The organism is Streptomyces sp. NPDC048481, from assembly GCF_043200075.1.
Lineage (GTDB): Bacteria > Actinomycetota > Actinomycetes > Streptomycetales > Streptomycetaceae > Streptomyces.
In genome coordinates this window covers 1-56,404 of the sequence record NZ_JBICXC010000017.1, presented here as the reverse complement: position 1 = coordinate 56,404, position 56,404 = coordinate 1, and the positions used below count along the sequence as shown (strand labels likewise).

Here is a 56,404-nt window from a genome sequence, read left to right as displayed (position 1 = left end):
GACCCAGCTGTGGGTGACGAGCGAGCCGAGCGTGACGGGGCCGCGCACGTGCATGCGGCCGGTGCTGATGGAGATCTCGGAGCCGAGGCCGAGCGTGGGGCCGTCGTGCAGCCGCAGGGAGCCGTTGACGACGATCGCCGCGGCGTCGACGCGGCGGGTGAACTCCTCGCTCACGCCGGCGTCCCCGGAGAGCACGCCCTCGGTGTGCCCGGAGCCGTAGCGCCGGATGTGGGCCAGCGCCTCGTCCATGCCGTCGACGGCGCGCACGCCGATCGTGGCGTCCAGGAACTCCCGGCCGAGATCGTGCTCGTGCAGGTCCTCGATCCGCCAGGGCCGGTCGCCGCCCTGCCCGTCGGGCCGCGGCACCCGCGGATCGAGGCGGACGGCCACCCGCCGGTCGCCGCGCTCGGCGGCGCGCAGGATCGCGCGGACCAGCTCACCGGCGACCTCGGCGTCGACGAGCAGCATCTCGGCGGTGTTGCAGGCGGTCGGCTCCGGCAGCTTGCTGTCGAGGGCGACCTCGGCGGCGAGGTCGAGGTCGGCGCTGCGGTGCACGTAGACGTGGTTGACGCCGCCGCCGCTGGCGATGACCGGGATCGAGGAGGCGCCGCGGCAGTAGTCGATGAGCGAGGGGCTGCCGCGCGGGATCAGCACGTCGACGGCGTCGGGCCGCTTCAGCAGGGCGCGCAGCTGGGTGCGGTCGGGATCGTCGAGGACGGTGACCAGGTGGGCCGGGAGTCCCGCGGCCTCCAGGGCTTCGCGGGCCACGGCGGACAGCGTCTCGTTGGTGCGGGCGATCTCCTTGCCGCCGCGCAGCAGCACGGCGTTGCCGACCGCGACGGGCAGCAGGGCCCCCTCCACGGTGACGGTGGGCCGGGCCTCGTACACCATGAAGACCACGCCGAGCGGCTTGGGCGTCCGCAGTCGCACCCCCCAGTCGCCGACCGGGACCCCGGCGTCGGGGGCGGTCACGTCGGCCAGTTCGGACAGGGTGGCGCGGGTGAGCTGCTGGAGCCGGCCGAGGTGGGCGTCGGTCAGCCGCAGCCGGTCGAGCAGGACGGGTGACAGGCCGCGTTCCCCGGCGAGGGCCACGTCCTGCGCGTTGGCCTTCAGGACGGCCGGCCAGTGGTCGGCCAGGCGGTCGGCGAGTTCGCGGCAGTAGCGCGCGTACGCGGGGTCGCCGGTCGGCGGCGCGGCCGCCAGGGCGGCGCGGGCGGAGGTGAGCAGTGCGTCGGTCATGGTCTCCTACCACATGAACTGGCCGCCGTCGACGATCAGCTTCTGGCCGGTGACATAGCCGCTGAGCGGGCCCACGAGGTACTCCAGGGCGTCGGCGATGTCGTCGGTGGAGCCGATGCGACGTTGCGGGATCTCGGACAGGACGGCGGCGCGGTGCCGGGGTTCGTTCAGCCGGAACCGGGTGACGAGCTCCTCGGTCCCGGTCATTCCGGGGATCAGGCAGTTGACGCGGACGGCGGGCGCCAGCTCCAGGGCCAGGCACTTGGTGAGCTGGAGCAGCCCCGCCTTGGCCGCCGCGTAGTTGACGCCGTTGGCCCGGGGGCGGATGCCCGTGGTGGCGCCGACGTTGACGACGACGCCGTCCCCGGCGGTCAGCATGGCCGGGGCGAACGCCTGGGTGAGGTGGAAGGGCCCGGACAGGTTGGTGTCCAGGACGCGCTGCCAGTCGGATTCGGTGAGGTCGAGGAACGGGCGGTCGATGTTGACGCCGGCGTTGTTCACCAGCACCCGCGGCGTGCCGTGCTCGTCGAGGATGTGCCGGGCGGCGGCGCGCACCGCGTGGCTGTCGGAGACGTCGGCCCGCACGGCGATCAGGCCGTGCTCGGCGGCGGCCCGCCGGGCGGCCTCCTTGTCGGCCCGGTACAGGGCGACGGTGCGGTGTCCCAGGCGCACCAGGCGCCGGGACAGGGCCAGTCCGATGCCGCGGGTGCCGCCGGTGACGACGGCGAGCGGACGGGGTTCGGTCATCGCGCGTACTCCTGTGCCGCGGGGGGCGTACGGGTGAGGAACTCGTCCAGGTGCCGGAGCAGAACGCCCTGGTGGGCGGGGTCGAAGACCTCGAAGTGCCCGCAGTCCAGGTGCCGTACGGCCAGCCGGTCGGCCAGGCTCCGCCAGCGGTCGGTCTGGCGGGCGCGGTGCTCGCTCTCGCAGACGACCAGCAGGGCCGGCCCGGCGGTCCGGACCTCGGTGCGGTGGGCGGCGCCGGCCCTGATGTGCGCCAGCGCGGTGGCCCGCGCCCGGACGGAGTCCCGGCCGCCGCCCAGGGTGGCGACGGACCGTTCCACGGCGGACAGCAGGTCGGCCCGTACGGCGTCGTCGGCGCTCTCCGGCTCGGGGAAGCTGTCGATGAGGACGACGGCGGGCGCCGGGCCGTCCTCGGCGAGCCGGGCCGCCAGCTCCCAGGCGATCACGCCGCCGAGGGACCAGCCGGCCAGCAGGTTCGGCCGGCGCGGCAGCCCCGTCACCAGATCGAGGTACCTGCGGGTCATCTCCGGGACGCTGTCGTCGGGTTCCTCGCCGGCCAGCAGGCCGTCGGCGCGGATGCCGTGCACGGTGCCGTGCCGGGCGAGCCGGCTCGCGACGCCGAGGTACTGGGCGAGCCCGCCGCCCGCCGGGTGGATCAGCAGGCTGTCCAGCGGACCCGGCCGCTGCGCGAGCAGGGTCAGCAGCCGCGCGTCGGAGGCGGGGGCGGAGGCGGTCATCGTGCACCGCCCCGGGAGCGGGTGATCCAGGCGGCCTGGGCACGGATGGTCGGGTCGAGGAAGAAGTCGAGGACGGGGATCTGCACGCCGTGGTGTTCCTCGATCGCGGCGCGCGCGGTCATCACGTTGAGCGAGTGGGCGCCGTGGTCGAGGAGCGAGCGGTCGACGGGGACGTCGGCGCGCCCGAGCAGCTCCCCCCACAGGCGCTGGAGCCACGCTTCGAGCGGGTCCCGCGCCGTGGTGTCGGCCCCGCCGCCGGACGCGGCCTCCTCGCGGACGGCCTTCTCCGCCTCCTTCAGCAGGGCGGGGCGGTCCACCTTGCCGTTGCGGGTGACGGGCACGGAAGCGATCTCGAACACCCGCGAGGGCGCCATGTACCCCGGGACCGCGCCGGCCACCCGGCGCCGTACGTCGTCGGGGAGCGGCGAGCGTCCGTCCTCCGGCACGAAGAACAGCGCCAGTTTCCGGTCGGTCCCCTCCCCCATGACGGCGGCCACCGCGAGCGCCACGTCGGGGTGGGCGGCGGCCGCGGTCTCCAGTTCGCCGAGTTCCACCCGGTGGCCGCGGATCTTGACCTGGTCGTCGTCGCGGCCCAGGAAGAGCAGCGTGCCCTGCTCGTCGCGGAGCACCTGGTCGCCGGTGCGGTACATGCGGGCGTCGTCCCGGTCGCCGCGCGGGTCGGGCAGGAAGCGTTCCGCGGTGCGCTCGGGGTCGCCGACGTACCCGTGCGCGGGGCACGCGCCGCCCAGGTACAGCTCGCCGGGCACGCCGAGGGGGGCGAGGTGGCCGGTGGCGTCCACCACGTGGGCGGTCGTGTGGGTGATGGGGCGGCCGATCGGGACGTGGTCGGGCCACGGCCCGGACCCGGTGAGCCGGTGTGTGGTGACGGCGTGCGTCTCGGTGGGGCCGTAGAGGTTGACCAGGCCGATGTGCGGCCGGTCGGCGAAGAAGCGCCGGACGCCGTCGTCGAGGAGCAACTGCTCCCCGGAGACGCACAGGTGGCGCAGCTCCGGCAGGTCGTCCCCGGCGTCCTGGGCGGCCCGGGTGAAGGGACGCAGGGCGGCGACGGGGAGATAGACGTGGGAGACCCGCGCCGCGCTGACCCGGGCGAGCACCGCGGGCAGGTCCCGGCGGTCGGCCGGCTCGCGGGAGACCAGGGTCCCGCCGGCCACGAGGGTGGGCACGATCTCCTGGAAGGACACGTCGAAGCCGAGGGGCGCGTACTGGAGGAAGCGGGTGCGCTCGTCCATGTCCAGCGCGTCGAGCTGCCAGGCGGTGAGGTTCACCAGCGGACCGTTGCCCATCAGCACGCCCTTGGGGCGGCCCGTGGAGCCGGAGGTGAACATGATGTACACCCCGTCGCCGTCACTGCCGTCGCCGTTGCCGTCGCCGTTGAGGACGGTGCCGTCGCCGTCGCCGGCGGCGGTCAGTTCGCTCAGTGCCACGACCCGGGCGCCGTCGACGGCGCCGCGGCCGACGACCAGCCCGCAGCCGGCCTTGCCGGTCATGTAGGCGAGCCGCTCGCCGGGCAGGGTCAGGTCCAGCGGCAGGAACACCGCGCCCCGCTCGAGCACGGCCAGGACGGCGACGACCGTCTCCACCAGCGTCGGCGTGGTCAGGCCGACCACGCTGCCGGGGCCCACTCCGTACCGGGCCAGCCCCGCCGCGGCGGAGCGGACCGACTCCTGGAGCTCGCCGTAGGTCACACGGCGGCCGTCCTCCTCGACCGCGGTCGCCTCGGGCCGCCGGGCCAGGCTCGCGCGCACCCAGCGGCGCAGGTCCGGGTGGGCCGGCGGGCGCCAGAAGCCGTCGTGGGCCCGGGACTCGGCCGGCGAGGCGTCCTCGAAGAGCTCGGCGAGGACCGTGCCGGGACGTTCGACGGCCTTCTCCAGCAGGCCGGTCAGCGAGTCGGCCAGCGCTCCGGCGAGCGGTTCGGGCAGCAGCTCGCGGTCGTGCTCCAGCTCCAGGAGCCAGCCGTCGGGACCGGGGGTGACGCCCAGCCAGAGGTCGAATTTCGCGGTGCCGTTGCCGTGCTCGCGCACCCGCAGGACGACCGGGCCGGGTTCCGCGTCGGTCGCGTCCTGCATCGCGAGCATGCAGGAGAAGACCGGGTTGCGGTTGGTCGAGCGGTCCGGGGCGGCGAGGCGCACGACGCGGTCGAAGGAGACCGCCGCGCTGCTCTTCACCCGGTCCGCCTCGGCCCGGACCGTCTCCGTCACGAAGGCGTCGAAGGGCTGGTTCCAGTCGACGTCGACGACGAGCGGCAGGGTGTTGACGAAGAAACCGCACAGGTCGAGCGATCCCAGCGTGCGGCGGGCGAGCACCGGGCTGCCGAAGACCACCGGCGTGTTGCCCGAGTGCCGTGCGAGGAGCGCCGCGTAGACGGCCGAGAAGAAGACGAACGGGCTGACGCCGAGCGCCGCGCAGACCTCGCCGAGGGCCCGGGAACGCTCAGGGGAGAGCCTGATCTCGCGGCGGGCGCCGGTGAAGGCGGTGGTCGTGGGCCGGTTCGGCCGGGGGTGCAGCACGGTGGCGGGCGCCGTGCGCAGCCGGTCGGCGAGTTCGGCGGCGCTGCGCTCGACGTGCTCCTCGTCGGCGGCCGACAGCTGCGCGGCCAGCTCCCGGCACAGGGCCCGTTCACGGGCGACCCGCACCCGGTCGACGTCGAGGTCGGCGCGCACGGCCGCCGTGAGGTCGCGGACGAACTGGCGCAGCGAGAACCCGTCGAAGACGAGGTGGTGCACCACCAGCAGCAGCGTGGAGCGGGACCGGTCGACGGTGTGCAGCAGGACCGCCCGCAGCAGCGGGGGCCGCTCCAGGTCGAAGGCGTGGTCGCCGAGTTGCCCGAGCAGTTCGGCGCGCCGCCGGTCGAACCCGTCGGCGTCGGTCGTGACCACCCGCAGCGGCGCCTGGTCCGGGACGGTTCCCAGTTCGGCGTGCGGGGCGGGCCGTTCGCGCACGGCGAGGCGCAGGGCGGGCTGGACGGCCAGCACGGCGCAAAGCGCCGGGCCGAGGTCCGCGGGGTCGAGCGCCGGGTCCAGTTCCAGCTCGGCCACGACGTTGTAGAGGTGCGGGGCCGGCACCGAGCCGTGCACGACGAGCAGGCCCTGCTGGGCCGCCGTCAGCGGCAGGGTGGCGGTGGCGAGCTGCGGCGCGACGGTCATCGCACGCTCTCCGCGGGCACGAGGAGCCCGTGCAGCCACTGCCGGAGATCCCCGACCGTGCGGACCGCGGCGAGGCCCGTCGGATCGATCTCCTGGTCCGGGTCGGGTATCAGCTCACTGGCGATCCGCACCAGGGAGAGTGAGTCCAGTCCGACCTCGGCCAACGGGGAATGGTCGTCGAAAGGCACACGCACATGCCTTCTGACCGCCGAAACGATGTCGCCGCCGGTCACGTCGTCCGTACGGTTCATTAATCAGGCTCCTCAGGCAACGGTCACTTTTATGACGCTCGAAAGATGATTCAACGATTGCCGAAGAGCGGTCAAGAAGCGTTGGGAATGGCATCGAGTTCTTCGATGGGACGTCATCGGATTTCTCGATGGGACGTCATAGAGTTTCCCGATAGGGCGTCATCGGATTTCTCGTCAGGACGCCATCAGGCTTCTCTATGAGACGACGTCAGCCTTCTCCCTGGGACGTCGTCGGACTTCCCGATGGGAAAGCCGGAAAAGGGTGAGAAGGGTGGCGAGAGACCCGGGAGGGGGGGTCGGGTCAGGACGGCCGGTCCGCCGCCGCCACGGCGGCCTGCTTCGCGGAGTGCCGACGGGCCTTGGCACGGTTGCCGCACACCCGCATCGAGCACCAGCGGCGGCTGCGGTTCTTGGAGACGTCCCAGAAGACCCAGGCGCAGGCGTGCTCGGCGCAGCGCTTGAGCCGGACGGCCTCGCCGGTGACGACCAGTTCGCTCCATGCGATCGCGAGGCCGGCCAGAGCCTTCCTGACCGGCGTCAGGTCGGCCGCGGGTGACAGGACGCCGCCGTCACGGCCGGCGCCGCGGACCGTGATCAGCACGGGCAGTTCCCGCAGGGCCTCGTCGGCTCCGGCGAGGAGTGCCACGTCGGCGGTGTCGCCGACGTTGACGCCTAGTTCCTCCCGGATGCCGGTGCGCAGGCGCAGGCACAGGGCGTGGTCCTCGGCGCCGATCCGGCGTTCGCGGTCGAGCAGTCCGCGGCCGGCGAGCCAGGCGGACAGCGCGCCCGGCGTGGCCAGCTCGTCGGTGCCGAGCTCCACGTCGACGGTGTTGGCGAAGGCCTCGATCAGCTGTGCGGAAGCCGGGGCTTCGGACATGGGTCATCTCCTCGTCGAGGGTCCAGCGTACACCCCGGCCTAACCGGCTAACAGCTTGACCGGGTAGCGGAGTCGGTCCGTGACGTGTCAGACTCACCTCCTCGGGAATAACCACTGAAAGCGATAGCCGGTTAGGAGAAGTGATGAGCGACCAAGCCGTCCAGACCGCGAAGGCCCCGGTGGCAGCGGTCGCGGACACCCTGGTGGAAGCCTCCGCGCGGTCCGCGACGGGCCCTGCCGGCCGGCGTGCCGGGGAGCCCACCGCGCGGCAGGGCAGCCGCAACGCCGCCGTCCTCCTCGCCTTCACCGCCGTCACCAACCTCGCGGACGGCGTCACCAAGATCGCCCTGCCGCTGCTGGCCACCCGCGCCTCCGCCTCCCCGGCCCAGATCTCCGCGGTGTCGCTCACCCTGTCGCTGCCCTGGCTGCTGGTGGCCCTGCACGTCGGCGTCCTGGTCGACCGCGTCGACCGCCGGCGCCTGCTGTGGGGGGCGAACGCGCTGCGGCTGCTCGCGCTCGGCGCGCTCATCGAGGCCGCCCTGGCCGGCCGCGTCACCATCCCCGTGCTCTGCGTCGTGGGCGCGGTCCTCGGCGTGGCCGAGGTCATCGCGCTGACCTCGGCGTCGGCGCTGATCCCGGCGCTGATCCCACCGGAGGGCCGTGAGCGGGTGAACGCCTGGATCGCCGGGGCCGAGACGGTCTGCAACGAGTTCTGCGGCCCCTTCGTCGGCGGCCTCCTCCTCGCGGCGGGCACCGGCTTCGCCCTCGGCGCGACCTGGGTGTCCTACCTGGTGGCCGCCCTGATTCTGCTGCTGCTCGCCGGCCGGTTCCGCGCCGCCCCCGACACCTCCCGGGCCGACGCCGACGCCGCCGCCGAGAGCGTCAACCGGCAGATCAGCGGCGGACTGCGCTACCTGTGGCAGCACACGCTGCTGCGCACCATGTCCCTCATCCTGACGGTCCTGTGCGCCTGCTGGGGGGCCTGGCTGGCGCTCATGCCGCTCTTCGCCACCGACGTGATGCGGCTCAGCCCCCGCGAGTACGGGACGCTCCTGAGCGCGCTGGGCATCGGCGGCCTGACCGGCGCCCTCGCCGTGACCCGCGTGAACCGGGCCCTGGGACGCCGCTGGGTGATGTTCGCCGACCTCGTCGGCACCTTCGCGATGATGGCCGTGCCCGCGCTCACCACCGACCTGTGGGCGGTCGCCGCCGCCGCCTTCGTCGGCGGCATGGGCGGCACCCTGTGGACGGTGAACGCCCGCACCATCGGGCAGCGCCTCGTCCCCGACTCCATGCTCGGCCGCTACACCGCCGTGAGCCGTCTCTTCAGCTGGGGCGCCATGCCCATCGGAGCCGGCGTCATGGGCCTGCTCGCCGAAGGGATCGGCCTGCGGCCCGCCTTCCTGGTCTTCGCCGCTTTCGTGGCCGTGGCCGTCGTCCCCTTCCTGCGCGTCCTGACCCGTCCCGCCCTGGCGGAGGCGTACGGCGACTAGCGGGCTCCCCGCCGCACGAGGGAACGGCCGCCGGTGAAGAGGGGAGCAGCGCGAATAATCCTCTCGAACGGCCCTCGCGACAAATGCGGAATTCAGAATCTCTATGGTCGCGCGACAAGGGGCGGACACACCCTTGCGCCGTTCCGGACGCCCGCGCATATCGTTCTCGCCACGCCTCGACGAACATTCCATTCTCTTGTCGCGAAGCCGAGAGCTGTTCCGGCGTCATGCGACGCGTCACGGAAGAGGACCGGACATCATGAACGCCACCTGGACCATGTACGACTGGTTCGCGGCCTCCGCGGCCGAGCACGGCGACCGGCGGACCGCACTCGAGGTCGCCGGGGAGCACCTGACGTACGCCGAACTCGACGCCACCGCCCACCGGCTGGCGGCCGGACTCCTCGCCGCACACGGCGGCGTCCCCTCGCGGGTGGGCCTGCTGGCGGCCCGCAGCACGGCCGCCTACGCGGGCTACCTCGCCGTCCAGCGGCTCGGCGCCGCCGTCGTCCCGCTCAACCCGGCGTTCCCTCCCGCCCGCAACGCCACGATCGCCCGCGACGCCGGCCTGGACCTCGTGATCGCCGAAGAGGGCGCGCCGGGCCACGCCGGCCTGGCCGTCCCGGTCGTCGTGCTGTCGGCCGAGCGGATGCGGGCGCTGCGCAGCGGCCCGGTGCCCGAACTCCCGGCGTCCACGGCCGGACCCGACGACCTCGCGTACATCCTGTTCACCTCCGGGTCGACTGGGCGGCCCAAGGGCGTGCCCATCGCCCACCGCAACGTGTCGGCCTATCTGAGCCACGTCATCCCGCGCTACGAACTGGGGCCGGGCGCCCGCGTCTCCCAGACCTTCGACCTGACCTTCGACCCCTCGGTCTACGACATGTTCGGCGCCTGGGGCGGCGGCGCCACCCTCGTCGTGCCCGGCAAGGAGGACCTGCTCTCGCCGGTGCGGTTCGTCAACCGGCACGGCATCACGCACTGGAACTCCGTCCCGTCCGTGGCGTCCATCGCCCGGCGGCTGCGCGCGCTGAAGCCCGGCGCCATGCCGACGCTGCGCTGGAGTCTGTTCTGCGGCGAGGCCCTGATGCTGAGTCACGCGCGGGCCTGGCAGGCCGCGGCCCCCGGCTCCGTCCTGGAGAACATCTACGGCCCGACCGAGATGACCGTGACGTGGACGGAGTTCCGGCTGCCGGCCGACTCCGACGACTGGCCCCGCCCGGCCAACGGCACGGTGCCCATCGGGACGCCCTACCCCGGTCAGGAGCACCTCGTCATCGGCGAGGACGGCCGCCCGGCGCCCGACGGCGAGCTGTGCGTGCGCGGCTCGCAGCGCTTCCCCGGCTATCTGGACCCGGCCCACGACATCGGGCGGTTCCTGTCCTTCGACGGCGAGCGGGCCGTCCCGTACGACGGTTCGCGGCCGCTGACCGCCGCCCACTGGTACCGCACGGGCGACCGGGTCACCACCCTCGACGGGGCGCTCGTCCACCTCGGCCGTCTGGACCACCAGCTCAAGATCCGCGGTTACCGGGTGGAACTCGGCGAGATCGAGTCCGCCCTGCTCGCACAGAGCGGCGTGACGGAGGCCGCCGTGGTCGCCCTGCACGGCCCGGACGGCGACATCGAACTCGCGGCCGTGTACACCGGCTCCGCCCGGGACACCGAGGCCCTCCTCGACGACCTGCGCGAGCGGCTGCCCGCCTACATGGTGCCGACCGTTCTCACCGCGCTGGACGCGCTGCCGCTGAACGCGAACGGCAAGGTCGACCGCGGGGCGCTGACCACCATGCTGTCCGCCCCGGCCGCGGCCTGATCCACTCTCCCGCACGCCGGCGGCCGGGCTCCCCGCACGGGACCCCGGCCGCCGGCGCGTGGATGCGCCCGCCGTACCGGTGCCCCCGTGCGGCGTGCGCCGCCCGGCGACGCGCACCGCCCACCGGCGTTCCGCGCCGTTCCGTGCCCGAACCGCCCGCCCGCGCGAGGCGCGGGACCGGAGGCGCGCGGCCTCACGGGGCGCGACCGTCCCGCACGGGCGGCCGACCGCGTCCGCACGGTCAGCAGACCGCTTGCAGCGCCGGCCCGGCGGCGGCCGTGTCCGACTCGGCCAGCACCTGCCGGGCCGTGCCGAGCACCGTGCGGAACACCGGGTCGTCGTCGAGGCCGCCACGCCAGACGCACTGCGAGTACACGGTGAAGGGCGGCCGCCAGTCCACGCGCCGCAACTGCCCCAGCCGCAGCTCCTCGGCGACCGCGACGGTGGGCAGCAGCGCCATGCCGATGCCCTCGCCCACGCTGCGCTTGACCGCGTCGACCGAGCCGAGGACGAGGATCCCGCGGGCCACGGCGCCCGCCTCGGCCAGCGCCCTCTCCAGGCCCTGCTGGTATCCGCTCTCCCGGCTGGCGCAGGCCACCGTGTGGGGGGCGAGGTCGGCGGTGGAGACGACCGGACGGCCGGCCAGCGGGTGTTCGGGGTGCGCGACCAGGCTCAGGTCCTCCGGGCGCAGCACGAGATGGTTCACGTCGGTGGCCGCCGTGCGCGGGCCGATGAAGAACGCGCAGTCGATCTGCTCCTCCCGCACCAGCCGCACCGGGTCGCCGTCCAGCGCCCGCAACACCAGGTCGAGCTGCTGGTGGCGCAGGTGCAGGTACTCGATGAGCGGGACCAGGCGGTACGTGACGATGCACTCGGCGGCCCCGATCACCAGCGCGTCCGGGGCGTCGGCGGGGCCGCTCACGGACCGCTGGGCCAGCTCGCTCAGCTGCACGATGCGGCGCGCGTAGCGGTGCAGCCGGCGGCCGGCCGGGGTGAGGCTGGCCCCGGAGGCCGTACGGAGCAGCAGCGGCGTGTCCAGCGCCTGTTCCAGGGACTTGATGCGGGCGGTCACGGTCGGCTGGGCCAGGCCGAGGATGCGGGCCGCCTGCGTGAAGCTGCGGGAGTCCGCGACCGTCAGGAACGCGCTGAGGTGCTTGATGTTCATCCGTCAGCTCCCGTCCACCGCGCCGGACGCGGCGAGTGCGCGGACCCGTATGCGGAATCGAATCACGCCAATCCTCCATGTGCTCCGTGTCTGGTAGCCGATCTGATGCCGCGGGCAGGCCGCACCGACGCCGACGTGCATACCGACGGCACCAGATAACGTACAGAACGTTCGCTATGTTTTTCTAGTGTGGAAGGGCAGCTACCGCTTCCAGAGGCGGGGACGGCTCAGACCCTCCCGGCCTCGGCGCCGCGCAGGACCAGCCGCCAGATCTGCTCCAGCCGGTCGGCGACGCTCCCGGCACCGCCCGCCGGCGCGCCGGCGCCCGTACGGATCTCCGACTCCGCGCCGGCGAGCAGGTACACGATCAGGGCGGCGAGCGTCTCCGGGCAGTGCTCCGGCCGCAGTTGACCGTCCGCGCGGGCACGGTTCAGCAGGTCGAGCACGGTCGGCAGCCACGAGCCCGACCACTGCTCCATCACGTCCGGCTGCTCCCGGGCGACCCGCGCCGCCGCCCGGGCGGCGACATCCCGCTCCAGCAGGGACGCGAGCGCGACGGTCAGGTCGACCACGGCGCGCAGCCGCGAAGTCCCGGCCGACAACGTCCGGTTCACCACGGCGTCGACACTCGCCACGCCCTCTTCCCGCACCGCCTCGGCCAGCGCCTTCTTGGTCGGGAAATGAAAGGTCACAGCCCCCATGGAGGCGTCCGCGACCTGAGAGACCCGGGACAGCCGCGCCCCCTCGTAGCCCAGCCGGTCCATCTCCAGCGCCGCCGCCCGGACGATCCGGGCGCGCGTCCGCAGCGCCCTCTCCTGCTGCCTCATACATCTCCTCCTCCTGATCACGACCGGACGGCCGGGAGCGACCCCGGCCGTCCGCGATGCCAATTTAGCAAAACGATCGTTCTCTATGCTTTGCCGGGAAGGCAACGCCGGTGCGGCTCCAGGAGGAGGTCATGCTTGCGGCGATTGCCGCCACGAGGCGCCCGTGCGCGCTAAAGGTGCGCGCGCTAGACGGCGGTCGAACCGCCGTCGACCGCCATGGCGGAACCGGTGACGAACGACGAACGGTCGCTGCACAGCCAAGCCGCCGCCTGCGCCACCTCGTCGGGCTGCGACATCCTGCGCTGCAACGAGTCGGAGAGGAAGACCTCCTCCAGCTCCGGCAGCTCCGCGATGACGCCGTCCATCATCTCGGACCGGGTGGCGCCCACGACGAGCGCGTTGACGCGGATGCCCCGCCGGCCGTAGTCGTAGGCCGCCGCCCGCGTCAGGCCGATCACCGCGTGCTTCGAGGCGACGTACGCGGCCGAGGCTCCGGTGGCCTTCAGGCCCGCGACGCTGGAGGTGTTCACCACGGCCCCGCCGCCGGAGCCGAGCATCGCCGGTATCTGGTGGAACAGGCAATTCCACACTCCCCGCACATTGACGTCCATGGTCCGGTCGTACGTCTCCGCGTCCATCTCGTGCAGCGGGACTCCCGCCGTGCCGTATCCGGCGTTGTTGAAGGCCGCGTCCAGCTTGCCGAACGTGTCCACCGCCGTCTCCACAGCGCGGGCGACGTCACCCGGCACCGTCACGTCACCCGCGACGGCCGCGGCCCGACCGCCGCCGTCGCGGATGCTCTCCACCAGCTCGGCCAGCCGCTCCGCGCGCCGGGCCATGAGGACGACCGCAGCCCCCTCGTCGGCGAACAGCCGGGCGGCGGCCGCGCCGATCCCGCTCGACGCCCCGGTGATCATGGCCACCTTGCCGCTCAGCAGCTTGTGTCCGTCTCCCACGCCTACTCCCCCTGGTCTCATCGGTGTCACAACGTCCGTGTCACGACGCACGACGTCTGTGTCGTGCCGTCGTTCGCCGGGCGTCCTGCACCGGCCGACCCGTCGATCATGCCCACGGCGAAGACCGCTAAGACCGCCAAGTTCGCTCAGAACGGCCACACCGTGCCGGCGGCGGCCTCGGCATCGACCGACCGCAGCAGTTCCTCGTCCACGGCGTGCAGCGAGTCGACCAGGTAGCGGACGCCGGCCTCGCGCATCAGCTGCCGCTGAAAGCTGTGCTCGAAGTGGCTGGGGTGACCGATGAAGGGCATCCCCAGCGATCTCGCCGTCTCGCCGACCGCCGCGACGTCGTCGATCACCAGCACCTGGTCGTGCTTCAGCCCGAAGTGGTCGGTGGCGATCTCGTGCAGCCCCGGCCGGAACGCATCGGTGCAGATGTACTCGGGGTCGTCGAACAGATCGGCGTGCTCACCGAGGAACGCGTCGAAGTGGCTCTTGTCGAGACCTCCGTAGCACACCGTGCGAAGACCCAGCCGCCGGAGCCTGCGGACCAGTTCGATCGCCCCGTCGTTCACCCGCACCGGGTGGGCGGCCACATGGCGTGCACGCTCCTCGAAGTACGCGTCGAGCGCCTCCTCGCCGGTCATGGGCTCGTCGACCGCCTCGGCGAGCAGCCGGCCCGCGACCGAACGGGGCTGGGAGAAGATGCTCCGCTCGACCTCGGCGGTGTAGGCGCAGCCCCGGCTCACCAGGAAGTGGTGGATGACGGGGCTGAAGGTGTCGTCGAGCATGACGCCGTCGATGTTGACCGCGCACACGCGCAGATGTCCCAGACCGTGAACCATGTCTTCTCCCCTGTGGATACGGATTCTTCACGCTGCTTCACCGCGCCCGCCCGTCGGTTCCGACGGGCGCGGCCGGCACGGTGCGTTCCGCGCCGGCGGGCACCCTGGTCGTTCACGCGCGGTCGGTCGACCGCTGTCCGCGGCCGGCGTCCTACTTGCGTCCGCCCGACGTCCGCGGTCAGTCCTTCGCGCCGCCGCCCTTACTGGCGGCCGCCGAAGCGGAGGCCGCGGCGGAGGCGGCGCGCAGCAGCTCCTTCGCGCGCGCCTCGCTCACTTCGGTGTGGGCGATGACGGTCGGCACGGCGATGCCCGGAAGCAGCAGCCGCCACATCCGTACGACCCGGTCGCCCAGGTCCGCCCGCTCCTCGCTCGCCACGGCGGAGTAGGTCTGCATGCCCGTACACGCCTCGACGACGAACTCGGCGAGTTCGTCCGGGTCGACGCCGGCCTGCAGCTCGCCCTTGTCGGCCGCGACCCGCAGACAGTCGGCCATGATCGCGCCCCAGTCGCGGTAGGGCTTGGCGTCCCGCAGGCCGAACGCACCCTGTTCGGTGGTGAGCCGCACGCCCGCCCGCAGCAGCGGGTCCGTCCTCAACTGCTGCGACCAGACGAGGGTGATGTCGACGAGCCGCTGCAGCCCCTCCGACTCCAGCCACGGGACTATCGAATCGGGCTGCGCGTTCATGACCGCGCGGGCCAGCGCCTCCTTCGACTCGAAGTGGAAGTACAGCGCCCCGGCCGTGAGTTCGGCCTGCTGAAGAATGTCCTTGATGCTCGCTCCGGCGAAACCGGACTCGTCGAACACCTCTGCCGCCGCACGGAGCAACTGCCTCCGAGTCTGTACTCCCCGTTCCTGCCTGGGTTGACGCACCACCAGTACCTCCTTGCGAAACCGAACACTCTTTACGGTATCGGCCTCAGCTCCCGAACCTGCCGGATGTCGAGGAAGACTCAAGCCAGCCAGCCGGAAAACATCCGATTCGTCCATCCTCGCGGCAGCACCCTTGGCCTACTCGTGACATCATCTTTACTCTTGCTTGACAGAAAAACAAAACGAGCGCTCTCTATATTGTTGCCGACAAGTTCACCGCGCCAAACACACGAGGTCAACCACATCCCTGGGGGGGATCAACATGACCGTGACTGCCTCGACGCGAGTCATAGAGCGACCGTCGGCCACCTCCGTTCCGCGCGAGTACGTGCACAAGGCCGCCGCGTCGGAGGTCCTGCTGACCGGGCTGTCCCCGATCGGACCCGACCGCTTCCACGTCACCGCCAGGTGGCCGTCGCGGCACCCCTTCTACGGGCCGAAGGGCGGCTTCCACGACCCGTTGCTCGTCGCCGAGTCGGTCCGTCAGAGCGTGCCGCTGCTCAGTCACGTCGCCTACGCGGTCCCCTTCGGCCACCGCCAGTCATGGAGCAGCCTGAGCTACGAAGTCGACCCCGTCGCCCTGACGTTCACCGGCACCGACGCCGACATCGACATGTACGTCACCTGCTCTGAGATCGTCCGCCGCGCCGGCAGGCTGGCCTCGCTGCGCATGCAGGTCGACCTGTACATCGACGGCCGTCCGCTGGGCGTGGCGGAGACGAGGTTCTGCAACCTCTCCCCCGCCGTCTATCCGCGCCTGCGGGGACCCTATGCCGACGCCGTACAGGCCGCACGGCGCGCCGTCCCGCTCGCGCCCGCCGTGGCCCCGGCCCGCGTCGCCCGCACCCGTACCCACGACGTGGTCCTCTCCCCCGCCGTCTTCCCCGCCGTGGCCACCGACCGGTCCCCCGGCCCGGCGCTCACCCGCGCCCAGCTGCGCGCCGACTTCTCTCACTCCGTCCTCTTCGACCACCCGGCCGACCACGTCCCCGGCATGCTGCTGCTCGAAGCCGCCCGCCAGAGCGCCCACGCGGCGGCCCACCCGCTGCCGGGACTCGCGACCGGCCTCGACGCCGTGTTCAGCCAGTACGTCGAGTTCGACGCACCCTGCTGGATCGACCGCACGCCGGCCGGAGGCCCCGGCGACGCCCACCGGCTCATCCGCGTCCAGGCCGTACAGAACGACTCCCCCGCCTTCACGGCGACCATCGCACTGACCTCGCCGTGACCACGAGGCCGGCTCGGACGAGCGGCCAGGACGACGTGCCACGTGCGGAGGCTTCGTGCACCGCCGCAGCAGCCAGCTGATCCACGGCGGTACGCACGTCGCCGAGGCCCGGCGGATCCCGACACCGCTCCGGCCGCGAGAGCCCGTGACCGGGCATTGGGGCCGACGTCACCCGATCGGAGGGGCGTCAAGGGCCTCCCGCAGAACGAAAAGCCCTGTAAGCCTCCCTGACGGCCTTTCACGGCCCTCAAGGTCGGATCACCCCACCCCGTCAGGGACAGCCCCGTGAAGCCCCCATTCCGCAAGTCGCTTTTAACCCTTATGCCAGTTAAGGACCTTCTGGGGCACGAGCGAAGCCCGAGGGGAGAACGGTGCCAACACGACCGACGCCCGGCGCAGGTGGCGACCACGGCCATGCGAAGACCTGAGCCGGGCTCGGTGATTACGCCGTAATCACTGCACAGCCAAGCAGGCTGGTGACCGGACCAGTGGGCCAAGCCAGCGGGTCGCACGGGTGATTACGGCGTAATCACCCAACGGCAAGACAGGGCGTGGGCCAGACCAATGACCGGCACAGTGATTACGGCGTAATCACCCAGCAACCAAGCAGGCCGGTAGCCCGGGCAAGCGGGCCACCGAGTGATTACGCCGTAATCACCCAACGGGCCGGAGGGGTCGGTGGACCAGGCCGAGGGGAGCGCGGTGATTACGCCGTAATCACCCAACAGCCGAGCAAGCCGGTAGGCAGGACCCGCGTGCCACGGGTCAATCCAGCAGGCCGCTGCACTGATTACGACGTAATCCCTTGTACGACGGCGACCCGTGGTGACTGCGGGGCGACGGGTTCGCGCCCGCCACCTCGTGGTCCAGGCCGGGCGGCAAGCCGCGGGGGTGTGATTACGGCGTAATCACTCGGGGTGGTGCCGCCTGATGGAGCGGGCGGCCGCCTTCGATGCCAGGCATGGGCGTACTGGAGCGGTACTGACGGCTGGCCGAGGACGTCCGTGTGCGCCGCGCGTCGCGGACGGTGATGACCGGGACTGCCCCGAGGCCGCGCCGAGCGTCCCGAGGTCGTCCCTGGCACCCAGTCAGCTGCCGTGACGTCGGTAGTGATTACGCCGTAATCACTCGTCGATCGCGAGCCGTTGGTCAGGTCCGGCCGTGAGAGGTCTTCGGCATTTCGGGCATACCGCTTCGGAGGCTCCGTCGCGTCCAGCGGAGGCCGGCCGGGCGCGCCACTTGAAGATTTCCCGCATCAACTTGGTATAGCTAACGCGTCGATGCTGTTATCGATCATCGACGTTAGTATGGTGTCCTTCATGAGTTCGCCAGCCATCTCAAGCGACCGCGAGAAGGTCGTCTCCAAGCTGCCGGGACGGCTCCGGCAGAACCTCAAGATCAGAACGGCCCAGCACGGCATCGAGATCCAGACCGCCGTGGAACAGGGCATCAGCGCGTGGTGCGGTCTGGCCTCGGCCACCGCGCCCGTCGACACCGCCGGCGCCGACTCCTTCTCCACCTTCCTGCCTCCCGGCCAGTGGGAAGAGTTCCGGCAGGTCGCGTCCGACCGGGGCGTCTCGCTCATCCAAGGGCTCGCCCAGTCCGTGCAGCTGTGGCTCGACGCCAACCCGGCACCCGACATCGAGCGGCCCGCCGTCACCCGCCGCATCATCGTCTGCAACCAGAAGGGCGGCGTCGGCAAGACGGCGATCACCGCCGGTCTGGGCGAAGCCCTCGCCGAAGACTCCAACGCCCTGCACTCCGTGAGGGTCGCCAAGGCACTCGCCAAGGCCCTGCGGGCGAGCGACGCGCACGCCGACGCCGAGCCAGCCGGCGATCCGCTCGACATCGAGAACCTGCCCGGGCTCGGACTGCGCGTCCTGCTCGTCGACTTCGACCCGCAGTGCCACCTCAGCAACCAGCTCGGCGCCGCGCCCCTGCCGATGAACGGCGACAGCCTCACCAACCACATGGCGGGCGACCCCAAGGGCGACCTTCGCGACCTCATCGTCTCCATCGACGACGACGCCTTCGGCGGACGCCTCCACCTGCTGCCCGCCTGCAACGACGCTTTCCTTCTGGACGTGCGGCTGTCCGCCGTACGGGCCCGCGAAGCCGCCCTGGAACGCGCCCTGGCCCCTCTCGAAGCCGATTACGACGTGATCCTCGTCGACTGTCCGCCCAGCCTCGGCCTCAGCATGGACGCCGCCGCCTACTACGGCCGCCGTCGCGACGGCGAGAAGCCGGGCCAGTCCGGAGCCCTCATCGTGGTGCAGGCGGAGGACAGTTCCGCCGACGCCTACGAGCTTCTCACCACCCAGATCGACGACCTGCGCGGCGACCTCCAGGTGGACATCGACTACCTCGGCATCGTCGTCAACCTCTACGACTCCCGCCGTGGCTACATCGCCACGTCCTCTCTGCAGGGATGGGTCGACATAAAGGATCCACGCGTCGTCGGACTCATCGGCGATCTCAAGGAGCAGAAGGAAGCAGTCCGCCTGAAGCAGCCCCTGCTGTCGTACGCACCCAAGTCGCAGCAGGCGATCGGCATGCGCGCGTTGGCAAGGGAGATCGCATGAGCAAGGCCGATCAGCTGGGCGCGGGACGCTTCGGCGCGGCGGCCACGCGTACCGTGAGCGCGCGCCGTCAGGCCGTTGCCGCGGCCACGGGCGTTCCCACGGAGGGCATCGCGCCTCCTTCGGAACTTCCGGTGCACCGCATCAGCGTCAACCCCGACAACCCGCGCTCCTCGCTGGGCGATCTCACCGACCTCGCCGGCAGCCTGACCACGCATGGGCAGAAGGTGGCGATCACGGTGATGAACCGCGACGCCTACATCAGGGTCAACCCTGACAAGGAAGCCGACCTCGAGCCGGACACCACCCATGTCGTGATCGACGGCAGCAGCCGTCTCTCGGCGGCTCGTGAAGCGGGCCTGGCCACCATCAAGGTGATGGTCAGCGACGACCAGGGCAGTACGTCCGAAGAGCTGCTGGAGTCGGCTCTCGTCGCCAACATCCACCGTCAGGACCTCGAAGAGATCGACGAGGCCCGCGCCCTTCAGCGCCTCCTCACCATCCACGGGAGTCAGCGGGCACTCGCCAAACGCCTCCATCGCTCGCAGGGATGGGTGTCTCAGCGCCTGGCACTTCTCCATCTCACCCCCGAGCTGCAGGAGCGCATCGGCGAAGAGCCCATCGATCTGCTGCGCGCGGTCGGCAACAAGCCCGCTCAGGAACAGGAAGCGGCCTTGGAGGACCTGAAGGCGGAGCGGGCCCGGAGGGAAGAAGCCAAGGCGCGGACCCTCAAGCCTGGAAGCGCACAGTCCGGGGAGCGCCCGGATGCTGAACCTCACGACGCCCAGGGAAGTGATTACGGCGTAATCACCGGCGGTTCCGTTCCTGACTTCGCCGACGAGGCCGAAGCGGAGCCGGCGGCGGCCGATCACGCTGCGATCGGCACGTCGAAGGTCACGGACGATGCGTCCCACGGCCCGTCGTCGGCTTCGCAGCAGTCCCCTTCGTCCCCTCCGTTCCAGCCGTCCGTGCCCGCGCAGGGACCCACGGCCGAAGGAACGGCTGGGCCCACTGCGGGGGAGCAGAAGCCGAAGCGGTTCCCCTACGAGGACGGTGTGTACGCCGCGCAGCACCTGATCTACAAGATGCCGCCGGAGGAGTTCAACAAGATGCTGGATCTGCTGATCAAGCACAGGGACACCCAGGGCGTCTCCGCCACCTGATCGGAAGCCGTGACGCCCGGCAGTCGTCAGGAGCTGCCGGCAGCGCGGGGTGTGGTGATTACGGCGTAATCACCGAGTCGTCGTCGTATCGGGCGCTCGGTGATTACGGCGTAATCACCGAGCGGGCGGGGGAGTGTGCCGTCCGGGCCGGCATCAGAAGTACCCGGGGCCCGCTCCCGGCATCGTCGGCTGGAAGGCGGGCGCGTAGCCGTACGGAGCGCCGTAGGCCGCGTGGTGCGCGGGCGGTCCGCCCGGCCCGTCGCTCATGCGGTCGTCGTCCTGCTCGGCCTCGATGTCCTCGATGGCCCGGCGCAGCTTGGCCCGTACCGTGTGGTGCAGGTAGGTGAACTCCAGCTCCGTGATCGTGCCGCGCCGGCCGTCCATGATCTGCCGGTGGATCTCCCACGGGGCGGCTGCGTCGAGTTCGCCCCGTGGGACGAGCGAGATCCGGTAGCTGATGTACTCCGCCGCATTGGACGGGCGGTCGGGCTGGGCCGGATCGACGACGGGCGTGACGAGGGCCCGGACGCGGAGCTGGATCGAGTAGCCCATGGTGCGCAGCCGTCCGACGAACGGGCGCAGCGCGGTCTCCATGGCGAGCTGTTCGGTGTTGACCGCGTTGGTCCCGATCACCAGGTTGGCGGGGGCGTCCGGGCCGCCGTCGCCGTCTCCCACCAGGTGGCACCATTCGTGCGAGGCGAGGCGCTCGCCGGTGGACCCCCCTCGTCCCTGGTGTCCCATCAGCTCGTTGGCCTGCCGGTTGCCCATGGCGCGGGCCGGGTCGCGGCGCCCGGTGCGGCGGTCCACCTGGTGCGGGGCGGAGAGTCCTTGGAACGCCTGCTGCCCGAAGCCCGTCACCGCCGGATCCGCGGCGGCCGTGCTGTCGAACGACGCGGCGCTCAGGTACCGGCGGTCGTTCTTCTGGGTGCCGTCCCTGCGCTGGAAGTGCGGGTCGACCGAGTTCGGCGAGACGTAGAAGACGAAGGGCTGGTCGGGTGCGGTCGGCAGGGGCGAGAAGTCGGCCACGTCGTACCGGCTGAGACGGTCCTGGTCGGGCAGGCCCCGGTCGGCTGCCTGCGCCGCGGCCTCGGCGGCGTCTCGGGGATCACGCAGGTTCCAGTACTCCGGGTTGGGCGCCCAGCGCTCCGCGAAGCGGTACGTACGGCCCGCCGATGCGCCGCCCTGCCGCATCTTGAGGGTGCGGCGCAGGATGCGGAACGGCCGGCTCGCGTCGATGAGAAGCTCGCTGGTGTGGCCTTGCGGGTCGTTGACCATCTCCACCCGGTAGATGAAGTCCCCCGACTGGTACTTCATCGGCCAGGCGTCGCGCGGGCCGGGGGAGCGGTGGGGCACGCTCGGCAGAAGGGAGTCCTCCATCCGCAGGATCTCGACGTAGCCCGGGGCAGGCGTCGTGTAGGCGTCCACGGGCTGGGGCGGCAGGCTGCCGTCCCGGCCGAACGTCTCGGCGGGGACGTACAGAGCGGGCAGGTACTCCATCTGCTCGCGCTGCTGCCTGGCCAGTTGAGCACCCCGGTCGTCGGCTCCGGCGCGCCGGGAGCGGCTGCCGGAGCCGCTCCCGCTCCACATGCGCTGCGCCACCACGGCGGTGCCTGCCGGGGTGTGGACGTGGCCGGCGTGCCCCTCCGCTCCCGTGGGCGCGGAGCCGGCGTGTTCCGCGGGGAGGCTGAGCGCGCGCCCGGCGTTGGCTTCTGCCTCCCGCTCGAAGCGGTCGGCCGGGTCGGAGACGCTGAGTCCGTCCCCGTGGTCGGTGCCGGCCACCGGTCCGCGGCGTTGCTGGATGACGTGGGTCAGCTCATGGGCGAGCGTGTGCCGGTCTCCCGCCCCCGCGCCCAGGACGATGTGACTGCCCGAGGTGTAGGCGCGGGCGCCGATCTCCTGCGCCGACCGCTGGGCCGCGGAGCCGGTGTGCAGGCGCACGTCCGAGAAGTCGGCCCCCAGTCGTGCCTCCATGTCGGCACGTATGTCGGCGTCCAGCGGGCGGCCCGCTCCCGCAAGCACCTCGTGCACCGTGGACCGCTGCACAGCGGTCGTCGCAGCGGGCCGGTGCGCCGCGTCGGAGGAAGAGGGGGAGAGGGAGGAAGGGGAGGTGAGGGAGGTAGGGGAGGTGGGGGAGGTGGGGGAGGTGGGGGAGAGGGACGAGGGCGCGTCGAGGCCCTCGTGCTCGCGCTCGTTCCGTAGTGTCCGCGTCACGGCGGTGTTGCCCGCCAGCCGCTGCAACGTCAGTGCTTGCCGGGGCGACATGACGGAGAGCTTCCCCGGCAGCGATGCGGCAGGCCGGGCGGGGCGGTGCTCACGGTCCTGACCGCGGTCCCGGTCGGCCTCCTGGCTGCGTGCGCGCACGGTCTCTCCTTCTCTCACGTCCTCATGGGAGCGACGAACTTTGCACCCTTCCGTATCCGCGCTCCGTTGCCCATGTCTGCAAGGGCACGCCTGAGGGCAATATCAGCCCTGGGGCGGGCGATTCGGGGAGGGGTGGTCTCTTTTGTCCACCTGCTCGTCGTTCACGCGGCACACGGCCGCTGGACGGTTCAGGGCCTGCCGGCGGCGGCCCGGTGGGGTTCCGGCCCGGGAAGGGCGCCTGCCTCCGGCCACGGGAAGGGAGCTTGACCTTGCCGTTGGCGGCAGGGTTGCACGATGCCGGCATGGGCAACGCACCACAGCAGAGCAGCAGGATCGTCGCCGTCACGGGAGCGGGCACCGGCATCGGCCGGGCCACGGCCCGCGCCTTCGCCGCCGAGGGCGCTCGGGTGATCGCCATCGGACGGCGCAGCGAACCCCTCGCCGGGACAGCGGCCGGGCACGACCGGATCACTCCGTTGCCCGCGGACATCACCGCTGAGGACGGGATCGAACGGATCGTCGACGCCGTGGCCGGGACGCACGGCCGACTGGATGTGCTCGTCAACAACGCGGGCATCGTGCGCAGCGGATCCCTCGGCACCCTGAGTCCGGCGGTGATCGCGGATCAGCTTGCCACCAACCTCGTCGCGCCCATCCTGCTGACGCAGGCTCTGCTGCCGTTCCTGGAGAGGACCGGCGGGGTGATCGTCAACGTGAGCACTTCGGTCGGGCAGCGGGCCTGGCCCGGCAACTCCGTCTATGCGGCGTCCAAGAGCGCCCTGGACCTGCTGACACGCAGCTGGGCGGTCGAGCTGGCCCCCCGTGGGGTCCGGGTGGTCGCCGTCGCTCCCGGTGCCGTCGCCACGCCCATCGGCAAGCATCAGGGACTGACGCCGGAGCGCCTGGCGGCACTGCGGGAGTGGCAGGTGGCCCACACTCCGCTGGGCCGCGTCGGCCGTCCTGAGGAAGTTGCCTGGGCGATCACCCGACTCGCCTCACCTGACGCCGCGTTCGTCACCGGAGTGGTGCTCCCGGTCGACGGGGGAGCCGTAGTGGCGTGATAGGTGTGACGCGCGTGATGAGCCTGACTCGGGGGAGGAGGAACGAGTGCGGATCGGGGAGCTGGCCGAGGCCACGGGGACGACGCCTCGTGCCCTGCGCCACTACGAGCAGGCCGGGCTGATCTCCTCCGAACGGGCTGCCAACGGCTACCGCGTCTACGAAGAGCCGGCGGTGGTGCGGGTGCGCAACATCCGCCTCCTCCTGGCCGCTGGACTGACCCTGGACGACGTGCGCGTGTTCCTGCCGTGCCTGGACGGCGACGTGACTGCCGTGCCGCCCTCGGACAAGGGACTGAGGGTCGCGCGGGAGCGGCTGGCGGTTCTCGACGAACGTATCGCCGCCCAGACCGTGGCCCGCGACCGGCTGGAGTCCGCTCTCCGGGAACGGACCGGTGAGCCGCGGCGCTCCCCGGCCTGACCGGTGCTCTCACCGGCGACGGGCAGGACAGGGTGCGTGGATGCGCTCCCAGCGCTCAGGCCTGTGCCGCGCCGGTCCTCTTGCCATCTCGTCGATTCCATCTCGCCCCTTCCCCCGGTCCCTCTACTTCGGTCCCTTCGCTGGGTCCCTTCAGTTCGGTCCCTGGCCCCTGATTTCTTGCCTTCAGTCCCTGGCTCCCGGCCTCTTCGGCAGGGTCCCTTGCGGTCCGCCGGGGCGCGGTGACGCCGGCGCTCGCTCAGGGAGGGCCTCACCCGCGAGCGCAGTGACCGAACCAGCTTCAGTCCCTGTCGTTCAGTCCCTGTGTGTTTGCGCAGGTCAGAGCAGGTACGAGGGCAGGAAAAGGGACTGAAGGGACTCAAAGTCTCCATTATGAGCCAGGCCTGCGTGTGCGTGTATGTGCGCGCGTATGTAACGAACACACGATGAACACATGTATTCCAGTTGGCTGATAATGGAGACTTTCAGTCCCTTCAGTCCCTTTCAGGGGGTGGAGTATCGCTCTGACCTGCGGAAATGGGCAGGGACTGAACGCAGGGACCGACGGTCCTCCAGGGACCCTCCGGTCCCTGGATCGGGAGGTGCTTCGGTCCCTGCCGCCGGGGAACGCCTTCCCGACGCCCCGCCAGCCGGTCGCCGGGCCCTTTCCGGGCCGCAGCAGCGAGGCCGCCCCGCTCTGCCCGCCTCAGGTTTCAGTCCCTGTCCGGGGAGAGGGCCCCCGCAAGTCCCTTCACAGCAAGCCTCTTATTCGGGACAGAGTCGCTTCAGTCGCTCCCAATGGGGCCATTCCGACCGAGGGATCGCCCTTCGGCTCGCCGGGCAGGTCCTCAAGGGACCGTAGGGACCGAGAAGCTGATAGCCCGCCACGCGGGGGGACTATCCACCCGGCCCCGCTCCGCAGGTCATACACTCTCTTCCGAAACCCAGTCCCTACGGTCCCTCCAGCCCCTGGCTTCAGTCGAGCACCACCCCAGTGGCGTGCAGGGACCGGAGGGATCAGATCCCCGGCAGAAGGACGACGAGTGCCCGGCCTCGGCGCGACGAGAGAGCCCACAGCAGCGGGGCGGCCAGCCAGCCCGCATGCCGTGGCTCGCTGGTGCGCCCTGCAAGGCTGGCCCGTCCACCCTCTCGCGAGCGGCCGCAAGACGCCCGCGGGCAACTGCGCCGCGTGCAGGAAGCAGCATCACCCCCCGGCGGACTGCCCCTGTCTGCCCGCCGGACGTCCCTGCCACGGCTTCCACGCGGCGACCACCGACCCGGCCCGCATCGACGCCTGGTGGTCGGCGTCGCCGTCCTGGGGCGTCGGCGTCGCCTGCGGGGGAGCGGACCTGGTCGTCATCGACGTCGACGCGCACTCCGCCCAGGTCCCCGACCGCAACCGGCTGCTGCCGGGCATCCCGATCCCGGACGCCGTCGATCTGCAGGGCCTGGCCTCGGGCTTCGACACGCTCGCCCTCCTGGCCGCGCTGCGCGGCCGGCCCGACCCGGCAGCCGACGAGAGCACCCTGCGCGTGCGCACCCCCTCCGGCGGGCTGCACATCTGGTACCGGAACCCGCACCCCGCCAGCCGGTTCCGCTGCTCCACCGGCTCGGGCTCCAAGGCCGCCCTGGCCTGGCAGGTCGACGTGCGCGCCGACGGCGGCTACATCGTCGCCCCCACCACCCGCACCGACAAGGGCGTCTATCTGCGCGAGGGGCCCGCCCGTCTGCCCGCGCCGCTGCCGGAATGGCTCGGCGAAGAACTCGTGAGGACCGGACACATGATCCAGCCTGCCCCGGTCCGACCCCGCCCTGCGGTGGTCCCCCGCAGCAGGCGGCCGCACGCCGCCGCGGGCGGCTGGCAGGCCGTCCTCGACCCGCTGCTGCTGGAGGTGGCCGAATGCGCCGCCACACCCGAGGGCGCGGCCTTCACCGAGAAGCTCAACAAGGCCGGCTACACCGCCGGGGGACTGGCCGCCGCCGGACATCTCGACGAGCGCACCGCGCGGGCGCTGTTGAGCGACGCGGCCGAGCGCGCCCGGCCCTGGCAGACCGCACGCAACGACCGCATCATCGACGACGCCCTCACCGCCGGGGCCGCCCGCCCGTTCCTCCTCCAAGGACGTTCATGAGCAGCGCCGAGTTGCCGCGCTTCGACGCCAGCGCCGCCGCCCAGCAGATGCTGGACCTCCAGCAGCCGGCCGCTCCGTCGGCCGCCCCGGCGGCCCCGCTGCCCGCCCAGGCTCACGCCTCCCCGTCCGCGCCGCCGTCCTGGGCGGTGTCCGTGCCGCTGCCGGGCACGCTCACCGACCGCGGCAACGCCAAACTGTTCGTGACGCTCTACCGCGACCAGTTCCGCCACGTCGAGGGGCTCGGCTGGTTCTCCTGGGACGGCTACCGCTGGAAGCGCACCGGGGGCGAGAAGGCCGCCCTGTGGGCCGCGGGCGAGATGGCCGAGGACATGCCCGACAGCGACCCTCGCGGCCTCTTCAGCGACCGCGATCTCTACCACCACAAGAAGCGCACGCTGTCGACGACCGGCATGAAGGCCCTCCTCACCCAGGCCAAGGCGTCGCCGGACCTCTCCCTGGACCCCGACAGCCTCGACGGCGATCCCTACGTCCTGTGCACCCCGGCCGGGGTCGTCGACCTGAACACCGGCTTGCTGCGCAAGCCCAGCCCCACCCGCGACTTCAACTCCCGTGCCACCAGCGTCGCTCCGCAGCACACCGCGACCCCGCGCTGGCACCGCTTCCTGCACGACACCTTCGGCGACGACGCCGAAGGCCAGGAAATGATCGACTTCCTGCACCTGCTGCTGGGCTACTCCATCACCGGGGACGTCGGCGCGCAGGTGCTGCCGTTCCTGCATGGACACGGCAAGAACGGCAAGAGCGTCCTGCTGGACGTCATGATCCAGATCCTGGGCGACTACGCCGACGCCGCGCCTCCCGGCTTCCTCATGGACCGCGGGGCCTTCTCCGAGCACTCCACCGAATTGACCGAACTCCACGGACGCCGGCTCATCGTGTGCAGCGAACTCAAGCCCAACGACAAGTTCGACGAGGCCCGGGTCCGGCTGCTGACCGGCGGAGACAAGATCAAGGCGCGTCGCATGCGCCAGGACTACTTCTCCTTCACCCCCACCCACCACCTGTGGCTGCTCGGCAACCACAGGCCCGAAGTCACCACGGGCGGCTTCGCCTTCTGGCGCCGCATCCGGCTCCTGCCCTTCGAGCGCACCGTCCCCGACCACCGCAAGATCGACAACCTGGCCTTCGAACTCGTCCGCGACGAAGGCCCCGGCATCCTGCAGTGGCTCATCGAAGGGGCCCGCCGCTACCTCGCCACCCGCGACAGCCTCGAAGGGCCCGACCGCGTCCGCATCGCCACCACCGCCTACGCGAACACCGAGGACCACATCGGGCGCTTCCTCAGCGAATGCTGCACCAGCGACCTCGAGAACCAGCCCGACCTGCGCGTGGAACAAGGCCTGCTCTACACCGCGTACGCGGCGTGGTGCAGCACGGGTGAGGGCATCCGTCCCGCGGGCACCCGGGCCTTCGCCACCCGGGTCCGGCAGGAGGTCGGCCTCGCCTCACCCGCAGACATGATCAAATCCAACGGCCGCAAGTACTACCCGGGCCTCGCCCTGCTGGACACCTCGTCATGAACCCACACCACGCGCCGCACACCGCACCCGTCTCCCACCGGGCACCGAGGCCCCTACCCGGCCGAATGAGCCCGGCCTACCATGGACCGGCGGGGCCAGGGCCAGCCGCGGGCGGCTCACCACACCACGAGGCGGGATGCCACACCGCCCCGCAGACGAAGGAGGGGCGACAGCCATGAGCTCGCTACTGACCGAGGGCGATCTCACCCACGAGGCACACGTCGTGTGGCTGGAAGACCCCGAGAACCTCGACTACGTCCGCCAGGCCCTCGACAAGACCCGGCGGCGCAACACCAAACCCCCCTACGCCCGCGACGGGCGCATGGTCGGCTACGCCCAGCTCGACGACGAGGCCGAACCCGACCCCGACAGCGGCCTGTACAAGCGCCGCGTCTTCTTCCTCCTCCCGCACGACCGCGACAGCCTGCCCGGCGGCCTCTACCGCGAGGGCGCTCCCGGCGAGGCCGTGGACCCGCGCACCATCGAGGTCAAGAAGGTGGGGGCGAAGACCCCGCGCTCGCAGCGGGGCCCGGCAGCCATAACCGGGACCTCCTCGTAGTACGGGCCGACGGCAGCCAATGGTGCGCGAGGGCGCCCTGCGCCCTCTACGGCCCGCTACAGGCCGCTACAGGCCCCTGTGAGGTCGCCGCGGGCCCGCGCCGGTCTCCCGAGGCGCTGAGCGCCGGTGAGGGTCCTCTGTGACCTGGCCTGCCCGCCTGCCCTTGTGGCGCGCTCCGCCGCGAGGACCGCGCCGGACTGCTCCGGGTCGACGGGCCGTCAGCGGAAGGCGGCGGCGCTGCGGGCGGCCCAGTCCGCGAAGGGGCGTGGCGCACGGCCCAGGACGCGCTCGACGTCGGGGCTCACCCGGCGCTCCGCGGGCAGCGGTTCCCCGAGGATGGCGAGGGTGCCTTCCACCACCGGCTCGGGCATGAACGCGAGCATCTGCTCTCGGGCCTCCTGGCGCGTCTGCTCGACGAAACGGACCGGCTCGCCGAGCGCCTCGGCGATCGCCGCGGCACGCTGACGTGGGGTGGTGGGGGCGGGGCCGGTCAGCTCGTAGACGGATCCGGTGTGGCCGGGCCGCAGCAGCGCGGCGGCGGCGACCTCGGCGACGTCGGCCGGGTCGACCACCGGCAGTCCGACGTCGCCGAACGGGGCGGCGGCCACCCGGTCGGCGCGGATGGACCCGGCCCAGGCGAGGGCGTTGGAGTCCAGCCCGCCGCAGCGCAGCACGGTCTGTTCGAGACCGGAGCCGAGCAGTGCGGCCTCGAAGGCCGCGGGGTGGCGGTAGACGTCCGGACGCGTGGCGACGCCGATGGAGGAGACCAGGACGACCCGGCGGACGCCGCCTGCTTTCGCGGCGTCGAGGACGCCCTGCGGGTCGTCGCCGGCCACCAGCAGGAACAGGGCGTCGACGCCGTCGAGTGCGGGGCGCAGCGCATCGGGGTCGGCGAGGTCGGCCCGCACATGGCGCACGCCGCCGGGGAGTTCGCCCGCCTCGCCGCGCGAAAGCGCGGTCACCGTCTCGCCCGCCTCGGCGAGGATGCGGACCAGTTCGCGGCCGACGTTCCCGGTGGCTCCGGTCACTGCGATCATGGGATCTCCTCATAAGTTAGTTGACTGACTCACTGCGAGGCACGAACGCTAGCACGCCCCATGGGGGAGATCTATAGTTGGTCAGGTGACTGACTCAGTGAAGCCCAGGACGCGCGCGGCCGACAAGCGCCGACGGCTCACCGCCGCGGCGGCACGCGTCCTGCACGAGCAGGGCGTCGAGCGCACCACCCTCGCCGACATCGCGCACGCGGCCGACATCCCCGTCGGCAACGTCTACTACTACTTCAAGACCAAGGACGAGCTGGTCCGGGCCGCACTGTCCGAGCACAGCGCGCACCTGGCCCAACTCACCGCTTCACTGGACGAGTTGCCCGACCCGCGCGAGCGTCTCAAGGCCCTGATCGAAGCCTGGGTCGGCCGGCGCGACACCGCGGCCCGCTACGGCTGCCCCACCGGCACCCTGGCCGTCGAACTCGACAAGCGCGCCGACGGCACCCTCGACGTGGAGGCCGGCGTCGTCATCCGGCAGCTGCTCGACTGGGCCGGACAGCAGTTCCGTGCATGGGGCCGCCCCGACCCGGACGGCCTCGCCGTCACCCTCGTCTCCGCCTACCAGGGCATGTCGCTGCTGGCCAACGCCCTGCGCGACCCGGAGATCATGACTCGCGAGGGCGCCCGCCTCCTCCAATGGCTGGACTCCCTGGAAGCCCCGGCCTGACGGTCGGAGGAGTGCTCACATTCGGCGTCTCCAGCAGGCCTTGAGCAGAAATCAAGGGCTGGGGACTTCACGGATGTTGTACTGGCCGAAGGGACCGGGCTCGGCCGAGCGCGCCGGGTCGGTCTGTGCGACCCACGGGCTACGGGAGAGACCATGAGCAACACCAAGAGCGACACGTACGAGGGGTTCTCGGCCGAGGAACGGGCCGCGATGAAGGACCACGCCAAGGAGCAGAAGGCTGCCGCGCGGCGCGGTTCCAAGGCGGACAAGGAGGCGCAGGCGGAACAGGACCTGCTCGCCAAGATCGCCGAGATGGACGACTCCGACCGCGTCATGGCCGAACGGGTGCACGCCGTCGTGACCGCCAGCGCCCCCCAGCTCACGCCGAAGCTCTGGTACGGCATGCCCGCCTACGCGCTGGACGGCAAGGTCGTGTGCTTCTTCCAGAGCGCGGCGAAGTTCAAGGCCCGGTACGCGACACTCGGGTTCAACGACCCCGCCAAGCTGGACGAGGGCTCCATGTGGGCGACCGGCTTCGCCCTGGCCAAGGTGACGCCCGAGGTCGAGGAGCGCATCGCGGCCCTGGTGAAACAGGCGGTCAGCTAGGGCGTGTGCGCGTCTTCGGAACGCGGTGAGCCGGGGACGGCCGGTTCGTGTGCGTACGACGTCTGCTCAGCGATCGGGGCTTTGCCGGTGTTCCGGCGGGGCCCCGGTTTCGTTCGGTGCAATCACGTCGCCCGGGGCTGACCGGCCAGCCACCGCTTCACTTCGTGCCAGGCGGCCCGCGCCTCCTTCTCGGTGCCCCACCACCAGGTGAAAGGCGAGTCGTCGGACGTCAACTCCTCTCGCCACCAGCCGAGGCTGTCCGCCAGGTGGCGTCGGGCAGTCGGTCCCGTCTCGGACTCCCAGCGGGCGAGCCACGGGACGACCGAGGAACTCGCGGTCGCACAGCTCTCGAACACGGCGCACGCCGAAACGGGCGGCGTCTTCGTCCGCAGAGTCCGTGTCCACCAGGCGTCCAGGGATCCGGTCACTGCCGCAGCCTCCTCACGAGGCCACGTCGGCCAGCCTGCCGCAGCCAGTCCGCGCGCCAGGAGATCGGACTCGTCCTCGCCCTCGGCGAGCATCACAACGAGCTGCGGCAGGACGCGGCGGATGATCGCGGGCTGATCGTCCCAGTGGAAAGGGTCCTTCTGCGCGACCCGGCGGACCAGGTCCGCCGGGAGCGGGACTCCAGGAGTCCGCAGCAGCTCGACCTCGGCCTCATCGAAGCACCGGCCGCAGCCGGTCTCGTCCGCCTGGGCCGTCATCCCGCCGAAGGCGTTCACGACCCTCGCTGTCGCAGCGGCCAGAGCACTGCCGTCCGCAGAAGTCATCGTGCGTCCCGTCGGGGCTGAAGCGGGCTTCTCGGGCCGAAGAGCGGGTTCTCGTCCCGCGTCATGACATTGTGCGTTCGTTCACGGCGGGTGCGCTCTCCCGGGTGGGATCTTCGGGTGTCTCCTCGCCCTTGAGGGCAGGGTCGTGGGCCGGGGTGGCGGCTGCGGCGCGTAGGGCTGCTTCGACTCGGCTGTTGCTGGTCATGGACGCCGTGACGGCCGTCATCGTCAGGAGGAGGCCCGCGGCCGCGTAGAACGGGGTGCGGATGTCGTAGGCGGTGGCCAGCCAGCCGCCGAGGAACGCTCCGAGAGGCGCGGCGCACATGGCCAGCATGCGGGAGGTGGAAGCGACCCGGCCCATGAGGCCGGCCGGGACGATCGCCTGCCGGAGGGAGGGGCCGAGCACCATCGTGGCGCCCATGCCGGCCCCGCAGACAGCGAGCGCCAACGCGGCCACGAACGGGGCCGAGGTTGTGGCAAGGCCCAGGATGGCGAGCCCTTCGACCGCGGCCGTGCAGGTCAGCGCGGTGCCCGTACCGAGGCGCCGGCCGAGGTGGGAGGCGAGGCCGGCGCCGAGCAGACCGCCGGTGGCCTCCGCGGTGAGGAGCAGGCCGAAGCCGTAGGCGTCGACGCCGAGGCGCTCGTGCGCGAAGAGGGCGAGGACGGTCTCCACGGCCATGAAGGCGACGTTGCCGACCGCGGGGCGGAGCGCGAGGCCGAGCAGCACACGATCGTGGAAGACGTGGGAGGCTCCGGCCCGCGCCTGGCGGAGGAGGGACTCGCGGGCCTGCGCGACCGGGCGGGGCATGGCGGGCAGGGAGCGGACGAGCAGTGCGGAGAGGAGGAACGACACCGCGTCGGCCAGCAGCGGAACCGCGCGTCCCAGCGAGAGCAGGGCGCTGCCCGCGGGCGGGCCCGCGAAGCCGGACATGGCGGTCTGCGCGCCTCGCAGGCGGGAGTTGGCGCGCTCCAGTAGGGCCGGGTCGCGCTGGAGCAGATCCGGCAGGAAGGCGGAGGCGGCCGTGTCGAAGAAGAGTCCGCCGAGGCCGAGCAGGAAGGCGACGGCCGCGAGCAGCGGAATGCTCAGGGCGTCGAGCGCGACCGCGGCCGCCGGTATCGCGAGCAGTACCGCCCGCGCCGTGTCCGCGACCCACATCGTGCTCCGGCGGTCCCAGCGGTCCACCAGCGCACCGCCGAGCACCCCGAAGAGCAGCCAGGGCAGTGTTCCGGCGGCCGTGACGACGGCGAGGGCCATCGGGTCCCGTGTCAGGGTCAGCGCGATCAGCGGCAGGGCGGCGTGCGTCACCCCGTCGCCGAGTGAGGAGATCGTCTGGGCGGTCCACAGCCGTCCGAACCCTTGCGGCAACTTCCGGGCTTCTGAGGTCACTTGGCGTCCTCCTCGGACTGCGCGCGCGGTGTCGGGTGGAACAGTGCGAAGACGAGTGACGCGTCCGGCAGCGAGGGGTCGGACAGCTCCCGGTACTCGTCGGCCAGTGCCTGAAGCCGCGCGCCCAGCTGCGCGAACTGTTCTTCGGTGAGCCGCAGATGCGCCATCCGCACGTGCCGTTCGCCGGCCGCCGGGGCCGCCTCGAGGTCAGCCACCGCGTGCCGCATGAGCAGGTCCGGGCCTCCCTCGCCGGGATCGGGCAGCTCGATCGTCCGGGCGGCCATGGCGTAGTACCGCTCGGTCACGCCCCGGACCTTCCGCGTGCGCACCACCTTCACCAGGCCGGCCCGCTCCAGCAGGCGCACGTGATAGCTGGAACTCCCCTTCGCGAGGCCCACCCGGTCGGCGAGCTGGGTGATCGTGGCGGGTTCGAAGCGGAGCGCGGCCATGATGCGGTGACGGGTGAGGTTGGAGACGGCGCGCAGTTGTTCGTCGGTGGTGACGTGGAACGTCTCTGGAAGGTCGTCGGTGGGCATGTGAGCAATGGTCAACGTTTCTTGACCATTGGGCAAGGGGTTTTCACCAACGCGTTTCATCCGCTCAGGGGGAAGGGGAGTGTCCGTCGCAGGCCCGTCCGGTCGGGGGCGGGTCGGCCTCCGTCGGAGGTCGGCTTCAGGGTCGCTTGAGTCGCTGTCCATCGGGCCGTGCAAAAACCTGATGGTATTTCAGTCATTGTGGCCGGACTCGTCGAGGCGGGGGAGCGACCGACGGGCAGCGACCGGAGTGTGCCTGGGTCGCTCCCGGTCGCTGGTGGGAAGTGCCAGGTCAGGGGCCTGGGTTGGGGTGATCAGCGACTGAAGCGACTCAAGGGTCGGGTATATGAGGGCATTGGCGCGTGCGTGCGCGTGTGCGCGTGTGCGTCATATATAGGGACCTAGAGTCGCTTCGGTCGCTGATTCTTGGCTTTCGAGGCTGCGACCTGCGGTTTCTCTCGTGGCGTGGAGAGCGACCGGCGACGCCTGGGTCGCTGGGGTGGTTGCACTTCAGTCGCTGGGCCCCCAGAAGAACCCGGTTCGCCGCTCGTCCGCTTCGCTACTCTGTCCTCGTTGCTCAGTCGCTTGGGTCGCTGACGGGGGGTGCGATGGCCTCTGAGCTGGGGGAGTGTCGCAGTCATGCACCACAACCGGCGTTAACCGGCCGGTCGCTGGCCATCGCCCGATGGTGCGCGGCCCGGGGCTGGCCGGTTCATCCGCTCGCGCCGGGACGCAAGACCCCGGCGGGCAACTGCGACGTCTGCCGGACGCCGGGACACACGTACCGGGGGTGCGGCTGCGCCGCGGCCGGTCGCTGGTGCCACGGGTTCCACGCCGCCACGCTGGACGCCGAACGCGTCGAGCAGTGGTGGGGCGGTCATCCCGGCCTGGGCGTCGGGATCGCCTGCGGGCCCGCCGGGCTCGTCGTCCTCGACATCGACGCCCATGAGCGCCTGCTGCCGCAGCGGGACCGGCTGCTGCCAGGCATCGGGATCGGGCCGGACGTCGACCTGACGGGACTGGCCGACGGCTTCCACACGCTCGGCGTCCTGGCCGCGCTGCGGGACGCCGTCACGCCGGCGGACGACGACACCACCCTGCGGGTCCGCACCCCCTCGGGAGGACTGCACGTGTGGTACCGGGCCCGTCCGGGACATCGCTGGCAGTGCTCCACCGGGTCGGGCACCCGCGCGCTGGCCTGGCAGGTCGACGTCCGGGCGCACGGCGGGTACATCGTCGCCCCCGGCACCGTGACCGAGGCCGGGGTGTACCGGCCCGTGGGGAGGGTGCGGGAGCCCGCCCCGCTGCCGGACTGGCTGGCCCGGGAACTCGAACGGACCGGACATCTGCCGCCCGCAGCCGTCCCGTCGCCCCGGCCGGTCCCGCCGCGGGCCCGGCAGGCCGTCCTCGCCGCCGGGGGCGGACAGGACGGCGCCGTCCGCCTCCTGACCGCACTGCTCGCCGAAGTGGCCGCCTGCGCCGCCGCACCCGAGGGCGCGGGCTTCACCGAGAAGCTGAACCGTGCCGCGTACACCGCCGGGGGACTGATGGCCGCCGGACGGCTCGACGGGACGGAGGCGGAACGCCTGCTGCGGGAGACGGCCGAGCTGGCCCGTCCGGGACAGCAGCGGCGCTATGAAGCCATCATCCGCAGCGGCGTGAACGCCGGCACGCTGCGACCGCTGCACTCGGAGGGGCGCTCATGACGTCAGGCAACGGCAACACCCTCTTCGATCCGCAGGCGGTGGCCGCCCAGATCCTGTACGCCCAGCCCGAGCAGAAGCAGAAGACCCCGCCGAGCACCGGGGGCGGCGCGAGCGCCGGGCAGGGCGAGGTGAGCGCCGACGGGCTGCTGCCCGACACCCTCAGCGACCGCGGCAACGCCAAGCTCTTCGTCAAGCTGTACGCGAGCGACTACCGGCACGTCCCAGGGCTCGGCTGGTTCCGCTGGGACGGCACCCGCTGGCGCATGGACGAGGACGACACCGTGATGTGGGCCGCCGGCGACCTGGCCGAGTCCCTGGCGTCCACCGACCCGCGCGGCCACTTCACCTCGGCTGCCCTGCAACAGCACCGCAGACGGGCCCTGAGCACCAGCGGCATGAACGCGATGCTCACCCAGGCCAGATCCGCCCCCGGCATGGTCCTCGGCGCGGCCCTGCTGGACGCCGACCCGTACGTGCTGTGCACCCCGGGCGGCATCGTCGACCTGCGGACCGGGCAGCTCCGTACCCCCGACCCGAACAAGGACTTCCACTCCCGCTCCACCACCGTGGCCCCCGAGCCCATACCCACCCCCCGCTGGCAGCGGTTCCTCACCGACACCTTCGGCGACGGCCCCGAGGGCGCGGAGATGATCGGCTTCCTGCACCTGCTGCTCGGCTACTCCATCACCGGGGACGTCGGCGGCCAGGTGATGCCGTTCCTGTTCGGCTCCGGCAAGAACGGCAAGTCGGTGCTGCTGGACGCCCTGGTGAAGCTGCTCGGCGACTACGCCGACGCGGCCCCGCCCGGCTTCCTGATGGCCCGCCCCTACGAGGGCCACCCCACCGACCTCGCCGAACTGCACGGTCGGCGCGTCATCGTGTGCAGCGAGGTCAAGCCCGGCGACCGCTTCGACGAGGCCCGCGTGAAGCTGCTCACCGGCGGCGACCGCATCAAGGCCCGCCGCATGCGCCAGGACTTCTTCAGCTTCGCCCCGACGCACAAGCTGTGGCTCCTGGGCAACCACCGGCCCGAAGTCGGCACCGGGGGCTTCGCGTTCTGGCGCCGGATGCGGCTCATCCCGTTCGAGCGCGTGGTCTCCGACGACCGCAAGATCGACAATCTCGCGGACGTCCTCGTCACCGAGGAGGGCCCCGGCATCCTCAACTGGCTGATCATGGGCGCCCGCCGGTACCTGTCGGGTGAGCGGGACCTCGCCGGTCCCGAGCGCGTCAGGATCGCCACCACCGCCTACGCCGAGACGGAGGACCACACCGGCCGGTTCCTGAGCGAGTCGTGCCGGCTCGAGCCCCCGCTGAGAGCGGAGCAGGCCCAGCTGTACGCCGCCTACAAGACGTGGTGTCAGAATGACGGAGCCCCGGCCGTCTCGTCCCGCGCCTTCGCGGCAAGGGTCCGCGAGGTCGTGGGACTGGCCTCGCCCAAGGAGATGATCCTGTCCAACCAGCGGAAGTACTACCCGGGCATCGGACTGGTCGCCGACGAGGAGACAGCATGAGCGCTCTCATCGGAGAGGACGAGATCTTCCACGAGGCCGGACTGGTCTGGCTGGAGGACATAGCCGGTCTCGACTACGTCCGCCAGAGCCTGGACCGGCTGCCGACCCGGCGCGGCAAGCCCGCCTACCACCGCGACGGGCGCATGGTCGGATACGCGCTGCTGGGGCCGCAGGCCAAGCCCTCCCGCTCGTCGGGCACCTTCCGCCGCCGGGTCTTCTGGCTGCTGCCGCACGACCGGGACGCCGAGCCGCAGGGCCTGTACGCCACCGGGGCGCCCGCGGAGGCCGTCGACCCGCGCACCCTGTCGCCGGGCAGCAAGGGACGCAAGACGGAACGCTCGGAGGGCGGCCCGCTGTCGTCGGCGGTACGGGACCCGGGGAAGAAGCTGTGGCTCTGAGCGGGCGTCACGCCGCTCCCGCGGCATGGACATCGCGGGAGCGGCAGGCGGCTCAGCCGGCACAGGCGGCGTAGGCGGCGCAACAGGCTGAGGCGGTGCAGCGGACACGCCGGTCGCTCGGAGAGCGGAGAGCGCGGGCCGGGTTCTCCGCCGTACTCCGCTCCGGTGAGCGGCCGCGCGGTTCCCGGAGGGGGGACGCACCGTCTCCGTATACGGCGGCGCGGGTTCCGTATACGGTCGCGCGGCCCTCGGGTGCGGCCGCTCCGGGTGCGGTGGCGGTTCGCGAGAGCACACGAGGGGGGTGCGCCGGTGCAGTGGCCCGCAGGCGGGCCCGTTCTCGTTGACGGCGGCTCCGTGAGGGAGCGGTTTTGCCGTCGTCCTATGCAGGTGAGCGCTTTCCTCCGGCGACCGGCGCGGGCCTCGCGAGGATTCGCTCTCCTGGCGCGGTGCCGGTGGCGCTCCGGAGGTCCGCGTTGCTGGCGGGAACTGTTGTGGGCAGGGTGGTGATCGTCTTCGGGGGGTGCGGTGAACGGTCCCGATTCGTGACATCGTGCAGGCCTTGAAAAGAACCGTCCAATCGGTATATTCCTTGGCGACAGCCGCCCCGGCCGCCGGACGGACGGGCCGGCTTCCGACGTCACAGCAGGGGGAGGGGCGTGCATGCGTGTGTTTTCTCCCAGGCCGGACCGGCCCTTGCCGTCCCCCGGAACCCCTGCCGCTGCCCATCGAGGTCAAGGGGAGGTCCTACGGTGAACAGTCGTGTGCGTGCGCAGGTCGTGATCGTGGGGGGAGGCCCCGTCGGCATGCTGCTGGCGGCCGAGCTGGGGGACTACGGGGTCGGCACCGTTCTGCTGGAAGCGCGGGCGTCCGTCTCGGAGCGGCCCAAGGCCTCGGTGCTGCATGCCAGGGCGTTGCAAGGGCTGGCCCGGCGTGGGTACTTCGGTGAGCTGGTGCCCAGGGCGGCGACGGCGACGGGGGTGACCGAGGCCCCGTTCCGCTTCGCCGGCATACCCGGCCTGTCCCTCACCGTCCCGGCCTCGGAGCCCGGCCCTCTCCTGAAGCGTCCGCAGGCCGAGCTGGAGCGCCTGTTCGAACAGCGGGCGCGGGCCGCGGGCGTGCGGGTCCTGCGGGAGCACCGGGTGACCGAGGTGGGCCAGGACCAGGACGGCGTCCGCGTTCTGGCCGAAGGCCCGTCGGGACCCGTGGAGTGCACGGCCCGGTATCTGGTGGGGGCGGACGGCGGGCGCAGCACGGTCAGGGAGCTGGCGGGGCTTCTCTCGCAGACCTATCCGGCCACGACCTCCGGGCTGGCCGGGCTGGTGACGCTGGAGGACGAGGACGATCTGCCGTCCGGCTGGCACCGCACCCCGCGCGGCTGGATCGTCGCCCGCGACATCCCCGGCGCCGGCACCCACGTCAAGACCCTCGACTGCTCCCGTGCCCATCCGGAGCGTCATCTGCCGCCGACCGCGCGGGAGTTGGGCGAGGAGCTCGCCCGGATCGCCGGGAAGGAGATCGCGTTCAGCCGGCCGCGCTGGCTCAGCCGGTTCAGCGACTTCGCCCAGCTCGCCCGCTCCTACCGCCACGGGCGGGTCTTCCTCGCGGGGGACGCGGCGCACATGCACTTCCCCGTCGGCGCCCTCGGGCTGAGCACCGGCGTGCAGGACGCCCTCAACCTGGGCTGGAAGCTCGCGTTCGTCGTGCGCGGGCTCGCGGGGGACGACCTGCTCGACACCTACGACACGGAGCGCCGGCCCGCCGCCCGCAGCGTCATCGACAACACGCGGGCCCAGCTCGCCCTGATGCGCTCCGGACCCGAGATCGACGCCCTCCAGGCCCTGTTCGCCGGACTGGTCGCCGCGGACGGGGGGAGCCGGCACCTCAGCGATCTGGTCAGTGGTCAGGGCATGGTGCTCCCCGCGCGCACCCGGCACGCCTCCCCATGGGAAGGAAGGTTTCTTCAGAACATGTCCCTCCACACCCGCGAGGGCCGGGCGGACGTGATCGGGCTCCTGCGGGCCGGACGGCCGCTGCTGCTCCTGTTCGGGGAGACCGGCGGCCGCTACGCCGGACAGGCCCGCGACTGGGCCCAGGCGGTGAGCACCGTCCACGTCGAACCCACCGACCGGATTCCGTACGACGCCCTGCTGGTGCGGCCCGACGGGTATGTCGCCTGGGCCTCCGCCCCCGGCGGGGACCGTCTGGAGGACGCGCTGGAGCTGTACTTCGGCGCCCGCCCGGCCCGCGCCGAGCAACGGCTGGCCGTGACGGGCGCGGGAGCGTTCAGCTGACGGCGGCCGCCGGCTGCCGGTCCAGACGCCGCCGGATCTCGTCGTAGATCGCCTCGCCCCGTGTCTCGGACAGGTCCAGCAGGGTGAGAACGGACGGCCCGGCGATCCCGGGGAACAGATGGTGCAGCAGTGCGGAGGTTCTGAACCCCAGGTCCTGGTAGTCGCTGACGACCTGGGACATCGACTGCACGCCCGCGAAGGTACTCACCACGATGTCGGCGGTCACGGAGGGCACGATGTGCGGCAGCAGCTCGCCCTGGTCCTGGGCCTTCTCCAGCAGCCCGCAGCACACGGAGCTCCAGCGCATGAAGGGGCCGCTGCGGTCCAGGCCCTTCGCGTGCTGGTCCATGCTCAGCCGGACGCCCGCGCGCACCATCGGGTCGGACTGAAGGCGGTAGGCGTGCAGCAGCACCGCGTCCGCCAGCTCCTGGAGCTTGTAGGCGCGCTCGGGGATCACGAACCGCTGGTCCTGCTCGTTGAGCACGCCCTGGGCCAGCTGTTCCTTCGACTCGAAGTGGAAGTACAGGGCGCCCTTGGTCACACCGGCGGCGCTGAGGATCTCGGAGATGGTCGCGGCCTGGTAGCCGCGCTCCTCGAAGACCTTCGCCGCCGCCTCGAGGATGGTCCTGCGCGTGCGGAACGCACGCTCCTGCTTCACCACTTGGCGGTCCTCCCGTTCGTGGAGATCACATCGGTCAGCATCGGTCAGCGGAGCTCAGGGCCGACTTCCTCAAAAAACCGCCCAGTTTGTATCTTACAACCGGTGGTGCGCGCCGCCTCAAGAGTCGGGCAGCAAGCGCTTCGCATTCCGGTGCCGTACCAGCACAGGAGGACAGCGGTGATTCTCGTGACAGGCGCCACCGGCACCACGGGACGGGAGGTGCTGCGGGGGCTCCCCGCCGGCCTCCCGGTACGGGTACTGGCCCGGGATCCCGCGCGCGTGGAGCGGGCGGCGGCCCACCGGGCGGAGATCGTGACCGGCGACTACGGTGATCCGCGGTCGCTGGACCGCGCTCTTCGGGGGGTGAGCCGGGCGTTCCTGCTCACCAACCGGGTGGGCGGCGACGACGACGCGCGCTTCCTGCGCGCCGCGCGGTCGGCGGGGGTGCGGCACGTGGTAAAGGTGTCCGCGGCCGCCGTCGCGGACACCGACGCGGACGACCTCGTCACCCGCTGGCAGCGCGCCAACGAGGACCTGCTGGTGAACAGCGGGATGCGGTGGACGCTGCTGCGCCCGCGCGCCTTCATGTCCAACACCCTGTCCTGGGCGCGGCCCATCGCCGCCGAGCGGGTGGTGCGCGCCCTGTACGGGACGTCGGTCAACGCGTGCGTCGACCCGCGGGACGTGGCGGCGGCGGCGGTGTGCGCACTGACCGAGGACGGTCACGAAGGGCGGATCCACACCCTGACCGGGCCCGCGCCGATCAGCGCGGTCGAGCAGACGGCCCAGCTCGCCCGGCTGCTGGGCAGCCCCCTGCGCTTCGAGGAACTGTCCCCGGACAGGGCCCGCGCCCTGCTGGGCAGGCGTCATCCCGCGCCCGTCGTCGAGGCGTTGCTTGCGTCGGCGCGACGGCAGCGGGCGGGGGCCAAGGTGCGCGTGGAGGACACCGTCCACCGCCTGACCGGCCGCCCGGCCCGCCCGTTCGCGACCTGGGCCGAGGACCACCTCGCGGCGTTCAGGACCGACGAGCCGACGACGCCGGCGCTCACTCCACTGGCGGGGTGACCACCCGGTCCGACACCGATCGACCGGCGGACGGCCGGAACAGGCCAGGCGGTATCAGCTCGCGCTGGCGCCCCGGGCAATGAGCCGGCGTGGCGTCAGGAGGAATGATCCTTCTTGCGGTGGTTGGTGATGCTGGCGGGGGCGCCGCTGTAGTTGCAGTCGGCGCACTTCTCCCACGAGCAGTCCGGATCGCTGACGGCGGCATGGCGGACGGAATGGTGCGAGCCGAAGCCATGGGCGTGGAGCAGCTGAGCGACGGACCCGTCGTACATGAGGGCCATGAGGGCTGCTTCGGCGATCTTGTCGTGGCCGGCGGCGAAGAACTTGCCCAGGCCGACGTCCTTCCCGCAGCCGCACCAGCACTTGCCGGTCGGGATGAGGCGAGGCTTCTCATTGATTGGCATTAACCCAAGGTATCAACCCTTGGGTTGAAGTCAAGGAATATATCCAAGGATTCCATTCAAGGATTGCGTCGGTGAGCGGGCGTCCGGCAGCGAGATGAGTCCCTGTGCAACAGGAGTGCGGTGGCGCGGACTTGGCGCGGATGCCCTTGGGCTTCGGCAGGGCGATGAGGGCCAGGTCGTCGATGTGCGCACGGCTCCTGTCCCGGCGCGCGTTCCGGTGCCGACCGCCGCGGTGCCCCCCGCGGTGATCACGGGGTCGCCTCGGCCGATCCTGTTGTCCGCGGTCGACCGGGGAGGACGACGCGGTCCGACGGGCCCGGAACGGCCCCGCCTGGGGTACCCCGGACCTGGTGGGGGGCAGGGCAGGTCCGGGGGTTGGGTGTTCTGGGTGGGTCAGTCGGACGGGGTGGCTCTCAGGGTGGTGGTGAAGACGGGCCGGCCGTCCTGGTGGCCGGTGACGAGGACGGTTTCCGGGGCGTCGGGGGCGTCCTGGGGCAGGTGCAGGGCGTCGATCAGGCAGGGCAGGTCCAGTTCCGCGTACCTGTGGAACTCGCAGTCGAGGCCGACCGGCAGGATCGAGGCTCCGCCGAGGACCGCGGTGGCGGCCTGGCGGGCGGCCTCCAGGAGCACCATGCCGGGGACGTGGTCGACCTCGTGGTCGAAGAGGACGGGGTGGCGGGTGTCCATGCGCAGCTGCCAGCGGTCCGGCTCGCCGGTGGGGGAGAGGACCACGTCGGTGGGCGAGAGGCGGCCCACGGTCGACGGCGCCACCGGAGCCGTCAGCGGGAGGGGGCGGTGCCCGGGGTCGAACACGCGCTGCGGGCGCAGTCGCCGGTACACGGCCGGCGCGATGGTGGTGAAGGAGAACCGGCCCGACGCGGCGAGCCGGCCCTCGCGCAGCACCCTGGCTTCATAGCGCATGCCGGTCAGCCGCCCGCCCCGCTTCCTGACGTCGGTACAGGTGACGTCGATGTCCAGGGCGGCGGGGGCCGGGCCCACGCCGATCTCCTCGGGATGCACCGTGAGGGTCAGCCCTTCCATCAGGAACTGGTGCCCGAAGGGGACGCCGAACTCGGCGTGGGCGAGCAGGGCGCCGATCTGACGGATCGTTTCAGCGGCCATCAGCGGATCGTGGTGGGTCCTGTTCGCCATGGTGAAGAAGCTGTGGCCGCGCGGCCACTGGGCGGTCATCGTGAACCGGGTGTCGCTCAGGCGCTGCCAGCCGGTCAGCATGACCTCGGCGACGGCCGCCCGGTGCACCAGCTCCCGGGGCACCGTCGTGGTCAGGTGACCGTTGAGCAGCGCGGGCGACCAAAAGAAAGGGGACTGGGCGTCTCGTACCGCTGCCTGCTCGATCGACGGGCCTTCGAACCGGAACGTGCTCGCAGTCATCGCTCCCCCTGGACGAGATGGGTGATGGGGCTGTGAGGGGAAAAAATAAAGGGCAGCCGGGTTTGTTTCCAGAGGAATCGGGGCCTCCGCGCGGGAACCTCGGCCGGCGCGCCCCGCGACGGGCGCCCCGGTTGTGCGCGGTCCGTCGATTCTCCAGCGTTTCTCCAGGTCATGGCCTGGGCGGCGGCCGGGGCGCTCAGGCCGCTCGATCCGGCGCCTCAAGCGGCAGTGAAGCGTCTCTGTAGCGCGGTGGCGGACGGTGGCCGGGACCGGAAGGAGCCGGACATGGACGAGACGGGCGTCATGCCCCTCGCGCTGCGGGTCGAGCGCGGGCGGGCGGACGACGACGAACTGGCGGCGGTGGCCGTCGTGCTGTGCTCGGTGCTGGCAGGGCGGGCGGAGGCGGCCCGCCGGCAGGAGCCGCTCGCCGACGTCCCGCCGTGGCGCCGTCCGGAGCGGGCCGGCGTGCAATGGCGCTCGCCGTTCTGCTGGCGATAGACGACAGGTGCGCCCGGCCGCGGGCCGACAGGCGCTTTGTCCAGGGCTGATTCATGTCTGCGCGCCCTCACGCCCCCTGTGAACCGCATATGCGGTTTGTTAATCTGGGCACAGTCCGGCCGCGCTCATGAGGGAGGAGGCACAGTGACGGTGCTCAACGACGTTCTCGAGGTGACCGCCGAACCTTCGGACGCGCGTGGTCGCGTGGCCGAGCTGCACGGGATCCGTGCGCAGGCGCTGGCCGGCCCGAGCGAGAAGGCGACCCGGGCGCAGCACACCAAGGGCAAGCTGACCGCGCGGGAGCGGATCGAGCTGCTGGTGGACCCGGGGTCCTTCCAGGAGGTCGAGCAGCTGCGCCGGCACCGGGCGAGCGGGTTCGGGCTGGAGGCCAGGAAGCCGTACACCGACGGGGTCATCACGGGGTGGGGGACGGTCGAGGGCCGCACGGTGTTCGTGTACGCCCACGACTTCCGCATCTTCGGCGGCGCGCTGGGCGAGGCGCACGCCACGAAGATCCACAAGATCATGGACATGGCCATCGCGGCGGGGGCGCCGCTGGTCTCCCTCAACGACGGTGCGGGCGCCCGGATCCAGGAGGGCGTGTCCGCGCTCGCCGGGTACGGGGGCATCTTCCAGCGCAACACCCGGGCGTCCGGGGTCATCCCGCAGATCTCGGTGATGCTGGGCCCGTGCGCGGGCGGCGCGGCCTACAGCCCGGCCCTGACCGACTTCGTCTTCATGGTCCGCGAGACCTCGCAGATGTTCATCACCGGCCCCGACGTGGTCAAGGCCGTCACCGGTGAGGAGATCACCCAGAACGGCCTGGGCGGCGCGGACGTCCACGCCGAGACCTCCGGCGTCTGCCACCTCGCCTACGACGACGAGGAGACCTGCATCGCCGAGGTGCGCTACCTGCTCTCCCTCCTCCCGCAGAACAACCGGCAGTTCCCGCCCGAGGTGCCCTGCTCCGACCCGCAGACCCGCCGCTCCGAGACGCTGCTGGACCTGGTCCCTGCCGACGGCAACCGGCCCTACGACATGACGAAGGTCATCGAGGAGATCGTCGACGACGGCGAGTACCTGGAGGTCCACGAGCGCTGGGCGCGCAACATCATCTGCGCCCTCGCCCGCCTCGACGGCCGGGCCGTCGGCATCGTCGCCAACCAGCCCCAGACGCTCGCGGGCGTCCTGGACATCGAGGCCAGCGAGAAGGCCGCCCGCTTCGTGCAGATGTGCGACGCCTTCAACATCCCGATCGTCACGCTCCTGGACGTACCCGGCTTCCTCCCGGGCGTCGACCAGGAGCACGGTGGAATCATCCGCCACGGCGCGAAGCTGCTGTACGCCTACTGCAACGCGACCGTGCCCCGGATCTCACTGATCCTGCGCAAGGCGTACGGAGGCGCCTACATCGTCATGGACAGCCAGTCCATCGGGGCCGACCTCACCTACGCGTGGCCGACGAACGAGATCGCCGTCATGGGCGCCGAGGGCGCCGCCAACGTCATCTTCCGCCGTCAGATCGCCGAGGCCGACGACCCCGAGGCCATGCGGGCCCGCATGGTCAAGGAGTACAAGTCCGAGCTGATGCACCCCTACTACGCGGCCGAGCGCGGCCTGGTCGACGACGTCATCGACCCGGCCGACACCCGCGAGGTCCTCATCAGGTCCCTGGCCATGCTGCGCACCAAACAGGCCGACCTTCCCCCACGCAAGCACGGCAACCCGCCGCAGTAACGGAGCACCCCGAATGGTCAGACAAGAACGAGCGCTGCGCACCCGCGAGGCACTGATCGAGGCGGCAGCCACCGTCTTCGACCGGGACGGCTTCAACGTGGCGTCGCTCACCGCGATCAGCTCGCTGGCCGGAGTGAGCAACGGAGCGCTCCATTTCCACTTCGCCAGCAAGGCCGGAGTGGCCGACGCGGTCGAAGAGGCCGCGTCGCGACGGCTCGACACCATCGTCACGGCCCACGAGGGCGCGGTCGGCAACGCTTTGCAGCTCCTGGTGAACACCTCGCACGACCTGGCCCGCCGGCTCGGCGAGGACGTGGTGCTGCGCGCGGGCTTCGACCTGAGCCGTGAACAGGCCCACCGCAGCGACCGTGACCTGTACCGCCAGTGGCACGAGTGGGTCGAGGGGGCGCTCAAGCGCGCCGACGGCGAGGGAGTGCTCAACGAGGTCACGCCCGAGCAGGTGACGTCCTCGGTGGTGGCCGCGACCACCGGCTTCGAGGTGCTGGGCGCGCGGGACCCGCAGTGGCTCTCGCGCCGCACCGTCACCCGGTTCTGGCACCTGCTGCTGCCGCGACTGGCCACGCCCGCCGTGCTCGACGACCTCGTGGCGGCCGGCGGCCCCGCCCCGTCGGCCCCGGCCGGCGGCCGCCGCGGGAACACCGGCCCCTCCGGGACGGGCTGAGGGGGCCGGGGCTCGGGGGCGGCGGACCGGGTGCGGGCCGCCGGTTCCTCCGGGCATGGCGCTGCGATCAGGGCACGACGGGCCGGGCAGGCCGGGCCGGGTGGGGCGGGGGACTGCCCCCGCATTTCCGCTTTCCGCTTCCCTCTGCGTTCATGCGCCGTGGTCGCGCGCGGCGGCGAGAACGCTGCCGTCGAGGGCACTGCCGTCAAGTGCGCCCGTGTTTCCGCCCGTTCACGCCGTCACGTGGGGGCGGGGCCGCCGGGACGCGGGGGATGTCGTCCCGGCGGCCCCGGGGAGCGGGGCCGCCCGGGGGCGGTTCCGCCCGGTCAGACGGCGCTGAGAACGGCCGCCGAGTTGAAGCCGCCCCGGCCGCGGGCCAGGACCAGGGCGTGCCGCACGGACGTCTCGCGGGGCGCGGTGACGAGGTCGACGGGGCAGTCCGCGGCGGGCGCGGCGGTCCCGGTCGTCGGCGGGATCACCTGGTCGCGCAGCGACAGCAGGGCCGCCGCCACGTCCAGCGAGGCGCCCCCCGCCAGCAGCCGTCCGGTCATCGACTTCGGCGCGGTGACCGGCACGCCCCGGGGGCCGAACAGGGCCGCCAGGACCTCCGCCTCGGCGCGGTCCGCGGCGCGCGCGCCGGCCGCGTCGGCGAACACGACGTCGATCTCGTCGGGCCGCACCCCGGCGTCCTCCAGGGCCAGCCGCGCGGCGTCGCCCAGGCGCGGGGCGCCGGCGCCGTCGAAGGTGGCCGCGTAACCGGTGAACGCCCCGTACACGCGGGCGTCGCGCTCGCGGGCGGCGGCCTCGCTCTCCAGGACGAACAGGGCGCCGCCCTCGCCGACGACATGACCGCGGGCCGCGGCGTCGAACGGCAGGTAGGCGCGGGCCGGGTCGGGCACGGGGCTCAGGTCGCCGGCGGCGAGGTGGGCGGCCCAGCCCCACGGACACAGCGCCGAGTCGACGCCGCCGGTGACCATCAGCCGGGCGCCCTTGCGGATCTGACGCCGGGCGTGGGCGACGGCGTCCAGACCGCCGGCCTGCTCGGCGACGACGACCCCGCTGGAGCCGCGCAGCCCGTGCCGGATGGAGATCTGACCGGTGTTCACTGCGTAGAACCAGGCGAAGGACTGGTAGGCGCTGACGTGCTGGCCGCCCTTGGACCACAGGGCCTGCAACTCGCGCTGGCCGAACTCGAAGCCGCCCGCGGAGGACGCGGTGACCACCCCGGCGCCGTACTCGGGCAGCGCGGCGGGTCCGGTGCCGCAGTCGTCGAGGGCCTCCTGGGCGGCCGCCAGCGACAGCCGGGTGACCCGGTCGGTCTGCGTCAGCAGCCTGCTGGGCAGGTGCTCGTCGTCGCGGAAGTCGGGGACCTCGCCGGCGATGCGCACCGGGTAGCGGGAGGCGTCGAAGCGGGTCACCGGGCGGATGCCGCTCTCGCCGCGCAGGGTCGCCGCCCACCAGGCCTCGGCGCCCAGCCCGTTGGGGGCGACGACGCCGATGCCGGTGACGACGGAGCCGAGGGTGGCCCGGACGTCCGCGCGGACGGCGGGACGGTCCAGTGTGGCTGTGGTCATGCCGCCTCCTGAAGTCGCGGCCGGGTCAGGACGATGGCGCTCTGGAAGCCGCCGAAGCCGCTGCCGACGCTGAGCACGGTGTCGGTGCGCTGTTCACGCGCGGTGAGCGGGGTGTAGTCGAGGTCGCAGGCCGGGTCGGCCTCGTGCAGGTTGGCCGTCGGCGGCACGGTGTTGTGCTCGATGGCCAGGGCGCTGGCGGCCACCTCCAGCGAGCCGATCGCGCCGAGCGAGTGGCCGATCATGGACTTGATGGAGCTGACGGGCACCCGGTAGGCGTGTTCGCCGAGGCTGCGCTTGAACGCGGCGGTCTCGTGCCGGTCGTTCTGCTTCGTGCCCGAGCCGTGCGCGTTGATGTAGTCGACGGCGGTGGCGTCCAGGCGGGCCTCGTCGAGCGCCGCACGGATCGCCTCGGCCATCTCCACGCCGTCCGACTTCAGCCCCGTCATGTGGTACGCGTTGCTGCGCCCGGCGAACCCGGCGATCTCCGCGTAGACATGGGCGCCGCGCCGCCGGGCGTGCTCGAACTCCTCCAGGACCAGAACGGCCGAACCCTCGCCCAGCACGAAGCCGTTGCGGGAGCGGTCGAAGGGGCGCGAGGCGGTCTCCGGCTCGTCGTTGCGCGGGCTGGTCGCCTTGATGGCGTCGAAGCAGGCCACCGTGATCGGGGAGATCGGCGCCTCGGTCGCCCCGGTCACCATCACGTCGGCGCTGCCCTCGCGGATCAGGTCGACGGCGTGGCAGACGGAGTCGATGCCGGAGGTGCAACCTGTGGAGACCAGCGAGACCGGGCCCTGGGCGCCGACCGCGACGGCCACCTCGGCGGCCATGGAGCTGGGCACGAAGTAGTCGAAGAGGTGGGCGACCGCCCGGGTGTGGTCGACCTCCCAGGTGCTGCCGTTCTCGCTGACCACGCCGTACTCGTTGTCGAGGCCGGTGGTGCAGCCGACGGCGCTGCCGAGGGTGACGCCGGTGCGCACCGGGTCGAGGGCGCCGGCCAGTCCGCTGTCCTCGACCGCCTCACGGGCGCTGACGAGGGCGAACTGGGCGGCGCGGTCGAGACGGGCGGCGTCGGCGGCGCCGATGCCGTGGGCGACCGGATCGAAGTCCGCCTCGGCGGCGATGCGCGAGCGGAACGTGCTCGCGTCGAACAGGGTGATGCCGCGTGTGGCGGTGCGGCCCGCGGTCAGCGTGTCCCAGAACGCGCGGGTGCCCACGCCGCCCGGGGCCACGACCCCGATGCCGGTGATGACGACCCGCCTCATCGTTTGTCCCTCACAGTTGTCCTCCAAATATGAGCTCAGGTACGAGCCGGGTGCGCCGCACCACGCGGCAGGCGCGCCCGATCAGCCGGGGCGCGTGCGGGCCGCGGAAGAAGAAGTGGTCACCGGGGACCGTGCGCCGGACGAACCGGCCGGTGGTCCAGCGGGCCCAGCCGTCCAGCGTCTGCGCGCCGACGGCGGGGTCGTCGCGGCCGCCGACGGCCAGGACGGGGGCCGCTACGGGGCCGTCCGGGTCGGCGAGCGCGTCGGCGCGCAGCGCGTGGGCGAGTCTGAGGTCGTCGCGCAGCACGGGCAGCACCCGGCGGTACCAGAGGCTGCCGGGGGCGGCGAGCGCACGCTCGGGCGCCGCGCCGAGAGCGGCCGCGAACCGCAGCAGGCGCTCGTCGGTCAGGTCGTCCTCGTGGCCGGGCGACGCGGTCTGCGGCGGGGGGCTCCCGCCGACGGCGAGGCAGGCGGGGGCGGGCAGCCCCCGGGCGGTCAGGGCGCGGGCGAGGGTGTAGGCGACGACGCCGCCCAGGCTGTGCCCGTACAGCACGTACGGGCGGCCGTCGGCGACCTGGCCGGCCAGCGGTTCGAGGAGCGCGTCCAGCAGTTCCTCGCGCGAGGTCGCCCGGGGTTCGCGGCGTCGCGCGCCGCGGCCGGGCAGCATCACGGGCACGGTGCTCACCCCGGGGCCGGTCTGCGTGCGCCAGTGCGCGAATCCGGACACGCCCGCGCCGGCGTGCGCGAAGCAGTAGAGCGTGACCGGCGAGTCGTCCCGCATGGTGTTCGCACCTCCTCGGCCGCCGTGGGCATGAGCGCATCGGCTGCTTCCGAGCGTCGCCGACGTGCCTGGAGGAAGACTCGAATCAACCATGTGCGCGAACGCGGCGGTGGCGCGGGGCCGTTGCCGACGGCGGCCGCGACGGTACGGCGGGGCGGGCGCCGGTCCTCAGACGGCGCACGTCGTGGAGTGGGGGGCCGTCCTCACCGGTGGCGGCACCGAACCCTTCGACGACGCCGCTGCCGCCGTCGCCGTCGGACCCGTCGGCGTGGTGGTCAGCGCGTGGGCCGCGAGGGCCGGGGCCGCGCCCACGTAGGCGGTGGGGTCGAGCAGGCGCTCCAGCTCTTCGGCGCTGTGGTGCGCGGTCACCTCGGGCAGGGTGCTCAGAACCGCCAGCAGTGGCAGCCCTTCACGGTCCGCGGTGAGCGAGGCGCCGGCCAGCAGGTCCTTCGCGCGCGTCCTGCCGATCCTGGGGGCGAGCCGGGCCGCGAGGCGTTCGGTGACCACCTGACTGCCGGTCAGGTCGAGGTTGCGGCGCATCCGGGCCGGGTCGGGCGTGAGGCCCTCGGCCAGCTCGGCTGCCGTCACGGCGGCGCCGCCCGCCAGCCGCAGCGCCTCGCGCAGCAGCAGCCACTCGGCGTGCCACACCCCGGCCGGGCGTTCGTCCTCGGTCACCAGACACTGGGTCAGGCCCGCGGTCAGCAGCGGCACCTGAAGGGCGGCGCTGCGGATCAGCGTGGACAGCACGGGGTTGCGCTTGTGCGGCATGGCGGAGGAACCGCCCCGGCCCGCGACCGCCGGCTCGGCGACCTCCGCGATCTCCGTGCGGACCAGCACCTGGACGTCGGCGGCGAGCTTGCCGAGGGCGCCGGTGGTGAAGGCGAGCGCCGCCGCGGTGTCCGCGACCGGGGTGCGCAGCGCGTGCCAGGGCAGGGCGGGGCGGGCCAGGCCGGTCTCGGTGGCGAACGCGTCGACGAGCTTGTCCGGGTACTGCCCGGACGTCGTCCCGTTCTCGTCCGGCCCGGCGAACTCCAGGTATCCGGCGAGCGTGCCCGCGGCCCCGCCCAGGGAGGCGGGCAGGGCGTCGCGGGCGGCCCCGACGCGGGCGGCGGCGTCCAGGACCAGCCGGCGCCAGCCGGCCGCCTTGAGCCCGAACGTGGTGGGGACGGCGTGCAGGGCGAGAGTGCGTCCCGCCATGACGGTCCCGCGGTGCCGGCCGGCGAGCGAGGCGAGCGCGCCGGCCGTGCGGTCCAGGTCGCCGAGGATCAGGTCCAGTGCCCGCCGGCACATCATCATCAGGCCGGTGTCCAGCACGTCCTGGCTGGTGGAGCCGCGGTGCACGTACTCGGCGGCGTGCGGGTCGTCGGCGGCCACCGCGTCGGTCAGGGCCTTCACCAGCGCCACGACGGGGTTGGCGCTCTCCCGGGCCTGGAGCGCCAGCGCGCGCGGATCGAACCGCTCGGCGCGGGCGGCGCGGGTGATCGCGTCGGCGGCGCTCGACGGGACGGTGCCCAGGGCGGCCTGGGCCCGCGCGAGGGCCGCCTCGGCGTCAAGCATGCATTGCAGCCAGGCCGTCTCGCTGACGGCTTCCTCGACGGCCGTTCCGGCCCGCACGGGGGAGAACAGACCGGCGTCCGGGCCGCCGTCGAAGACGGGCGTCGGGGGGTTCATGGCGTCATCTCCAGCAGGTCGGCGGGAAGGCCGGGGGAGCCGGTGGGGGCGGGAAGGCGGGGGCGGCCGGCGAGGGCGACGGGCAGGCGGGCGGGGCCCAGGCCCAGCACCGTGCGCGCGATGGCGTCGGAGTCGCCGAGGATCACCGAGTCGACGCCCGGCCGGATGCCGGCCGCCGTCACCCAGTGCACGGACTCCGTCGGGACGCCGTAGGCGAAGCGGCGCGGGTGGGCCCGGCCGTGCGCGTCCACGGTGTGGTAGGGCCGTTCGGAGACGGCGAGGCCCCCCGACTCGTAGGCGCCGCCGCGGGCCGTCGGCATCCGGTAGGGCGCGGCCTGGCCGGTGGCGAGCAGGTGGCGCAGCAGCGGGTCCTCGGTGCCGCGCAGGTCGGGCTCCGGCAACCGGGCCTCGATCAGCGCCCGCGCGTGGACGGGCGGCGCGTCCACGTCGTCGGCCGTGGCCGTGAACACGGCCCGGTCGCCGTCCGTGGCGAGCGTGACACGGGTGCCGGGGCCCAGCGGGCGGACCACGTCGGCCTCGATCAGCGCGCGCAGTTCCTCGATGCGCGAGACGGGCGGGCCGATCGACAGATAGGCGTTGAGCGGGGTGTACCAGCCGGCCAGCTCGTCGCGGTAGGAGTCGCCGTCCAGGCCGCCGTGGTCGACGGCGAGGCGTATCTCGTTGCGCAGGTCGCGCAGGACGTCGAGGGCCGCCTTGAGCGGTCCGCCGACGTTCCCGGCGCGGGCCTGCCGGACGTCCTCGGCCAGATGGCCGAGCAGCCACCGCCGGAAGTCCGCGCGGTCGCGGAAGCGCCGGCCGGCGGTGGGGCGCTGGATCAGGTCCCAATTCCACCGTCTGGCACGGTCGATGCCGTAGTGGCCGACGAGACGCTCACGGGCGGCGGCCGTTCCGGCCGCGAGGTAGGCGGGCACGAACGCCGCCGCCTCCCGCACGCGCCCCTCGGCGCGCAGCAGCGTCTCGTAGTAGACGCTCTCCACCTCCAGGCGGATCAGCGGCCACAGGTCGGTGCGGAAACGGGCCGGTGCGCCGCCCGGACGCCGCAGCGCCTCCACGGCCTCGGGGGTCAGCACCCGCGGCAGGTGCCGCCCGTGCGGGCCCTTCTCGTTCTCGCCGCGCGCGTGATGGGGGACGCCGCGGCGCGAGCCCGCGTAGATCAGCGGCTCCCGGCCGGAGGGCAGGTAGACCAGCCGCCCCGAGCGTCTGACGAACGCTCCGCCGCGGCCGAGGGTGAGCAGCGCCATGCCGTCGAAGAAGTTCAGGCCCAGCCCGCGCATCAGGACGGCCCGCCCCGGCGGGACGGCGGACAGGTCGAGGTCGGCGGGGTTGGCAGGTCCGATGTACGTCAGCCCGTGCCGCGCGGCCGCCCGCGACCACGCGGACTCCTCGGGCGAGGGGCGTCGCGGCACATGGCCCTGGGCGAGGACCACGGCGTCCAGGCCGCGCAGGCGCACGCCGTCGGCGAGGGTGAGGACCTGCGGGCCGCCCGGCTCGGCCTCGTCGCGCAACGCCACGGCGTGCGTGCGGTGTTCGACGACCAGGCAGTGGGCGGGCGCACCGCGCACGATGCGCCGGTAGCAGTCCCGCAGATAGCTGCCGTAGAAGGCGCGGGTGGGGTAGGCGTCCGGGTGCAGGGCCGCCGCCTCGGCGTACGTGTCCTCGCCGAACCGGTCGGCGGGCCCGGCCAGGACGACGGTGCGGGCCCATTCGTACAGGTCGGGCCCCCGCTCCACCGGCCCCTTCATCGCGACCGTGTCGTCGGTGAACACCGTCACCTGGGAGGCGACGGTGTTCATCAGCAGCAGCCGCGACTGGTCCGTGCGCCAGACCCGCCCGGCGCCCGGCCGGCACGGGTCCACGAGATGGATCGTCACCCGGCGCGGCGAGGGCGCGGCCCGTTCGTTGGCGCAGATCCGCTCCAGCACCGACAGGCCGCGGGGCCCGGCCCCGACGATGCAGATCCCGAGGTGCCCGGCGGCGCTCATCGCGTGCCTCCGGGGCCGCCGGGTGCTTCGCAGGCCGGGGGCGGGGTGTCGCGCCGCTGCCGAGGGGACATGGCCGGTGCTCTCCTCACGTCGGTCCGCCGGCGGCCGTCGCCGCGGGCGCGGGGGCCATCCCCACCGGCGGCTCGTCGCCGAGCGCGGCCAGCGCCTGCGACACGGTCGCCGAACCGCCCGCCAGGCCGGGCAGTTCGCACAGCAGCCGGGCGCACTGGCGGACCAGCCGCGCCGCGTCGTCGTCGGCGAGCCGGGCCCGGTCGTGGACGGCGGCCAGGACGAGGCCGTCGTCGCCGTCCCGGTGGGCCGACAGGGTCACGGGGAAGACGGTGGGCGTGCCGGCCGCGCGCGGCGCGTCGACGCTGACGCCCCGCGCGGCGAGCGCGGAACGCAGGGTGCCGGAGCCGCGCCGCTGCTGCTCGAAGGCGACGAGGCTCTCCACGAGCCGGTCGTCCGCGCGCCGCCCGCTCCACTCGTGGATCTGCGCCAGCGACACCCACTCGTAGGCGGCCAGTTCCAGTGCCTGGTCGCGCAGTTCGGCCAGCAGCCCGGCCATGGGCGCCGCGGGGTCGACCCGGACGGCCATGGGCAGGGAGTTCGTGAGCAGACCGGGCAACCGCTCGACGGAGTCGAGGGCGACGCCGCGGCCGGAGACCCGGACGCCGAAGCCGACCACGGCGGGCCCGGCCGGGGCGCCCGCCCGGTACAGCAGCAGCGCCCACACGGCCTGGAGCGCGCCGGCCTCGGTGGACGCGCAGGACGCCGCCCATGCGCGCAGCCGCCCGACGGGCCCGGCGCCCAGACGGACCTCGGCGCGTGCGGACCCGGTCAGCCCGGTGGCCGGACCCTCGACGGCGGGCAGCACCAGGGCGGTGGCGCCGGGGGCGGCCGAGGACCAGAAGTCACGGGCGGGCGCGGTGTCCTGACCGGCGAGCCAGCGGGCGTAGTCCCGGCAGTCGGGCCGCCGGTCCCCGCCCGGCAGCCGGCCGCCGGCCAGGTAGGCCCGGTAGAACTCGTCGAGCAGGACGGACACGCTCCAGCCGTCCAGCACGACGGTGTGGAAGGTGAGCAGGATCCGCACGGACGGCGGGCCGCCGTCGGCGGGGCGCGGCTCGTCGAGGAGGGTGAGCCGCAGCAGGCCCGGGCGGCGCAGGTCGAAGTCGCGCAGCCGGTCGCGTTCGCGCAGCTCCTCGAAGCCGACGGAGCCGGCCGGGTGGCGGACGACCTCGGCGCGGACGTGCTCGTGCAGCACCAGGCGCGGTTCGGCGTCCCCGTCGAAGGCGGCCCGCAGCACGCTCTCGTGGTCGAACACCGACTGCCAGGCCGCCGTGAACCGGCCCGTGTCCAGCGGCCCCCGCCAGCGCCAGTGCAGTTGCTCCACGTAGCGGCCGGTGCCCTGCTGGGCGAACGCGTCCGGGAGCAGGGCGCGCTGCTGAGGGGTGACGGTGACCGGCACGCTCGCCGGGGGCACGGCGCCCGGGGGTCCGTCGCCGCCGGGCCCGTCCGCTCCGCTCGCGGCGAGGGCCGCCAGCGCGCGCCGGTCGGTTCCGCCGTCGGGCAGCAGGGGGATGTGCGGGACACGGTGCAGACAGGCCGGAACCAGGTGGGACGGCAGCCGTGACCGCAGGGCGGCGCGCAGCTCGGCGGGCGGGGTGCGGGTCACCACGTGGGCGACGATGCGCAGGGTGCCCGCGGCGTGCCGGGCCGCGTGGACGGCCGCGTCCCGCACACCGGGCAGCGACACGAGGGCGGCGCGCACCTCGCCGAGTTCCTCCCGGTCGCTCATGTGGTCTCCCTGTGTTCGGCGGCAGGACGGGACGGACCCGGTCCGCCGCCGTGTGCGCGCCGCAGACCTGACGCACCGCCGGCGGCCGTCCTCGGGTCCGTTCTCGCCACGCTCATCACAGGGCCCGCGAGTCGAGTCCGGCTGTGGCCCCGCTCGTGGGGCGGTGGTGGCGGCGGCCGCAGAGCCGCCCGCGGCGGCGCACGGGCCCGTGGCGCACGGCCCGCGCGACGACCGGGGTACAGGGCCTTGCGACCGTTCCTCGACCCGTGGTCCAGCGGAGCGCCCGAGGATGCCGCAAGGCGGGGAGGTGAGGGCACCTCCGTTCGGCGTGAGGAGTGCGTATGCGCAAGGTCGTTTCCCGTGACGGCACCACGATCGCCTACGAGAAGGCGGGTGACGGGCCACCGGTCGTGCTTCTCAACGGGTCGTTCCGCGACCACACGATCTTCGACGCGCTCGTGCCGGAGCTGGCGCCGTACTGCACCACCTACGTCTACGACCGCCGTGGCCGCGGCCAGAGCGGAGACGCCCCGCAGTACGCCGTGGCCCGCGAGATCGAGGACCTGGAGGCGGTCATCGAGGAGGCGGGCGGGTCGGCGGTGGTGTTCGCCGGGTCGACGGGGGCGAACCTCGCGATCGAGGCGGCGCTCGCCGGCGCCCCGATCACCAGGCTGGCGCTGCACGAGCCGTTCTACCGGGTCGGCGGCTTCCCCAAGCCGCCGTGGAACGTCGCCAAGACGCTGCGGGTCCTCATGGAGGAGGACCGGCGCACGGAAGCGGTCGAGTACTTCCTCGGCAGCTTCCTGGGGCTGACCCCCGACACGGTCGCGCAGTGGCGCAAGGGGCCCATCTGGGCCGTGAACGAGGCGAACGCCCACACGCTCGCCTACGACGTGGCGATCTGCGGCGACTGCGAGGTCCCCGCCGACCGGCTCGCCGGCTATCGCACCCGCACGCTCGTCCTCAACAGCACCGGCACCGGCGACTGGCTGCGTGCGGCGGCGCAGGCGACCGCGGCGGCCCTGCCCTACGGCCGGTCGCTGGAACTGCCCGGCTCCTGGCACCGGATCGACATGGACGTCCTCGGCCGGACCCTGGCCGAGTTCGCCACCGCCTGACGCCTTTCCCTTCTTCCTCCGGCACGTCACCTCACGTTCAGGAGAACACCACCGTGACGACAGCTCACACCCTGGCCGCCGGGGCCACAGCGGAGGCAGCCACCGCTGCCGCCACCCGCGAGCGCGGCGCCACCGTGTGGCTGACCGGGCTGCCGAGCGCGGGCAAGACCACCCTGGCCCGCGCGGTCGCCGAACGGCTGGCCGCCACCGGCCGCCGGGCCGAGGTGCTCGACGGCGACGAGATCCGCCGGTTCCTCTCCCAGGAACTGGGCTTCACCCGTGCCGACCGGCACACCAACGTGACCCGGATCGGCTTCGTGGCGCAGACGCTCGCCTCCCACGGCGTGCTGGTGCTCGCCCCGGTCATCGCCCCGTACGCCGCCTCCCGTGCCGCGGTCCGGGAGCGCCATGCCGCGCACGGCACGGAGTACCTGGAGGTGCATGTGGCGACTCCCGTCGAGGTGTGCTCGGTGCGTGACGTGAAGGGCCTGTACGCCAGGCAGGCGGCGGGCGAGCTGACCGGCCTCACCGGGGTCGACGACCCCTACGAGGCGCCCGAGGAACCCGACCTGCGGCTCCGCACGGAGGGCAGGTCGGTCGCGGACACCGCCGCCGACCTGCACGCCTTCCTGACCGAGAGGGGCCTGGCATGACGGTTCTGACGCGCAGTGCGGCCGGGCCGGTGCGGGACACCACGACGGTCTCCCATCTCGACGGCCTGGAGTCGGAGGCGGTGCACATCTTCCGTGAGGTGGCGGGGGAGTTCGAGCGGCCGGTGGTGCTGTTCTCCGGTGGCAAGGATTCCATCGTGAT

General features: G+C 72.6%; 47 protein-coding genes and 1 pseudogene (1 of these 48 cut by a window edge). 23 read left to right on the top strand and 25 right to left on the bottom strand.

What is annotated here, in order from left to right; genetic code table 11:
* The 6 genes from ACGFSH_RS33400 to ACGFSH_RS33375 form a co-directional block, all read right to left on the bottom strand.
* Nucleotides 1-1,239: the 5' portion of a glutamate-5-semialdehyde dehydrogenase gene (locus tag ACGFSH_RS33400; RefSeq protein WP_393355170.1), read on the bottom strand. The gene continues 51 nt to the left of window position 1, outside the view; the window shows 1,239 of its 1,290 coding nt (coding positions 1-1,239); its start codon is at nt 1,237-1,239; the stop codon falls past the left edge of the window.
* Between the two features lie 6 nt (nt 1,240-1,245).
* Entirely contained in the window at nt 1,246-1,986 is a 741-nt protein-coding gene (locus ACGFSH_RS33395) for an SDR family NAD(P)-dependent oxidoreductase (protein WP_393355168.1), read from the bottom strand.
* Nucleotides 1,983-2,720 (bottom strand): alpha/beta fold hydrolase, encoded by a 738-nt coding sequence (locus ACGFSH_RS33390; RefSeq protein WP_393355166.1) that lies wholly within the window; start codon nt 2,718-2,720, stop codon nt 1,983-1,985. Before ACGFSH_RS33390 ends, ACGFSH_RS33395 begins: the two co-directional genes overlap by 4 nt.
* Complete coding sequence (locus tag ACGFSH_RS33385) at nt 2,717-5,884, bottom strand: amino acid adenylation domain-containing protein (protein ID WP_393355163.1); 3,168 nt, start codon at nt 5,882-5,884, stop codon at nt 2,717-2,719. The genes ACGFSH_RS33390 and ACGFSH_RS33385 overlap by 4 nt, the downstream gene beginning before the upstream one ends.
* Nucleotides 5,881-6,135: an acyl carrier protein gene (locus ACGFSH_RS33380; protein WP_329418011.1), complete on the bottom strand. Its 255-nt coding sequence runs from the start codon at nt 6,133-6,135 to the stop codon at nt 5,881-5,883. The genes ACGFSH_RS33385 and ACGFSH_RS33380 overlap by 4 nt, the downstream gene beginning before the upstream one ends.
* 301 nt (nt 6,136-6,436) lie before the next feature.
* A complete protein-coding gene (locus ACGFSH_RS33375; RefSeq protein WP_393355161.1) occupies nt 6,437-7,012 on the bottom strand; it encodes a CGNR zinc finger domain-containing protein in 576 nt (191 codons plus the stop codon).
* Nucleotides 7,013-7,155: 143 nt separating this feature from the next.
* Between ACGFSH_RS33375 and ACGFSH_RS33370 the strand changes: the two genes are divergently transcribed.
* Both ACGFSH_RS33370 and ACGFSH_RS33365 read left to right on the top strand, forming a co-directional pair.
* Nucleotides 7,156-8,505, top strand: a complete 1,350-nt coding sequence (locus ACGFSH_RS33370) for an MFS transporter (RefSeq protein WP_393355159.1) — start codon at nt 7,156-7,158, stop codon at nt 8,503-8,505.
* 259 nt (nt 8,506-8,764) lie between these two features.
* Nucleotides 8,765-10,321: an amino acid adenylation domain-containing protein gene (locus ACGFSH_RS33365; protein WP_393355156.1), complete on the top strand. Its 1,557-nt coding sequence runs from the start codon at nt 8,765-8,767 to the stop codon at nt 10,319-10,321.
* Between the two features lie 241 nt (nt 10,322-10,562).
* Here the strand turns inward: ACGFSH_RS33365 and ACGFSH_RS33360 are convergent, their stop codons facing one another.
* From ACGFSH_RS33360 to ACGFSH_RS33340, 5 genes are all read right to left on the bottom strand, one after another.
* Nucleotides 10,563-11,486: a LysR family transcriptional regulator gene (locus tag ACGFSH_RS33360; RefSeq protein WP_393355154.1), complete on the bottom strand. Its 924-nt coding sequence runs from the start codon at nt 11,484-11,486 to the stop codon at nt 10,563-10,565.
* Nucleotides 11,487-11,713: 227 nt separating this feature from the next.
* Nucleotides 11,714-12,313, bottom strand: a complete 600-nt coding sequence (locus tag ACGFSH_RS33355; protein ID WP_393355152.1) for a TetR/AcrR family transcriptional regulator — start codon at nt 12,311-12,313, stop codon at nt 11,714-11,716.
* A gap of 185 nt (nt 12,314-12,498) precedes the next feature.
* Nucleotides 12,499-13,290 carry an SDR family NAD(P)-dependent oxidoreductase gene (locus tag ACGFSH_RS33350; RefSeq protein WP_393355149.1) on the bottom strand — a complete coding sequence of 264 codons (792 nt, stop codon included), beginning with the start codon at nt 13,288-13,290 and terminating at the stop codon, nt 12,499-12,501.
* 125 nt (nt 13,291-13,415) lie between these two features.
* On the bottom strand, nt 13,416-14,114 hold the full coding sequence (locus ACGFSH_RS33345; RefSeq protein ID WP_393355147.1) for an HAD family phosphatase: 699 nt from the start codon (nt 14,112-14,114) through the stop codon (nt 13,416-13,418).
* Nucleotides 14,115-14,292: 178 nt separating this feature from the next.
* Nucleotides 14,293-14,985 (bottom strand): ScbR family autoregulator-binding transcription factor, encoded by a 693-nt coding sequence (locus tag ACGFSH_RS33340; protein WP_393355236.1) that lies wholly within the window; start codon nt 14,983-14,985, stop codon nt 14,293-14,295.
* Between the two features lie 262 nt (nt 14,986-15,247).
* On the opposite strand from ACGFSH_RS33340, the gene ACGFSH_RS33335 reads away from it, so the two are divergent.
* From ACGFSH_RS33335 to ACGFSH_RS33325, 3 genes are all read left to right on the top strand, one after another.
* Nucleotides 15,248-16,213, top strand: coding sequence for a ScbA/BarX family gamma-butyrolactone biosynthesis protein (locus ACGFSH_RS33335; protein WP_393355145.1), 966 nt, complete (start codon nt 15,248-15,250; stop codon nt 16,211-16,213).
* 1,319 nt (nt 16,214-17,532) lie between these two features.
* Nucleotides 17,533-18,795: a ParA family protein gene (locus ACGFSH_RS33330; RefSeq protein WP_393355142.1), complete on the top strand. Its 1,263-nt coding sequence runs from the start codon at nt 17,533-17,535 to the stop codon at nt 18,793-18,795.
* Nucleotides 18,792-19,955 carry a ParB/RepB/Spo0J family partition protein gene (locus ACGFSH_RS33325; RefSeq protein ID WP_393355140.1) on the top strand — a complete coding sequence of 388 codons (1,164 nt, stop codon included), beginning with the start codon at nt 18,792-18,794 and terminating at the stop codon, nt 19,953-19,955. Before ACGFSH_RS33330 ends, ACGFSH_RS33325 begins: the two co-directional genes overlap by 4 nt.
* A gap of 153 nt (nt 19,956-20,108) precedes the next feature.
* Here the strand turns inward: ACGFSH_RS33325 and ACGFSH_RS33320 are convergent, their stop codons facing one another.
* A complete protein-coding gene (locus ACGFSH_RS33320) occupies nt 20,109-22,316 on the bottom strand; it encodes a DUF4157 domain-containing protein (RefSeq protein ID WP_393355138.1) in 2,208 nt (735 codons plus the stop codon).
* Nucleotides 22,317-22,618: 302 nt separating this feature from the next.
* On the opposite strand from ACGFSH_RS33320, the gene ACGFSH_RS33315 reads away from it, so the two are divergent.
* From ACGFSH_RS33315 to ACGFSH_RS33295, 5 genes are all read left to right on the top strand, one after another.
* Nucleotides 22,619-23,377 (top strand): SDR family NAD(P)-dependent oxidoreductase, encoded by a 759-nt coding sequence (locus ACGFSH_RS33315; protein WP_393355136.1) that lies wholly within the window; start codon nt 22,619-22,621, stop codon nt 23,375-23,377.
* Between the two features lie 46 nt (nt 23,378-23,423).
* On the top strand, nt 23,424-23,795 hold the full coding sequence (locus ACGFSH_RS33310; protein ID WP_393355134.1) for a MerR family transcriptional regulator: 372 nt from the start codon (nt 23,424-23,426) through the stop codon (nt 23,793-23,795).
* A gap of 1,103 nt (nt 23,796-24,898) precedes the next feature.
* Nucleotides 24,899-25,924, top strand: coding sequence for a bifunctional DNA primase/polymerase (locus tag ACGFSH_RS33305; RefSeq protein WP_393355132.1), 1,026 nt, complete (start codon nt 24,899-24,901; stop codon nt 25,922-25,924).
* Nucleotides 25,921-27,465 (top strand): phage/plasmid primase, P4 family, encoded by a 1,545-nt coding sequence (locus tag ACGFSH_RS33300; RefSeq protein WP_393355129.1) that lies wholly within the window; start codon nt 25,921-25,923, stop codon nt 27,463-27,465. The genes ACGFSH_RS33305 and ACGFSH_RS33300 overlap by 4 nt, the downstream gene beginning before the upstream one ends.
* 175 nt (nt 27,466-27,640) lie before the next feature.
* On the top strand, nt 27,641-28,024 hold the full coding sequence (locus ACGFSH_RS33295) for a DUF6009 family protein (RefSeq protein WP_329417981.1): 384 nt from the start codon (nt 27,641-27,643) through the stop codon (nt 28,022-28,024).
* Between the two features lie 218 nt (nt 28,025-28,242).
* Here the strand turns inward: ACGFSH_RS33295 and ACGFSH_RS33290 are convergent, their stop codons facing one another.
* Nucleotides 28,243-29,061, bottom strand: a complete 819-nt coding sequence (locus ACGFSH_RS33290) for an SDR family oxidoreductase (protein WP_393355127.1) — start codon at nt 29,059-29,061, stop codon at nt 28,243-28,245.
* A gap of 85 nt (nt 29,062-29,146) precedes the next feature.
* Here ACGFSH_RS33290 and ACGFSH_RS33285 point away from each other — a divergent pair, with 85 nt between their 5' ends.
* Nucleotides 29,147-29,740, top strand: coding sequence for a TetR/AcrR family transcriptional regulator (locus ACGFSH_RS33285; protein ID WP_393355125.1), 594 nt, complete (start codon nt 29,147-29,149; stop codon nt 29,738-29,740).
* A 153-nt stretch (nt 29,741-29,893) separates the two neighbouring features.
* On the top strand, nt 29,894-30,346 hold the full coding sequence (locus ACGFSH_RS33280; protein ID WP_393355123.1) for an iron chaperone: 453 nt from the start codon (nt 29,894-29,896) through the stop codon (nt 30,344-30,346).
* Nucleotides 30,347-30,468: 122 nt separating this feature from the next.
* Here ACGFSH_RS33280 and ACGFSH_RS33275 read toward each other — a convergent pair whose 3' ends face one another.
* From ACGFSH_RS33275 to ACGFSH_RS33265, 3 genes are all read right to left on the bottom strand, one after another.
* Complete coding sequence (locus ACGFSH_RS33275) at nt 30,469-31,116, bottom strand: hypothetical protein (RefSeq protein ID WP_393355121.1); 648 nt, start codon at nt 31,114-31,116, stop codon at nt 30,469-30,471.
* Nucleotides 31,117-31,177: 61 nt separating this feature from the next.
* Nucleotides 31,178-32,503: an MFS transporter gene (locus ACGFSH_RS33270; RefSeq protein ID WP_393355119.1), complete on the bottom strand. Its 1,326-nt coding sequence runs from the start codon at nt 32,501-32,503 to the stop codon at nt 31,178-31,180.
* Complete coding sequence (locus tag ACGFSH_RS33265; RefSeq protein ID WP_393355117.1) at nt 32,500-33,039, bottom strand: ArsR/SmtB family transcription factor; 540 nt, start codon at nt 33,037-33,039, stop codon at nt 32,500-32,502. Before ACGFSH_RS33265 ends, ACGFSH_RS33270 begins: the two co-directional genes overlap by 4 nt.
* Nucleotides 33,040-33,644: 605 nt before the next feature.
* Here ACGFSH_RS33265 and ACGFSH_RS33260 point away from each other — a divergent pair.
* The 4 genes from ACGFSH_RS33260 to ACGFSH_RS33245 all read left to right on the top strand — a co-directional run bounded on the left by ACGFSH_RS33260 (nt 33,645) and on the right by ACGFSH_RS33245 (nt 38,945).
* Nucleotides 33,645-34,742 (top strand): bifunctional DNA primase/polymerase, encoded by a 1,098-nt coding sequence (locus tag ACGFSH_RS33260; RefSeq protein ID WP_393355115.1) that lies wholly within the window; start codon nt 33,645-33,647, stop codon nt 34,740-34,742.
* Nucleotides 34,739-36,256 carry a phage/plasmid primase, P4 family gene (locus ACGFSH_RS33255; RefSeq protein ID WP_393355113.1) on the top strand — a complete coding sequence of 506 codons (1,518 nt, stop codon included), beginning with the start codon at nt 34,739-34,741 and terminating at the stop codon, nt 36,254-36,256. The genes ACGFSH_RS33260 and ACGFSH_RS33255 overlap by 4 nt, the downstream gene beginning before the upstream one ends.
* A complete protein-coding gene (locus ACGFSH_RS33250) occupies nt 36,253-36,654 on the top strand; it encodes a DUF6009 family protein (RefSeq protein ID WP_329417960.1) in 402 nt (133 codons plus the stop codon). The genes ACGFSH_RS33255 and ACGFSH_RS33250 overlap by 4 nt, the downstream gene beginning before the upstream one ends.
* A gap of 749 nt (nt 36,655-37,403) precedes the next feature.
* Entirely contained in the window at nt 37,404-38,945 is a 1,542-nt protein-coding gene (locus ACGFSH_RS33245) for an FAD-dependent monooxygenase (RefSeq protein ID WP_393355111.1), read from the top strand.
* Here ACGFSH_RS33245 and ACGFSH_RS33240 read toward each other — a convergent pair.
* A complete protein-coding gene (locus tag ACGFSH_RS33240; RefSeq protein ID WP_393355108.1) occupies nt 38,938-39,606 on the bottom strand; it encodes a ScbR family autoregulator-binding transcription factor in 669 nt (222 codons plus the stop codon). The genes ACGFSH_RS33245 and ACGFSH_RS33240 overlap by 8 nt on opposite strands.
* Nucleotides 39,607-39,783: 177 nt before the next feature.
* Between ACGFSH_RS33240 and ACGFSH_RS33235 the strand changes: the two genes are divergently transcribed.
* Nucleotides 39,784-40,671, top strand: a complete 888-nt coding sequence (locus ACGFSH_RS33235) for an NAD(P)H-binding protein (protein ID WP_393355106.1) — start codon at nt 39,784-39,786, stop codon at nt 40,669-40,671.
* Nucleotides 40,672-40,766: 95 nt separating this feature from the next.
* On the opposite strand, the gene ACGFSH_RS33230 is transcribed toward ACGFSH_RS33235, so the two are convergent.
* Nucleotides 40,767-41,075, bottom strand: coding sequence for a hypothetical protein (locus tag ACGFSH_RS33230; protein ID WP_393355104.1), 309 nt, complete (start codon nt 41,073-41,075; stop codon nt 40,767-40,769).
* A 393-nt stretch (nt 41,076-41,468) separates the two neighbouring features.
* The gene (locus tag ACGFSH_RS33225; RefSeq protein WP_393355102.1) at nt 41,469-42,467 is read right to left on the bottom strand and encodes a ScbA/BarX family gamma-butyrolactone biosynthesis protein; all 999 of its coding nucleotides are present in this window, start codon (nt 42,465-42,467) and stop codon (nt 41,469-41,471) included.
* A gap of 285 nt (nt 42,468-42,752) precedes the next feature.
* Between ACGFSH_RS33225 and ACGFSH_RS33220 the strand changes: the two genes are divergently transcribed.
* The 3 genes from ACGFSH_RS33220 to ACGFSH_RS33210 all read left to right on the top strand — a co-directional run bounded on the left by ACGFSH_RS33220 (nt 42,753) and on the right by ACGFSH_RS33210 (nt 45,384).
* Nucleotides 42,753-42,965 carry an acyl-CoA carboxylase subunit epsilon gene (locus ACGFSH_RS33220; protein WP_393355100.1) on the top strand — a complete coding sequence of 71 codons (213 nt, stop codon included), beginning with the start codon at nt 42,753-42,755 and terminating at the stop codon, nt 42,963-42,965.
* 144 nt (nt 42,966-43,109) lie between these two features.
* Nucleotides 43,110-44,702: an acyl-CoA carboxylase subunit beta gene (locus tag ACGFSH_RS33215; RefSeq protein WP_393355098.1), complete on the top strand. Its 1,593-nt coding sequence runs from the start codon at nt 43,110-43,112 to the stop codon at nt 44,700-44,702.
* A gap of 13 nt (nt 44,703-44,715) precedes the next feature.
* The gene (locus ACGFSH_RS33210; protein WP_393355096.1) at nt 44,716-45,384 is read left to right on the top strand and encodes a ScbR family autoregulator-binding transcription factor; all 669 of its coding nucleotides are present in this window, start codon (nt 44,716-44,718) and stop codon (nt 45,382-45,384) included.
* A 326-nt stretch (nt 45,385-45,710) separates the two neighbouring features.
* On the opposite strand, the gene ACGFSH_RS33205 is transcribed toward ACGFSH_RS33210, so the two are convergent.
* The 6 genes from ACGFSH_RS33205 to ACGFSH_RS33180 all read right to left on the bottom strand — a co-directional run bounded on the left by ACGFSH_RS33205 (nt 45,711) and on the right by ACGFSH_RS33180 (nt 54,473).
* Nucleotides 45,711-46,958 (bottom strand): ketosynthase chain-length factor, encoded by a 1,248-nt coding sequence (locus ACGFSH_RS33205; RefSeq protein WP_393355094.1) that lies wholly within the window; start codon nt 46,956-46,958, stop codon nt 45,711-45,713.
* Complete coding sequence (locus ACGFSH_RS33200) at nt 46,955-48,220, bottom strand: beta-ketoacyl-[acyl-carrier-protein] synthase family protein (RefSeq protein ID WP_329417936.1); 1,266 nt, start codon at nt 48,218-48,220, stop codon at nt 46,955-46,957. Before ACGFSH_RS33200 ends, ACGFSH_RS33205 begins: the two co-directional genes overlap by 4 nt.
* Nucleotides 48,221-48,230: 10 nt before the next feature.
* Nucleotides 48,231-49,001, bottom strand: coding sequence for a thioesterase II family protein (locus ACGFSH_RS33195; protein ID WP_393355092.1), 771 nt, complete (start codon nt 48,999-49,001; stop codon nt 48,231-48,233).
* A gap of 168 nt (nt 49,002-49,169) precedes the next feature.
* Nucleotides 49,170-50,672, bottom strand: coding sequence for a 3-carboxy-cis,cis-muconate cycloisomerase (pcaB, locus tag ACGFSH_RS33190; RefSeq protein WP_393355090.1), 1,503 nt, complete (start codon nt 50,670-50,672; stop codon nt 49,170-49,172).
* Nucleotides 50,669-52,675, bottom strand: a complete 2,007-nt coding sequence (locus tag ACGFSH_RS33185; RefSeq protein ID WP_393355088.1) for an FAD/NAD(P)-binding protein — start codon at nt 52,673-52,675, stop codon at nt 50,669-50,671. Before ACGFSH_RS33185 ends, pcaB begins: the two co-directional genes overlap by 4 nt.
* An 85-nt stretch (nt 52,676-52,760) precedes the next feature.
* Nucleotides 52,761-54,473, bottom strand: a complete 1,713-nt coding sequence (locus ACGFSH_RS33180) for a condensation domain-containing protein (protein WP_393355086.1) — start codon at nt 54,471-54,473, stop codon at nt 52,761-52,763.
* A gap of 341 nt (nt 54,474-54,814) precedes the next feature.
* Between ACGFSH_RS33180 and ACGFSH_RS33175 the strand changes: the two genes are divergently transcribed.
* The 3 genes and pseudogenes from ACGFSH_RS33175 to ACGFSH_RS33165 form a co-directional block, all read left to right on the top strand.
* A complete protein-coding gene (locus ACGFSH_RS33175) occupies nt 54,815-55,591 on the top strand; it encodes an alpha/beta fold hydrolase (RefSeq protein ID WP_393355084.1) in 777 nt (258 codons plus the stop codon).
* Between the two features lie 71 nt (nt 55,592-55,662).
* A complete protein-coding gene (gene cysC, locus ACGFSH_RS33170; RefSeq protein WP_393355234.1) occupies nt 55,663-56,244 on the top strand; it encodes an adenylyl-sulfate kinase in 582 nt (193 codons plus the stop codon).
* A pseudogene (locus tag ACGFSH_RS33165) lies at nt 56,241-56,404 on the top strand (sulfate adenylyltransferase small subunit); the annotation flags it as partial. The gene cysC and the pseudogene ACGFSH_RS33165, both read left to right, overlap by 4 nt.

Coding starts and splice junctions, on each gene's coding strand:
- pcaB (WP_393355090.1), bottom strand. CDS start 50,672: ATGAACCCCCCGACGCCCGTCTTCGACGGCGGCCCGGACGCCGGTCTG.
- ACGFSH_RS33365 (WP_393355156.1), top strand. CDS start 8,765: ATGAACGCCACCTGGACCATGTACGACTGGTTCGCGGCCTCCGCGGCC.
- ACGFSH_RS33280 (WP_393355123.1), top strand. CDS start 29,894: ATGAGCAACACCAAGAGCGACACGTACGAGGGGTTCTCGGCCGAGGAA.
- ACGFSH_RS33395 (WP_393355168.1), bottom strand. CDS start 1,986: ATGACCGAACCCCGTCCGCTCGCCGTCGTCACCGGCGGCACCCGCGGC.
- ACGFSH_RS33335 (WP_393355145.1), top strand. CDS start 15,248: ATGACCGTGACTGCCTCGACGCGAGTCATAGAGCGACCGTCGGCCACC.
- ACGFSH_RS33185 (WP_393355088.1), bottom strand. CDS start 52,675: ATGAGCGCCGCCGGGCACCTCGGGATCTGCATCGTCGGGGCCGGGCCC.
- ACGFSH_RS33255 (WP_393355113.1), top strand. CDS start 34,739: ATGACGTCAGGCAACGGCAACACCCTCTTCGATCCGCAGGCGGTGGCC.
- ACGFSH_RS33210 (WP_393355096.1), top strand. CDS start 44,716: ATGGTCAGACAAGAACGAGCGCTGCGCACCCGCGAGGCACTGATCGAG.
- ACGFSH_RS33385 (WP_393355163.1), bottom strand. CDS start 5,884: ATGACCGTCGCGCCGCAGCTCGCCACCGCCACCCTGCCGCTGACGGCG.
- ACGFSH_RS33265 (WP_393355117.1), bottom strand. CDS start 33,039: ATGCCCACCGACGACCTTCCAGAGACGTTCCACGTCACCACCGACGAA.
- ACGFSH_RS33300 (WP_393355129.1), top strand. CDS start 25,921: ATGAGCAGCGCCGAGTTGCCGCGCTTCGACGCCAGCGCCGCCGCCCAG.
- ACGFSH_RS33390 (WP_393355166.1), bottom strand. CDS start 2,720: ATGACCGCCTCCGCCCCCGCCTCCGACGCGCGGCTGCTGACCCTGCTC.
- ACGFSH_RS33345 (WP_393355147.1), bottom strand. CDS start 14,114: ATGGTTCACGGTCTGGGACATCTGCGCGTGTGCGCGGTCAACATCGAC.
- ACGFSH_RS33230 (WP_393355104.1), bottom strand. CDS start 41,075: ATGCCAATCAATGAGAAGCCTCGCCTCATCCCGACCGGCAAGTGCTGG.
- ACGFSH_RS33205 (WP_393355094.1), bottom strand. CDS start 46,958: ATGACCACAGCCACACTGGACCGTCCCGCCGTCCGCGCGGACGTCCGG.
- ACGFSH_RS33220 (WP_393355100.1), top strand. CDS start 42,753: ATGGACGAGACGGGCGTCATGCCCCTCGCGCTGCGGGTCGAGCGCGGG.
- ACGFSH_RS33350 (WP_393355149.1), bottom strand. CDS start 13,290: ATGAGACCAGGGGGAGTAGGCGTGGGAGACGGACACAAGCTGCTGAGC.
- ACGFSH_RS33260 (WP_393355115.1), top strand. CDS start 33,645: ATGGCCTCTGAGCTGGGGGAGTGTCGCAGTCATGCACCACAACCGGCG.
- ACGFSH_RS33195 (WP_393355092.1), bottom strand. CDS start 49,001: ATGCGGGACGACTCGCCGGTCACGCTCTACTGCTTCGCGCACGCCGGC.
- ACGFSH_RS33360 (WP_393355154.1), bottom strand. CDS start 11,486: ATGAACATCAAGCACCTCAGCGCGTTCCTGACGGTCGCGGACTCCCGC.
- ACGFSH_RS33295 (WP_329417981.1), top strand. CDS start 27,641: ATGAGCTCGCTACTGACCGAGGGCGATCTCACCCACGAGGCACACGTC.
- ACGFSH_RS33175 (WP_393355084.1), top strand. CDS start 54,815: ATGCGCAAGGTCGTTTCCCGTGACGGCACCACGATCGCCTACGAGAAG.
- ACGFSH_RS33325 (WP_393355140.1), top strand. CDS start 18,792: ATGAGCAAGGCCGATCAGCTGGGCGCGGGACGCTTCGGCGCGGCGGCC.
- ACGFSH_RS33330 (WP_393355142.1), top strand. CDS start 17,533: ATGAGTTCGCCAGCCATCTCAAGCGACCGCGAGAAGGTCGTCTCCAAG.
- ACGFSH_RS33275 (WP_393355121.1), bottom strand. CDS start 31,116: ATGACTTCTGCGGACGGCAGTGCTCTGGCCGCTGCGACAGCGAGGGTC.
- ACGFSH_RS33355 (WP_393355152.1), bottom strand. CDS start 12,313: ATGAGGCAGCAGGAGAGGGCGCTGCGGACGCGCGCCCGGATCGTCCGG.
- ACGFSH_RS33180 (WP_393355086.1), bottom strand. CDS start 54,473: ATGAGCGACCGGGAGGAACTCGGCGAGGTGCGCGCCGCCCTCGTGTCG.
- ACGFSH_RS33250 (WP_329417960.1), top strand. CDS start 36,253: ATGAGCGCTCTCATCGGAGAGGACGAGATCTTCCACGAGGCCGGACTG.
- ACGFSH_RS33225 (WP_393355102.1), bottom strand. CDS start 42,467: ATGACTGCGAGCACGTTCCGGTTCGAAGGCCCGTCGATCGAGCAGGCA.
- ACGFSH_RS33370 (WP_393355159.1), top strand. CDS start 7,156: ATGAGCGACCAAGCCGTCCAGACCGCGAAGGCCCCGGTGGCAGCGGTC.
- ACGFSH_RS33380 (WP_329418011.1), bottom strand. CDS start 6,135: ATGAACCGTACGGACGACGTGACCGGCGGCGACATCGTTTCGGCGGTC.
- ACGFSH_RS33200 (WP_329417936.1), bottom strand. CDS start 48,220: ATGAGGCGGGTCGTCATCACCGGCATCGGGGTCGTGGCCCCGGGCGGC.
- ACGFSH_RS33315 (WP_393355136.1), top strand. CDS start 22,619: ATGGGCAACGCACCACAGCAGAGCAGCAGGATCGTCGCCGTCACGGGA.
- ACGFSH_RS33375 (WP_393355161.1), bottom strand. CDS start 7,012: ATGTCCGAAGCCCCGGCTTCCGCACAGCTGATCGAGGCCTTCGCCAAC.
- ACGFSH_RS33290 (WP_393355127.1), bottom strand. CDS start 29,061: ATGATCGCAGTGACCGGAGCCACCGGGAACGTCGGCCGCGAACTGGTC.